Origin of the sequence: Stutzerimonas decontaminans (assembly GCF_000661915.1) — a bacterium.
Classification (GTDB): domain Bacteria; phylum Pseudomonadota; class Gammaproteobacteria; order Pseudomonadales; family Pseudomonadaceae; genus Stutzerimonas; species Stutzerimonas decontaminans.
The window spans coordinates 1,076,996-1,134,335 of record NZ_CP007509.1 but is presented as its reverse complement, the minus strand read 5'-3'; the positions used below and the strand labels follow the sequence as shown (position 1 = coordinate 1,134,335).

Here is a 57,340-nt window from a genome sequence, read left to right as displayed (position 1 = left end):
TCGACGAACTGATCAGCGTGTTTGCCCCCTGCCAACACCGTCTGTTCGATCTCGGCGGCGAGCTGGCGATGCCTGATTACCAAGCACTGCAGGAAAGCGAGATCGAACGACTGGAGCAGGCCATCGATCGCTGGAACGAGGAGCTTGGCCCGCTCAAGGAATTCATTCTGCCCGGCGGATCCCGGCTGATCGCCCTCGCGCACCTCTGCCGCAGCATGACCCGTACGGCCGAACGCCGCTGCCAGCTACTGAACGCCAGCGAAGCGGTGCGCCCGGTACTGCTGGCCTACCTGAACCGCCTTTCCGATGCCCTGTTCGTCGCTGCCCGCCTGATTGCCAGACGCCAAGGTTGCGGGGAGATTCTCTGGCAGCCAGCCGCAGCGAAAGCCCAGGCGAATGACTGAGCATACTGCCGCGCAACAGGCGCGGCGGCGCGACGGGCTGCATGCCGTCTGGGAAGTGTTCATCATCCTGCTGGTGTGCGTGAACCTGGCGCTGATCCTGTTCGATAGCCTCTTCGCATTGCAGCCGGTCAATGCCGCTCTGGCGCAGCTGATGCCACAACTGCATGAGCGTTACCGGGATAGCGTTCACGCGAACTTCCAGTACATCGACCTGGGCTTCGTCGCGATCTTCGTGCTCGATGTCGTGCTCGGCTGGACCGTGTCGCTGTTTGAGCGCCGCTATGCGCGCTGGTACTACTACCCCTTCGCCCATTGGTACGACGTGCTTGGCTGCGTCCCTCTGGCGGGGCTGCGCTGGCTGCGTGTCCTGCGCGTCGGAGCGCTGCTGATCCGCCTGCAGCGCCTGGGCCTGATTGACATGCGCCGCTGGGCCATCTATGGCGTCTTCAGCCGCTATTACTACCTGCTCATTGAAGAACTGTCCGACCGGGTGATGGTGCGCCTGTTCGGCCGCCTGCAGCAGGAGATCGGCGCCAGCGACGACTTGTCGCGTCGGCTGTTGCAGGAGGTGGTGCGCCCCCGCAAGCAGCGTGTGCTGAACGATGTTTCGCGGCGCCTGCAGGCCATGCTGGAAACTGGTTATCGCGACAATCGTGGCGCCATCGAAGGCTACGTCAGCCAACTGATTCATCAGGCATTGCAGAGCAACCCAGAGATGCACAACCTGCGGCGGCTGCCGTTGGGTAATCGTCTGGCCAGCACGCTCGACGATGCGCTCAGCGACATCGCTGCACGACTGCTGCAGGGTGCCGTGGAAGGCATGCGTGGCCCGCAGTTCCAAGCATTGGCCGGCAACCTGGCGGACGAATTCTTCGATGCCTGGGTGTATCAGGACGAGCACACCGATCTGGCGCTGGAGGAGTTGCTGGTCGACGTGATCGAGGTGCTCAAACAGCAAGTCCTCGACCGCCGCTGGAGCCGTTTCGTCGGTCCAATGCCACCGGCCACACCACCTGAATAAAAATTACTGCACGGACGACTGTAGCCACTGCCGCTCAGCCCGCCATGCTGCCCTCGTCCACGCCCTTGAAGCCCATGGCCGACGTCTCGTCGAGGCGCGCACCAACAATCATCTCGGTCGCCCAGTTCACCAGAATCGACGTGTAGGCTTCCTGGCAACGCTCGTTGCTCAGGGCATGATCGGCGCCATCGATGATGCGATGGGTCAGCGAATGGGTACCGTGGAACGCCGCGCGATAACTCATGATCGTTTCGTGGGGAACGAAGGTATCGTGCTCGGACTCGACGATCAGCACGTCGCCGCGAAACGCCGCACAGGCAGCCAAGGCACGGTTTTCCTCCGGACGCACACGCCTGCTGCGCAGCTGGTTGAGCACGTCGCGGTCGAGCTGGCGCTTGGGCACCTGCCATTCCTCGTCGCGGTACAGCGCCGGCACTCGCAGCGCCAACCACTTCACAGGCCTTATCGAAGTAAGGATCGCGGCCAGGTAACCGCCATAGCTGGTGCCCACCACGGCAATCGCCGAGGGGTCGATATGCGGGTGCTGAGCGAGCAGATCATAGGCCGCCAACAAGTCATCGAGGTTCTGCTCCCGCGTCACGGTTTCTTGCTGCGCCTTGGTCTGGGCATGGCCGCGCAGGTCGAACGACAGGCAGACGCAACCCAGCCCGGCGATGCCGCGGGCGCGGGCCAGATCGCGTTGCTGGCTACCGCCCCAGCCGTGCACGAACAACACGCCCGGCATCTTTTCCGGCGGTGACAGAAAGGTCCCGGCAATATGCTCCTCGCCAACCAGGATATTCACCATTTCGCTATGCGTCGCCATAGTCCTCCACCATTACGCATTTGGTGATGAAACCGACATCGGCATCTTCGTCCTGATACAGAATCTGCGCCCCGGCCGGTACGTCTGGCTTCTGGCCATAGAACTCGAACGAAGAAGCTTTCACTGCTCGCGCGGACGCTCCCTGCCGGAAGACTTCCAGCGCAGCGATTTCAGCGCTGCTGGCTCCGCCGATACGCCAGGATTGCTCAAGCACACCGGAGCGCGGCTGGCCGCGTCCGTCGATACCCTGGGCGATGTCGTAGTTGCGGCGGGATGCGAAGAAATGCCGGTAGCAGGCCGATGCTGCCTCGTCATACACCTGTGCTTGGCTGACGGCGAGCCGGGTGGTTTCCGGCAGATCAAGCGTCAGCAGCGCTCCGAAGTCGCCATCGACGACCACCAGATCCGAGCCGCCATACACCTCGTTGCCCGCATTGTCCTGAGTCAGGCGCTGGGTGCCGTAGTAACTGGCCAGACGGCCACCGACCCGTACCTGACCGACACTAAAGGTGGTGACGCGATCCAGATGCGCCTCCAGAACCAGGCCGTACTGGGCCAATTCCTTCTCGTCGAGGGCAAACAGCGCCTGGTCGAGGGTATCGGCATCATCGACGCGCTGCTGACCGCGCCCGCCGGTTGCACGCACCGGTTTGATCCGAACCGGCCCCTCGTGCAGCAGGCGCCGCCCGGCATCTCGCGCATCTTCGATACTGAAGGCGCTGTAGCCACCCAGCACGCTGCCTTTGACCTGAGTACTGAAATCCCGCGACCAGCCCACCGGCGCGGCCGCGTCCGGACGGACCAGTGGATGGGTAATTGCCTTGGTTTCGACAAAGGCATGTGGCACGACGCCACCAAACAGATCCCCCTCGGCGTTCAGGCCCAGCTTCCGGGCCTCGGGCTGACCAATAACCGTTCCGGAGGGGACGAGATAGGGATGGGCTTCATAGCGTCGTTCCGGGTCATACTCACCGCCGTACTTCAGGCCCAACAGCGTGGCCAGGCGTTCGGCCAATGCGGCGTGAACAATCTTCTCGTGCTGCGGCTCGCGTGGCCGGTTGGGATAGGTCAGCACGACCCTGCGTGAACCCTGCAGCGTTTGCGCATTCATCATCGTTGTGGACAGCTCCATGGACTGCTCGGCATGTACGTCCTGTGACCCGGAGCGGCGGCAGGCGTTCGCTCCCGCCTGGGCGCTCGCAGGGTGCTGCTGGCCTGAACGCACCGCCTAGCAAGGGTTGTTGCTGCCAACTTTCCGTTGCGCCTTCGCGGCGGCAGCGGCAGCGGCAGCGTAAACAAAAAAGGGGAGCAGCCTCGCGGCTACTCCCCTTTCTTTTTGCGCCTTGATCAGGCCGGTGCGGAGCTGCGGATCAGATGGTCGAAAGCGCTCAGCGAGGCCTTGGCGCCTTCGCCGACGGCAATCACGATCTGTTTGTACGGCACCGTGGTCACGTCACCGGCGGCGAACACGCCGGGGATGCTGGTCTGGCCCTTGGCGTCGACGATGATCTCGCCGAAACGGGACAGCTCCAGGGTGCCCTTGAGCCATTCGCTGTTGGGCAGCAGGCCGATCTGCACGAAGATGCCTTCCAGCTCGACGGTGTGCATGTCTTCGCTGCTGCGGTCCTTGTAGACCAGACCGGTGACCTTTTGGCCGTCGCCCTTGACCTCGGTGGTCTGCGCCATCTTCAGCACGCGGACGTTGGGCAGGCTGAACAGCTTGCGCTGCAGTACGGCGTCGGCCCGCAGCTCTTCGCCGAACTCGAGCAGGGTCACGTGGGCGACAATGCCGGCCAGGTCGATGGCCGCTTCCACGCCGGAGTTGCCGCCGCCAATCACCGCCACGCGCTTGCCCTTGAACAGCGGGCCGTCGCAGTGCGGGCAGTAGGCGACGCCACGGCCGCGGTATTCCTGCTCGCCCGGCACGTTCATTTCGCGCCAGCGGGCGCCGGTGGCGAGGATCAGGGTCTTGGCCTTAAGCTCGCCGCCGTTCTCGAATTGCACGCGGTGCAGGCCGTCGTCGCCAACGGGAATCAGTTTGCTGCCGCGCTGCAGGTTCATGATGTCGACGTCGTATTCACGCACGTGCTCTTCCAGGGCACGGGCCAGTTTCGGGCCCTCGGTTTCCTTCACCGAGATGAAGTTCTCGATGGCCATGGTGTCGAGCACCTGGCCGCCGAAGCGCTCGGCGGCAACGCCGGTACGGATGCCCTTGCGCGCCGCGTAGATGGCTGCCGCAGCCCCAGCCGGGCCACCACCGACCACCAGCACGTCGAAGGCATCCTTGGCCTTGAGCTTTTCGGCGTCACGGGCGCTGGAGCCGGTGTCGAGCTTGGCAAGGATTTCTTCCTCGCTCATGCGGCCCTGGGTGAACAGCTCGCCGTTGAGGTAGATGCTCGGCACCGACATGATCTGGCGCGCCTCGACTTCGTCCTGGAACAGCGCGCCGTCGATGGCGACGTGCTTGATGTTCGGGTTGAGCACGGCCATGAGGTTCAGCGCCTGGACCACGTCCGGGCAGTTCTGGCAGGACAGCGAGAAGTAGGTTTCGAAGCGGTAGTCGCCCTCCAGCGCCTTGATCTGCTCGATCACCTCGGGCGCGGTCTTCGACGGATGGCCGCCGACTTGCAGTAGCGCCAGCACCAGCGAGGTGAACTCGTGGCCCATCGGGATGCCGGCGAAGCGCAGGCTGATGTTGCCGCCGATGCGGTTGAGCGAGAACGACGGCTTGCGCGCATCGTCGCCGTCGGTCTTGAGGGTGATCTTGTCGCTGAGGCCGGCGATGTCTTGCAGCAGGCTCAGCATTTCCCGGGATTTCTCGCCGTCATCGAGGGACGCGACGATCTCGAAGGGCTGGGTGACCTTCTCCAGGTAGGCTTTCAACTGGGTCTTGAGATTGGTGTCCAACATGAGCAGCGGTACCCCGTACGGAATTCAGGAAATAAAACGCCCGGACGGTTCGCGTCCAGGCGTTGGGTTCGAAGGAGCGAACAACAGCTCCTTCGACAGGCAAGCAAGGCAGATGGGCTTTAGATCTTGCCGACCAGGTCCAGCGAAGGAGCCAGGGTCTTCTCGCCTTCTTTCCACTTGGCCGGGCAAACTTCACCCGGGTGAGCGGCGGTGTACTGAGCGGCTTTCAGCTTGCGCAGAGTTTCCGACACGTCACGAGCGATCTCATTGGAGTGGATCTCGACGGTCTTGATCACGCCTTCCGGGTTGATCAGGAAGGTGCCACGCAGGGCCAGACCTTCTTCTTCGATGTGCACACCGAAAGCACGGGTCAGCTGGTGAGTCGGGTCACCGATCAGCGGGAACTGCGCCTTGCCAACGGCAGGGGAAGTTTCATGCCAGACCTTGTGCGAGAAATGGGTGTCGGTTGTGACGATGTAAACCTCGGTACCGGCCTTCTGGAATTCGGCGTAGCTGTTGGCTGCGTCTTCGATTTCAGTCGGGCAGTTGAAGGTGAAGGCAGCCGGCATGAAGATCAGCACGGACCACTTGCCCTTCAGGGATTCTTCGGTGACTTCGATGAACTTGCCGTTGTGGAAGGCATTGACTTTGAAGGGTTGAACTTGAGTGTTGATCAGCGACATCTGCTAACTCCTTTTGGGGTTCAGAAAACTTAACGGGGCCTACGATAGCGTAGCCGACAGCATACCGATAATTGATTAAGGGAATTGCGCCGATTGCTTTTAGCTATCAATGACATATTTCGGTGTCAGTTTGCGGGCTGCACCGGCAGTGACCGGCAAATACCGCCTGCGGTTCAATCCGGCCAGAACGCTCGAATTGCCGCGATGCCCTGGGCGCCTGCCGCACGAGCTCTGGGAATATCCACCGCGGCCAGGCCGCCCAGCAGGTAAACCGGCCGGTCAAAGCCTAACAGCAAATCAGCAACAGACGCCCAACCCAATGGCGACGCTTCCGGATGACTCATTGTGACCTGCACCGGCGACAACGTGATGAAATCTACTCCCAATGCGGCGGCCAGTTCCAGCTCCTTGGCATCGTGACAGGAGGCGGCCAACCATTGTTCGGCCGGTATCGGCCGCTCTGCCCCCCCCTGCCGTAGCTGTGCGGCCGTCAGGTGCCAACCTGCTTGGGGATAGTCGCCAGCCCACTGCAGCGGGCCTTTAAGCATCAGCTGGGCACGGCCCTCGCACAAGCCAAGTGCCCTTTCCGCCAGCGCACGATAATCGACGGCGGATAGCGACGGCGCACGCAGCTGGATCAGCCGGATGCCCTCATCCAGCGCCCGCGCGAGTCCATCGAGCAACCGCTGCGGAGCAACACCATCGGGGGTGATCAGATAGCGCTGCGGCAGGCGCGCAGCCGCCACGATCGGCTGATTGGCGGCAGGAAAGCTGTAGTTCGTCAGCTGGTCCGCCGTCACCCACATCAGGGGCTGGCCTTCCGCACCGTGGGGTTCACCGGTAAACGCCTGCACTTCCCAGACATCCAGCAGCACCTGCTTGTCCGGATAATCGTGCCGCACCTGAATCAACGGCTGCGCCGCGGTGACAACGATGCCCAGTTCCTCGTGCAGCTCGCGCGCCAACGCAACCTCGACGTGTTCGCCCGCCTCGACCTTGCCGCCCGGGAATTCCCACAATCCGCCCTGATACTTGTCGAGCGGTCGCTTGGCGATCAGCACTCGCTCGTCGGCGCCACGAATGACGGCTGCGGCGACATGGATTCGTTTCACTTTCTCACTTCCTGAAGGGCGCTCTGCTGCCAGCACTGAAAAGCCGGCCACCGATGGATCGTCTCGACGTAACTTGCTGCAGCAGCCGGCAAGGCCACCTGATAACTTCGCAGGCGCGAAGCCACCGGCGCATAGAAGGCGTCGGCAATGCCTGGTTGCCCGAACAGATAATCACCACTCAGGCCAAAGCGCTCGCGGCAATCGCTCCAGATGGCGCAGATTCGTTCGATATCTGCCCGCACTTCATCGGGAAGCTCGGGCAAGGCCTGGTCGCGCGCCATATCCATCGGCAGATGGCTGCGCAGCGCCTGAAAGCCGCTGTGCATTTCCGCGCAGATACTCCGCGCCAATGCGCGCGCATAGCGCTCGCGCGGCCACAGATGTGCACCGGGGAAATGCTCGGCCAGGTATTCGGCGATTGCCAGCGAATCCCACACCGGGCCGTCCTCGGTCAGCAGCACCGGCACCTTGCCGGTCGGCGAATAACCGAGCAGCCGTGCTCGACTGTCCGGCCGATAGAGTGAGACCGGAACCTGTTCGCACGCAGCGCCAGACAGTTCCACTGCCAGGGCGGCGCGCAGCGACCAGGATGAGTAGTTCTTGTCGCCGACTACCAGTTGCAGAGCCATGACCGATGCACCTCGAGTGTCTTAGGGAAGAGTCAGCGGACGTTAAAGCGCAGCAAGCGCAAATGGCAAATTCCCGTTGCACATGGGGTCATGCACAACGGGAATAGCTACAGGCAGGGTTCGATCAGGTCCGGTATTCGGCGTTGATCTTCACGTACTCGTGGGACAGATCGGTGGTCCAGATGGTCTCGCTGCAGCTGCCACGACCCAACTCAATGCGGATGGTGATTTCCTCGCGAGCCATCACCGCCGCGCCCTGCTCTTCGGTGTAGCTGGGCGAGCGACCGCCCTGGCTGGCGATGCAGACTTCACCCAGAAACACGTCGATCTTGCTTACATCCAGGTCAGGCACGCCGGCATAGCCGACCGCAGCGAGTATTCGGCCCCAGTTCGGGTCCGAGGCGAACAGCGCGGTCTTGATCAGCGGCGAATGCGCCACGGCATAAGCGACGTTCAGGCACTCCTGATGGTTACCACCACCGTTGACCTGCACCGTGACGAACTTGGTCGCGCCTTCACCGTCGCGGACGATGGCCTGAGCCACCTCCATGAAGACCTCCAGCACTGCCTGCTTGAGCTTGTCGAACAGCTCGCCGCTGGCTTCGGTGATCTCCGGCAGCGCCGCCTGGCCGGTGGCGATCAGCATGCAGCAATCGTTGGTGGAAGTATCACCATCGATCGTGATGCGGTTGAACGACTTGTTCGCCGCATCGCGCACCAGATCCTGCAGCACGCTGCCGGCAACCTTGGCATCGGTGGCGATATAGCCAAGCATGGTCGCCATGTTCGGCCGGATCATCCCGGCGCCCTTGCTGATACCGGTGACGGTCACCGTCACGCCATCGTGCTGGAACTGACGGCTGGCACCCTTGGGCAGCGTATCGGTGGTCATGATGCCAGTCGCGGCCTCGGCCCAGTGGTCCGGCGACAGATCATCGAGTGCAGCCTGCAGCGCCGATTCGATCTTCTGTACCGGCAGCGGCTCGCCGATCACACCAGTCGAGAAAGGCAGCACGGCGGTCTCGTCGACTCCGGTAATGGCAGCGAGGGCCGCGCAGGTATGCCGCGCATCAGTCAGGCCCTGCGGCCCGGTTCCGGCATTGGCATTACCGGTGTTGGTCAGCAGGTAACGCACCGGACCGTGCATACGTTCGCGAGTGATGATCACTGGCGCGGCGCAAAAAGCGTTTGTCGTTGTCACTCCAGCAATCCGCGAGCCCTCGGCACAACGCATGATCACCACGTCCTTGCGGCCCGGTCGCTTGATACCCGCTGAAGCAATGCCGAGTTCGAAACCGGGTACCGGGTGCAGCGTGGGTAAAGGACCAAGACCGACAGCCATGGATGCGCTCCTTCAGAACAATGGATGGCCAACAGGCCGAGAAAGGGATTGCGACAAAAACGCCGCGAGCGGCAGAAGCCGGTCGCGGCGCGGAATCATCAGGCAAGGTCGGACTTACTGAACCTGCCCGTGGCAATGCTTGTATTTCTTGCCCGATCCGCACGGGCAAGGCTCGTTGCGACCGATCTTCGGCTCGGTACGCACCGGCGCCGCGGCGACGTCAGCCTGACCTTCGACCTCAGGCTCCTCCTCCGGCTGATCCAACGCGGAAACCTCGGCATGCTGGAACTGCATGCGCTTGGCCAGCTCCTCGGCTTCGCGGCGCAGACGAGCTTCTTCTTCGGCCGGGTCTTCGCGACGAACCTGCACATGGGACAGCACGCGAATGCTGTCGCGCTTGATCGATTCGAGCAGGTCCTGGAACAGCGTGAAAGACTCGCGCTTGTATTCCTGCTTCGGGTTCTTCTGCGCGTAGCCGCGCAGGTGAATGCCGTGACGCAGGTGGTCCATGGTTGACAGGTGGTCTTTCCACAGATCATCCAGCACACGCAGCACGATCTGCTTCTCGAAGGAACGCAGCGCCTCGACGCCAGCCAGCTCTTCCTTCTCGTTGTAGGCGGCCAGCAGCGCTTCGAGAATGCGCTCGCGCAGCGTTTCCTCGTAGAGTTTCTCGTCCTCGTCGAGCCATTGCTGGACCGGCAGACGCGTACCGAAATCGCTGTAGAGCACCGCCTCCAGGCCCGGGATATCCCACTGTTCCGGCAGCGACTGCGGCGGAATGTGCGCGCTGATCGCAGCGTCCAGCGCTTCCTGGCGGAATTCTGCGATGGTCTGGCCGATTTCATCGGCGGCCAACAGGCTGTTACGCATGTGGTAGATCACCTTGCGCTGCTCGTTGGCCACATCGTCGTACTCGAGCAGTTGCTTGCGCATGTCGAAGTTGCGGCCTTCGACCTTGCGCTGCGCCTTTTCGATGGCATTAGTGACCATGCGGTGCTCGATGGCCTCGCCAGATTCCATGCCCAGCGCCTTCATGAAGTTCTTCACCCGATCGGAGGCGAAGATGCGCATCAGGCTATCTTCCAGCGACAGATAGAAACGGCTCGAACCCGGGTCGCCCTGACGACCGGCACGACCGCGCAACTGGTTGTCGATACGACGGGATTCATGACGCTCGGATGCAATCACGTGCAGGCCGCCCGCTTCGAGGACCTGCTGGTGACGCTTCTGCCAATCCGCCTTGATCTGCGCGACCTGCTCTTCGGTCGGATTCTCCAGGGCTGCGACTTCCACTTCCCAGTTGCCACCCAGCAGGATGTCGGTACCACGGCCAGCCATGTTGGTGGCGATGGTCACCGCGCCAGGCCGGCCGGCCTGGGCGATGATCTCGGCTTCCTTGTCGTGGTGCTTGGCGTTGAGCACCTTGTGTTCGAAACCTTCGGCCTCCAGCAGGCGCGACACATATTCGGAGGATTCGATGGTGGCCGTACCGACCAGCACCGGACGGCCCTGCTCCCGGCATTCCTTGATGTCGGCGATGATCGCGGCGAACTTCTCTTCCTGGGTCAGATAGACCAGGTCGTTGAAGTCCTTGCGCGCCAGCGGGCGGTTGGTCGGGATGACCACGACCGGCAGGTTGTAGATCTGCTGGAATTCGAAGGCTTCAGTGTCGGCGGTACCGGTCATGCCGGACAGCTTCTTGTACAGGCGGAAGTAGTTCTGGAAGGTGGTCGAAGCCAGGGTCTGGCTCTCGGGCTGAATCTGCAGCCCTTCCTTCGCTTCGATGGCCTGGTGCAGACCTTCGGAAAGACGGCGGCCCGGCATGGTGCGGCCGGTATGTTCGTCGATCAGCAGCACCTGATTGTTCTGCACGATGTATTCGACGTTGCGATGGAACAGCTTGTGTGCGCGCAGACCGGCATACACATGGGTCAGCAGACCGAGGTTGTGCGCCGAATAGAGGCTCTCGCCCTCGGCCAGCAGACCGGCCTGGGTCAGCAGCTCCTCGATGTACTGGTGGCCCGCCTCGTTCAGTTCGACCTGACGGGTTTTCTCATCGATGGAGAAATGCCCTTCCTGGGTGACGACACCCTCCTCTTCCTCGATGTGCTGCGTGAGCCGCGGAATGAGCAGGTTGATCTGCTGGTACAGCTTGGAGCTGTCTTCGGCCTGACCGGAAATGATCAGCGGCGTGCGCGCTTCGTCGATCAGAATGGAGTCGACTTCATCGATCACGGCAAAGTTGAGCTCGCGCTGGTTCTTTTCCTGCAGGCTGAACGCCATGTTGTCACGCAGGTAGTCGAAGCCGAACTCGTTGTTGGTGCCGTAGGTGATGTCGGCGGCGTAGGCTGCGCGCTTTTCTTCCGGCGGCTGGAACGGGGTAACGATGCCGACCGAGAGGCCGAGAAATTCGTACAGCGGGCGCATCCAGTTGGCGTCGCGGCGGGCCAGGTAGTCGTTGACCGTGACTACGTGCACACCCTTGCCGGCCAGCGCATTGAGGTAAACGGCCAGGGTAGCTACCAGGGTCTTGCCTTCACCGGTACGCATCTCGGCGATGCGCCCTTCGTGCAGGGTCATGCCGCCGATCAGCTGCACATCGAAGTGGCGCATGCCCATGACGCGCTTGCCGGCTTCGCGGCAGACGGCGAATGCTTCGGGGAGGATCTGATCGAGGGTTTCGCCTTTCTCGAGACGGGCCTTGAACTCTTCGGTCTTGTTGCGCAGTTGCTCGTCGGAGAGCGACAGCATCTGCTCTTCGAGGGCATTGACGGACTGCACCGCCTTGAGCATGCGTTTGACCTCACGCTCATTCTTGCTTCCAAAGAGTTTCTTCAATAAAGGCGCAAACATATCAACAAAGACTTCCATGCTGGGGATGGAGGCACGCCCGCGGGGTCACGGCTGCGTGCAAAGGGGCCATTCTACTCGGAAACGGCAGTGAGGAAAGGTGCCTGACTGCGCAGCGCAGCGACGCAGCAACGGAGCTGCTACGCGGGCGACCAGTCGTGCTCATGAAGCATGAAGAGCACTCTCGCTGCGCTACTTCGGCTGCCGAAAATGCTCGACCCCAGGCTATAGCGGGCGCAGGCTCGGGCATCTGAGCTTCTGTTACCATAGGAGCCTCATCAACGTCCTACGGACCATCATGGCCTTTCGCCCGTCGCCGGCCCGTGCTCCGGCCACACTGTTGCGCGAAGCGAAGCCGCTCAGGGCTCTGTTCGGTGAAGCTCTTCGCCTAGATCGCCTGCAGCGGCTGCTGGAAAGCCAGCTACAGCCAGCGGCACGCGAGCATTGTCGCGTAGCGTCCTGGCGCGAGGGCTGCCTGCTGCTGATCGTCACTGATGGCCATTGGGCCACACGTCTGCGCTACCAGCAGCGTCGATTGCAGCGCCAGCTAGAGGCCTTCGAGGAATTCGCCGGCCTGCTACGCATCCAGTTCAAGGTGCAGCCACCGCCACCTCCAAGGCACACCCCAGCACGCACACAGCCGCTTTCGAGCAATGCTGCAAACAGTATCCAGGCAGCGGCCGATGACATCCGCGACCCCAAGCTAAGAGCTGCACTTGAGCGCCTGGCCAGTCGCGGTCCGCAAGACTGACATCCTGCTACAAATACGTAATGCATCAATGCGCAGGGCTCGCCGGCACGAGTTAGCATGAACCGTGTCGCAACGGAGGACTTCCATGCTTAGTGACCTGTTCAGCGGTATTCGGCCATGCTGATTGGCGCCTTGCTTATCCTCACCTGGCTGGTGCTGCTGATTCGCTACCCACTTCGAGCCGTTCCCATTTCGCTGGGCGCTGTGCTCGGCCTCGCCCTGGTCGCAGGCTGGGTGCTTTGGCAAGAGCATCGTGAGGAACAGTTGCTTGCGCGGGTAGAGATTCAGCTGATGCATGATCCGCAACGCTGTCCCGGCGCGCAGCCGCTGCACGTAAGCCTGCACAACCACACCAACAAGAAGCTGCAAAGTTTGCAGTGGGAAGTAGCCGCCTACTCGCCAGGCTCACGCACCAATCTTGCGCGGCGCGCCTATGACGCACCGACCTACCAGGGACCTGGCGACCTCCAGCCCGGCGCCAGCTGGGAGTCATGCCTGCCGCTACCGCTGCTGCGTAGCGGCTACCGCGCAGCCACACTGGAATTTCACGCCGAACGCTTGCAAGGGCATTTCGCCAACTGATCTTGGTTTCGTCGAGCACAACGTACTATCAATCTTCGTGCGGGCAGCCCATACTGTACGCATAAACAGTATCAATCTGCCAATGACCGAGGTGGTAAATGGCCGTCGAAGTGGTGTACCGCAGCAGTCGGGACCTGGAGCGTTTGTTCATGGATAAAGCCGAAGCCGATCGTCATGACAAGATGTTGGAGCTGGCTGAGGCACTGGCCGCCGTCCTGCAACAAGCGTCTCCGTCGCTGAGCGAAAAACAGGCTGAGGATATCGGTATCTATATGGCCAGGCATCGCGATCTATTCGCCAAGGCGTTCAAGAGCAGCCCCGAGGCGCTGGCCGAACTGACCGCGCAGGCATGACGCGCGGATAGCAGATCCTGCGTTGGGTTTCCGATAATTTGTGAACGTTGCGCTTGGGAAACTTGTCGTCGCTTTGCCGGGTCCATTGCTGGCAACCCCCTCAAACAGGTACAGGCAATGACGAGTCCATTCCAGAAGATCAGCGATGTGTTTCGTCCCCGCTACAACGTCAATTTCAGCATCGAGAAGCCCGATGGCAGCATCCTGCTGACCTTGACCGGAACGGAAGGCGTTGCTGTGAAGCGCTACATCAGTGCCGACCAGTGGCGCGATCAACAACAGTTGCAGCGATTGATCACCAGCCTGCAGGTCAGTCTGGCCATCGAACGAGGCGAGCAGTTGCCGCAACGGATGTCCCACGGAGGCTTCCAGCCCGCTCCACTGTGATGTCATCAACCTGACTGCCTGCAGGTTGCCGCTCCGCCCCGAAGTTCACCCAACAAAAACAAGAATCCATTTTCGCCTGCTGGCCTTAAGGCTCGCAGCGAGTTGTTGTGCCTGAATTGCGCTGTTTCAGGCGCAACGGTGAATCCCTTCGATGACTTCCGCTCTCAGAGCCAAGCCAGGGCCTTGGCCTTCGCCACCGCCTGAGTACGACGCGCAACTCCCAGCTTCGTGTTGATCCTGCGCGCATGGGTCTTGACGGTATGCAGGGATATGAACAGTTGTTCGGCAATCTCCTGGTTCGAGCACCCCTGGGCAATCAGGCGCAATACTGTCAATTCCCGATTGCTGAGTACCGTTTCATCCGATGCCGTGAGTGTAACCTCGGGTTCCCGCTCGTATCTGAACAGGCGCTGGCGTAGCGACTCGCCCTTAAGCGCGGGAAGCACGCCCGCCAGCCATTGCGGCTGGCGGTGATCCAATTCATACAACGGTTTTACCAGATGCTGCCGAGCAGCCTCCCCAAGGGCCAGACGCAGCTCCAGCTCTGCCTCGGCCGCCTGCCCGTTGGCGTGCAGGGCCTCGGCCAAACTGAAACGGCACTCACAGGCCAAGCCCAGTCTCTGAACCCGCATGTTTCCCTCGATCTGCTCGCGCAGGGCCGGAATCGCCTTCGCCGGCTGCCCCTCAAGAATATCGATCAGCGCAAGATAGCGCCGCACTCTTGGAAGTAGTTCATAGAAGCCGGAGGGGGACAGATAACCCTGCCCTTCATACAACGCCAATACCTGGCCTAATGCGCCTCGCGCTTTGCGTAATTCCCCCTGATGCAACCAGGCCACGCCATTAATCAGAGGCAGGATGCCGCGAAACCTCGCCTCCGGCACATGCCGCCACTGAGAAAGTCGCTCGGCGTCACGCAGCCAGTGATAAGCGCACGCGAATTCCTGATTGCGCGCCGCGAGCTCGGCGAGCCCGACGTAGCCAAAGAAACAGTAAGAGTCTCCGCAGGTTTCGGTCTCGGCCTTGCCGAGCCGGTAAGCATCCTGCGCCGGCGCATCGAGCCCCTGATAAGCCAGCAGGTGTCCCTGCAGCAGCTGCAGTCGGCCAATAAGAGGGCTATGTCGAACCGACTCGCGCAGCGCCTGTAATGCCTCGTTCAGCACTCCCACCGCGCGCTCGAACTCACCTGTCAGTTCCAGCAGCTGAATGCGATCGACACTGAGCATCACCTCGTAAAGCACACTGCCCTTGAGGCGAGCGAGCTTCATGCCTTCGCTGTTGTATTGTTGAGCAAGTTCCAGCTCGCCTTCGGCCATAGCCTGTTGTGTCAGGACCTGATAGCAGAGAACACGTTGAGCCCAGGCATGATCGGACAGCACTTCCAGCGCCTGCAGACAGTTCTCCCGTGCCTCGGGCTCGCCACGCAGGCGCGCAAGAAACCCTCGCAGCGCCTGCCATTGCGCCAGCAACTGAGCCTGCCGACGCGCATCGGGTTGCGGAAAGAACTTAGCCAGTTCGGCCAGGCAGTCGTCCACTTCGTCGAGACGCGCCGAAATGATCAGTGCCCAACCCTGCAACACGATCAGCCGTGTTGTGCTGGCGAACAGGTCCTGAGGCAGCTCGCTTCGCCACTTCAGAAAGCGGGACACGTTGTCCCCAATCAGCAATTGTTCCTGCCCGTAACGCTGCAGGTAATTCGCCGCCACTTCAGGCTGTCCCGCCCACAGCGCGTGTTCTACCGCCTCGCGCATTTCGCCACGGCTGGCGAACCATTGGCAGGCGCGTAGATGCACCTGAGTCGGCACCGAGCTTTCAACTGAGCGCTGTAGCATCAGCGCAAGCGGCTTCCACAACCGAAACCACTCACCACAGTTATCGACCTGTCGAATGAACAGCTGGCGGGTCTTGAGAATATCGAGAATCTCGCGCCCCACACCGTCAAGCACATGGTCGCAGAGCTCTGCGGAGAAACGGGGCATGCGTGCCAGCGCCTTCAGCGCACGGAGCACCTCATCGCTCAACCCCGCCAGCACCTCACGCTGAACGTAGTCCCGTAGCAGGGGGGTTCCGGCAACGAGACGCTCGCGCAACGCCTGCTCATCGGCATTCAGCAACATGAGACAGACACCGGCTGGCCAACCCTCCATCCCCCTCTGCAGCTGCTGGAAAGTTTCTGGAGAGAGTGTCAGCCGATGCGCCTTGAGGACCTGCTCGAGTTCCTCGGCGGTGAACGCCAACGCCTCAGCCTCGAGCTCGTACAAATGCCCTTGCAGCAGGAGACGCGGCAACTTCCAAGCCGGTTGCCGGCGGCTCGACACCCACCAACTGACAGGCGCGGGCCCCATATCAAGGAGCATGTCGAGACATGCATCTAGCTCTGGACTGTAATCACGCGGGTAATCATCCAACATGATCCATAGCGGCTGGCGGACACGACGCAACAGCGCAAGCATGTCATGCTCGCAATCCCGCGCCATGCCGGCCGGCTCACCCAGAGCATCGCTTAGCTGAGCGTACAGGGCCTGAACGGTGCAGTTACGCCCGCCGAGATCCAGCCACACCAGGCGCGTCCCGTCAGGTACCAGCCTAGCGCACTCGCCCATCAGCACGGTCTTGCCAAATCCTGCCGGTGCGCAGATTAAACGCAGACGGCAATCGGTCTCGAGCAGCGCCGCGGCCAATCTTGGTCGCCCAACATGGAGCGGAGGTAGCCGAGGAACCGGTGCGAGTTGCTCTGCGGCGTTTGCCTCTGCACTGAGCGCATCAGGAATGAAGCGTACGGACATGGCAACGTTCTCTTGTTCTAATCAGTCCATTGAAACACAGCGGCGTGTGTGCCCGACATTACGCCCGGTTGTCGCAGCCTTCAGCCAAAACGCTCCTTGTCGTTGCACACCAGCCGCATCGCTGGCTAGCTGTCAGGCAGTGCGGCATGCCCAAACTCCGAGCACCGAACGAAAATTATCATCCACTGGTTCGCAACAAAAAAAAAGGCGGCCAACTTGGCCGCCTTATTCACCTGCCAAATGTCAGTAGATCAGCGCACCCCGGCATTGCGCAGCGCGGCCGGCGTGAAATCGCGGGCAGACGCGCGATAACCGTACTCGTGAGGCTTCTCCTCATTGCTCATACCGATCGCAATGTAGCGGCCGGAAATGATGTCGTAGAGCGCTTCGAAGGCATAAGCCGGCACCTTGTGCTGGTAGTACTGCAGCGAGTGGGCCTCACCGACACGCCAGAGCTGGCCACGACCGTCATACAGCTCCGACTGGACGATGGTCCAGCTGTCCTCGTCGACGAAGAAGCGACGCTTGGCGTAAATGTTGCGCTCGCCGCTCTTGAGCGTGGCCTCGATCTCCCAGACGCGGTGAAGCTCGTAACGTGCCAGATCCTGATTAACGTGGCCGGCCTTGATGACGTCCTTGTATTTCAGATCGCTGGATGCAATTTCATAGCTGTTATAGGGGATGAACAGCTCTTTCTTGCCGACCAGCTTCCAGTCATAGCGATCCGGCGCGCCGCTGAACATATCGAAGTTATCGGTGGTGCGCATGCCGTCCGATGCGGTACCCGGGCCGTCATAGGCCACCTGCGGCGCGCGGCGAACACGACGCTGACCAGCGTTGTAGATCCAGGCCTGACGCGGCTCCTTTACCTGGTCCAGCGAGTCGTGCACCAGCAATACGTTACCCGCCAGACGCGAAGGCGCAGTCACTCGCTGCTTGAAAAACAGCAGCGCGTTCTTGGCGCGTTCCGGGTCCAGATCGGTCATGCCCAGCGGGAACGCCACCTCATCCTCGAAATGGACCATGGTGTAGCTGCCGTTTGTTTGCGGAGTGGCCTGGACGATATTGCGTCGCACGTTTCCGCCGCGATAACGGGTGATGTGGTTCCACACCACTTCCAGCCCGTTTTTCGGGATCGGGAATGCGTAGTAGCGGCTGTCGGTGAAGTTGGCGATACCGTTCCCGCCTTCGACGAGTTCGGTATTCACGGCGCTCTTCTTCGCAGCCTGGTAGATCTCATCCGGCACGGCAACCGACCGGTGAGTGGGGAATACGCGAATCTTGTAGGTTTCCGGATAGCGCTTGAACATTGCCAACTGCCCGGCAGTCAGCTTGTCCTTGTATTGCTCGGCGTTCTGCGCGGTGATGACGAACTTGGGCTGCTCGTCCTTGAAGGGGTTGGTCAGATGCCCGTTCTTCAGCGGAGCTGCGTCGGTCTTGAGACCGCCAGTCCACTCGGGAATGCTGCCGTCGGCGTTACCAGCCTTTTCCGCACCCAGCGGGGTCAGCGAGGTACCAAGCTTGGCCGCTTCCTCAGGGGAAACGGCAGCCATCACACTGCTCGCAAGCAGAGAGAAGGCCAAGACACTGAATAGCTTTCTTGTTGTTTTCATACGATTCCAGTTCCTCTTGATCTTGTTATACGGCCGGAGGCCATGCCTACCGCTATCGCCCGACCGGCGCTTCCTCGCCGGCCGGGCGCCAGGCTGTTCTCCTTAGAAGTTCACGCCGACGCTGAACGCGAGGAAGTCGCGGTCAACCAGCGTGTTGTAATCGCCGCCGAAGAAGTCGGTGTAGGACAGGCTGGCGGTATAGGTGTTCTGGTACTCGGCATCCAGACCGATGCTGACGGCCTTGGAGCCCTCGTTGAACAAGCCGTTCGGGCCATAGCCGTCGACGTCGTGGGAGAACGACAGGTTCGGCTTGAGGTTGATACCAGCGAAGACGTTGTTGTAGTCAGCGATGGTGCGCAGGCGGTAGCCCCAGGAGTTAGCCGTAACGAAACCGTGGCGGCCGTATCGGGCCAAAGCCGCAGGATCGTCGACTGATCCGTAGATGGCGTCTCGCCCATACCGTACGTCGCTTTTGCTCTCAAGCCCACCTACGTGCGCGAAGCCAACTTCACCAACCACTGTGACCCGTCCCGCGCCCAATACCTGATCGAAGAAATGTGTAAACGTGGTCTGAACTTGAGTGATTTCTTTCCGGTTATAGCCGCGATTGTCTGCCCCTTCCGCCGTTGCGACAGGGGACGCGGCATTGCCGGTAAGGCCTATGGAAAGCGGGTTAAGCAATGCACGCGTTATGTCCTGAGTATTGATTTGGACGGGTGCGTTTGGCCGATAGCTGATCTCGCCGCCCCATGCCGTGCCGGTAGGTAGTGTCGTGGAGAAGCTCAGCCCATATAACTGGATATCTTCCGGGTACTCCAAATAGTAACGACCATTACCCAACGCTGCGGACTGCAGAAGACCGCCAGCTACTTCCTGGACACAAGCCGGGGTATTGGCTCCAAAAACAGCCGGATCGCAAGGCCCCCCCGGTACAGCTACCGCACCACCGACAGCCCCACCGAAAGCGGGATTGGTTGCCATACCAAGTATGCCGCTAGCGGTCTGGGTACTTACGATCGGTGTGCGGCTGTGGTAGTTCATGAAATACGCGCCGTATTCGGTTGCGTCCCCAAGCCAGCGCAGAGCTAAGCCAAACTGACCTGAATCACGAGCATCTCGGTCCCCTGATCTTGGGAGAACAACCCCCTCAGGGGTCACGTCAAAACCTTGGCCAAAAGCTGCGGAAATGGGTTGTAGCGGAGCAATCGCAGGGTTGCCGGCGTGGTAATTGTTGTCACAACCATCCTGAGCGACATCTACTGCGAAGAACGTCCCGCAATTGTCGACAATTGTCTGATCCCACTCCAGCTGATAGAACGCCTCCATGCTCAGGCGGTCGCTCAGACTTTGAGAGATGTAGAACATATTAACGGGAATTAGACCCTCTTTGATCTCGGCGCCGGGACGGCGGAACGCAGCCGCGTCCAACGGATTGATGGAGTTGATGCTGTTTCCGATAAATGTACTTTCACCCCAGCTAACCACTTGTCTACCGAGGCGGACAGTTCCGGGCAGATCGCCAATTGCATAATTGTGATAAACGAATGCATCTAGGATCTGCGCACCGGAGGACTGAGCGGCCTCCTTACGATTGCTATCGCTGATGTCTTTGAAAAGGCGCCCCTCGTCCTTCAGCTCAAAGTCGTACCAATACTTGCCACGAATAAAAGCACCGCTGTCGCGATAGCGGAGTTCGAGATCATGCACGCCTTTAAAAATCTTGGAGAAGGTTTCGCCCTTCTTGAAGTTCAGACGCCCGTCATCCCCCGTCTGAGTAAAGCCAGTACCACCGTTATTGATCCCCACCAAATCCATATCACGATCAGTGGTCGACCAGCTGGCACCGATGGACATGGACGAGTCGAATTGCCCCTCGATCTCGCCGATATTGAAGTTCACAGCGTATGCCGGGGCAGCGATGCTCAGCGCTACGGCGAGAGCTAGAGACTTCGGCTGGAAGATTCCTTGCCTTGTTGTTTTTGTCATGAGGCGCTCCTGGTTGGTTCGAAGTGCGTCAACCCTACCCAGACGTCGAGGGAGGGTTAAGCGCACTAAGGTTTGATTTAGCTTGTAATCCTTTAGTGTTAATAGCCTTTCCAGCAGTGGCTTTCAGCATGATGGGCCTTGGCCATGCGCATTAAGGACGTCCTGAGCTTAGCCGCGATTGCAAAGGCCGCAAAGCCCGGCGCAGAGCCTTTGCGCTCCCGGCCATGAAGAAATGCTGGCCAGTTATCCTAAAGTTCAATTCATGACGGCGATATCACCCACCAATCCAGTCGAATGACCCGCGCCACCCCGACTACCAACGCCGGCTGATCCCAGGCTATGAATGGGGGCAGTCGCGAGCACCGCCGATGAAGAGCGTTACTTTCGTGCGCAGGATGGGGCGAAACGAAACAGCAAGCAGGTGGAAGCTGCGCTAAGGTGAAGACTCAACTGCCAGTCGAGCTGTCGCCTCGAAGGGAACGTGCCAGAAAAGGCGGCCGACGAGTTCGTCTGCGCACCCGTTGCGGGTGCGCATAGCTATGGGCATGGCCCTGAACTCGAACTTTTACAGTCCTTTCACCGCATAGATGCCCGGCGCATTACGCCAGTAACCTTTGTAGTCCATGCCGTAACCGAATATGTAGCGATCAATGCAGCTGAGACCGACGTAATCCGCCTTCAAGTCAGGACGCGCCTTGCGCTCGTGGTCCTTGTCGATCAGCACCGCGGTATGCACCGCCGCCGCGCCTGCGTGCCGACAGAAGTCGATGATAGCGCCTAGGGTGTGGCCTTCATCCAAGATGTCGTCGATGATCAACACGTCGCGATCGATAAACGAAACTTCGGGCTTGGCCTTCCAGAACAGCTCACCACCGCTGGTTTCGTTGCGGTAACGGGTCGCATGCAGGTACGACAGTTCCAGCGGGAAATTCAACTTTGGTACCAGCTTGCCGGAGAAGATCAGGCCGCCATTCATTACGCAGAAGACCACAGGATTGCGATCAGCCAGCTCGCCATTGATCGTTTCCGCGACCTTGGTGATCGCTGCTTCCACTTGCTCTTCGGTGTACAGGCAGTCTGCCTCCGCCATGACTTGACGAATATGTACGAGATCGACGGACATGATGCGATTCCCCTCAGAAGATGAGTTTCAGAGCGCCAGATGACACAGGCAGCTCACTTGGTTGAATCGCCGTACCTGAACAGCGAAAAACCTGACCGAACAGCCGACTTTCAGCCGTCCGCGAAAGGGCGTGGAAGATACCCACCCCCGCGGGCTGCAGCAAGTCTGCCGGCCGAATGACACGCGAATAGCCGCTGACCCGACGATGCTTTAATCTAAGCCGGTTTATTTGCCCGCCGGAGCCCAAAATGCCCATTCGAGAGATCCGCCACCCGCTGATCCGCCACAAGCTCGGCCTGATGCGCCGCGCCGATATCAGCACCAAGAACTTCCGTGAACTGGCTCAGGAAGTGGGCTCGATCCTCACTTATGAAGCGACTTCGGACCTGCCGCTGGAACACTACAGCATCGACGGCTGGTGCGGCCCGGTGCAAGTGGAGAAAATCTCCGGGAAGAAAATCACCGTCGTACCCATTCTGCGCGCCGGCATCGGCATGCTCGACGGTGTACTCAGCCTGATTCCGGGCGCCAAGGTCAGTGCGGTAGGCATCGCGCGCAACGAAGAGACGCTGCAGGCACAGACCTACCTGGAGAAGCTCGTTCCAGAGATCGAACAACGGTTGGCCATTATTATCGACCCTATGCTCGCTACCGGCGGGTCGATGGTCGCCACCATCGACATGCTGAAAAAGGCCGGCTGTAAGGAGATCCGTGCGTTGGTGCTGGTCGCGGCCCCGGAAGGCATCGCCGCTGTAGAAAAAGCGCACCCGGATGTGCTGATTTTCACCGCGTCCATTGATGAGCGTCTCGACGAGCACGGCTACATCGTTCCAGGCCTGGGCGATGCCGGCGACAAGATCTTCGGCACCAAGCAGAAGGACATCTAAGCATGTCGCATACCGACGAGCCGCTTGGCCGGCAGGTGCTGGCTGGCGCGCAAATGCTATTCGTCGCCTTTGGTGCTTTGGTGCTGATGCCGCTGATCACTGGCATGGACCCCAACGTGGCCTTGTTCACCGCCGGACTTGGAACCCTGCTGTTCCAAGTAATCACCCGGCGCCAGGTGCCGGTTTTCCTGGCATCCAGCTTTGCCTTCATCGCGCCCATCATCGCGGCGAAAGGTGAGTTCGGACTCCCGGCCGTAATGGGCGGCGTAGTCGCTGCCGGACTTGTCTACATGCTGCTCGGCTTCGCCGTGCGCCTGAAAGGACCCGGCTTCATTGACCGCCTGCTGCCGCCTGTGGTCATCGCCCCAGTGATCATTTCGATTGGCCTCGCGCTGTCGCCTGTGGCGGTGAACATGGCGATGGGCAAGGCTGGTGACGGCAGCGCACAGCTGATTCCATACCAGACTGCGATGCTTATCTCGATGCCGGCCTTGGTCACTACCTTGCTGGTAGCGGTGTTGGGCAAAGGGCTGTTCCGCCTGGTCCCCATCCTGGCTGGCGTTGCGGTCGGCTACGGACTGTCATTCGCGTTCGGCGTGGTCGACACCAGCGGCATCGCCGCCGCGCCCTGGCTGGCAATGCCCAACTTCGTTGCCCCCGAATTTCACATCGGCGCGATTCTGTTCATGGTTCCGGTCGCTTTGGCACCGGCCATCGAGCACATCGGAGGCGTGGTCGCCATTGGCAGCGTCACGGGTAACAACTACGTCAAGAAGCCTGGCCTGCACCGCACCCTGTTCGGCGACGGCGTGGCTACGTCCGCAGCAGGTTTGTTCGGCGGCCCGCCCAACACCACCTACGCCGAGGTGACCGGCGCGGTAATGCTGACCAAGAACTACAACCCGAAGATCATGACCTGGGCGGCGATATTCGCCATTGCCCTGGCATTCATCGGCAAGTTCGGCGCCGGCCTGCTGAGCATCCCGGTCCCAGTGATGGGCGGCATTCTCTGCCTGCTGTTCGGCTCGATCGCAGTGGTCGGCCTGAGCACACTGATTCGCCACCAGGTTGACCTGTCCGAAGCACGCAACCTGATCATCGTCTCGGTGACGCTGGTGTTCGGCATTGGCGGCATGGCCATCGGCTACGGTGAGTTCACCCTCTCCGGTATTTCGCTGTGCGCCATCATCGCCCTGCTGCTCAACCTGCTGCTTCCGGGCGGTGAAGGCTGGCGCAACAAGCAGCTGAACGAAGAGCCTTGAAAGATGCGGCACCGGCCAGCGCTGGTGCCGCCACTCGCTATCTGGCGCGCGCCCGGCTGGACGTATCGACTAGACTGGCGCAATGAACGACTCGACCATCCCCCACCAGCAACTTGAAGACACCTCGGTGAGCTGCGCTACCTGCGCGGCCTGCTGCTGCCGACTCGAGGTGTTGCTGTTCAGCGATACCGGCGTACCGGAGCGATTTATCGACACAGACGCATGGGGTGGTGAAGTCATGCTGCGACTGGAGGACGGCTGGTGCGCAGCGCTCGATCGGGACAGCATGCGCTGCACGATCTATGCAAATCGCCCATTGATCTGCAGGGAATTCGAGCTGGGCTCGGAGGATTGCCAGGAGGAGCGCAAGGGCAGCGCCACGGCATATGACTGAGACAGCTGACGGGTGCTGCAGGGCGCACGACACACCCTGCAGCGGTTGGAACAGGCTCGCTTAGAACGCCATGCGGTAATGCAGGGCGTAGCTTTCGACACCATCGTTCGGCTTCTTGATGCCGGCATTTGAATAGTGGATTGCGCGCACGCCCACCTCGTGGCCACCGGCGAAACGCAGACCAGCGCCGAGGCGATCCTCGAACTGGAAAGACGAACCCAGACGATTGCCCTCGACCTCGGTGTTCTCGAACGCCGCGACGCCGATGCCTGCCTCGACATACGGCTTGACCGACTCACCCGCGAATTCGTAGACGAATACCGGAGCCAGCGAAATGCTGTGGTTGCTCGACGACTCGTCACCTTCCCAGTAGGTGTAACCGGCATCCCAGTAACCAGTCAGGCGACCCACGCTGGTCTGGAACCAGCTCTTGTTGAAGTCGAATTGCGCACCCAGCCGATAAGTCATGGTCGACTCGTCGGTCTGACCAACCGCAACGGTAAAGTCTACGGCGTGGACAGCCGCCATTTGCCCTACGGAAAGCGCCGCCACGGCAGCCAGGGAAAACAGTTTTTTCATGGGAACTTCCTTATAAAAAACACTGCGTTTGTTTGGTTATTAATTGTCAGCATCAATTGAGAAACCCGGCTGAGTCGGGAGTTCCTAGCCAGAAAAGAACTCAACCTCGACGTTTTCACCCCAAAGTATAGGCAGGACACGGGCCATTCGCTGCGGATCGCCACTGCAATAAAAACGCTGCGTGGCTCCTCCGCCAGCGAGCAAGTGGCGCTCTGCCAGCAACTCGCTCAAGCGTCGCGCCACGGCCGCTCCGGTATCAATAAGATGGACGTCGGCAGGCAGCAACGCCGTCAGCAGCGGCCGGATGAACGGATAGTGCGTACAGCCCAGAATCAGCGTATCGCAGCCCTGCGCCAGCAGCGGCTCGATCCAGCCGATCAACATTGCGCGGGTCTCAGGACTGTCCAGATCGCCTGCCTCGATGCGCTCGACCAGGCCGGGACATGGTTGGGTGATGACACGTACATCGGCGGCAAAGCGATCAAGCAATGCCGCGAACCTCGCGCTCTTCAGCGTCCCCGTCGTCGCAAGCACGCCGACGACGCCGCTACGCGTGGCCTGAGCGGCGGGCTTGACGGCCGGCTCCATGGCGACGATCGGCATTAGTGGATAACACTCGCGCAGCTCGGCGACCCCGGCAGCCGTCGCGGTATTGCACGCCACCACCAGCGCCTTGGCACCTTGCTCAACAAGAAAGGCGGCAATGATGCGGCAGCGCTCGCGGATGTACTCCGGGCTCTTCTCGCCATATGGCACATGCGCGCTGTCAGCCAGGTAGAGCAGGGATTCGTTGGGCAGGCATTTACGTATTTCGCGCAGTACCGAGAGTCCGCCAACCCCTGAGTCGAAGACGCCTACGGGCGCGCTGCCGTCAGTCACGACCGCACACCGTGCAACGTGGGTCGCGTTTGACGCGCATTTCGCGGAATCGACTGCTCAATGCATCAATCAAGAGCAGCCGACCAATCAGAGGCTCACCAAAACCTGCCAGCAGTTTCAGCGCTTCCAGCGCTTGCAGGCTGCCGACCATACCCACCAGCGGGCCAATCACACCGGCCTCACTGCAGGTCAGCTCGGCTTCGCTACCGTGCCCGTACAGGCAGTGATAGCAAGGGCTCGTTTCGACTCGTGGATCGAACACCGACAGCTGTCCTTCAAAGCGGATCGCCGCACCACTGACCAAGGGTTTCTTGGCCTTCACGCAGGCAGCGTTAACCGCTTCACGGATGCCGAAGTTGTCCGTGCAATCGAGCACCAGATCGACCTGGGCGACCGCCGCATCGAGCGAATCGGCGTCCAAACCGCTGCGATATGGCACTAGCCGCACATTTGGGTTGAGTGCCTCCAGCCGGAGCATGGCCGAGTCGACCTTGTGCAGGCCCAGTGAGGGAGTGTCATGGGCAATTTGCCGCTGCAGGTTGGTCAGATCCAGGGTGTCGAAGTCGGCAAGATGCAGTTCACCGACGCCGGCAGCGGCCAGATAGAGCGCCACCGGCGAGCCCAATCCGCCAAGCCCGACTATCAAAGCCCGGCTTTGCTTGAGTCGCAGCTGCCCCTCGATATCGACCTGCTTGAGCAGGATCTGCCGACTGTAGCGCAGCAGTTCTTCGTCACTCAGCATGCTGGACCTCACGAAACAGAATCATGGCAGGCGGCCAAGGCTGATGCGCTCATGTCCACCCAGATCGAGCCGGCTCTGCACATCTTCGAAGCCACCGGAAACCAGCAACGTGCGCACCACTTCGGCTTGGTCGTAGCCGTGCTCCAGCAGCAGCCAGCCGGCCGGCAGCAGGTGCGCGGGAGCTTGGTGGATGATCGAGCGAATGTCGTCCAGCCCGTCCGCGCCTGCGACCAGCGCACTCTGCGGTTCGAAACGCAGGTCGCCCAGCTGCAGGTGCGGGTCGCTGGCCGGAATATAGGGAGGATTGCTGACGATCATCTCGAAGCGCTCCCCGGCCAACCCGGCAAACCAGTGGCTCAAGACAAACGCGGCGTTGCGCAGGCCGAGGCGCTGCCGATTACGCTCGGCCAGCGTCACGGCCGCCTCGACGCGGTCGACACCACAGAGCTGCCACGCCGGACGTTCAGCCGCCAGCGCCAGCGCGATTGCGCCAGTTCCAGTGCCCAGATCGAGCACTCGAGCCGGGGTTGCGGGAAGCAGCTGGAGCGCGGTTTCGACAAGCAACTCGGTGTCCGGCCGCGGAATCAGCGTATCCGCCGCCACTTCCAGCTCTAGACTCCAAAAGCCTTGGCGCCCGAGGATATAGGCGACGGGCTCTCCCTGCCGGCGCCGCGCCAGGTGCGCGGCGAAGCGCTCGGCGCACTCCGCCGACACCTCGCGCTCCGGCCAGGTGCGCAGATAGCTCGCCGACTTGCCCAGCGCCGCGGCGAGCAACCACTCGGCATCCAGCCTGGCGCTCGGCGAGTCCGGCAGATCGGCACTTTGCAGTAGGGACTCGATGGTTGGCATTAATTGCTCGTCGGTAGCGCGGCGCGCAGCAGAAGGGATCAGTCGCCCAGCGCAGCCAGCTGATCGGCCTGATATTCCTGCAGCAGGGGCTCGATGACCTGCTCCACGGAGCCGGCGATCACTTCGTTGAGCGAGTACAGCGTCAGGTTGACCCGGTGGTCGGTGACGCGGCCCTGGGGGAAATTGTAGGTGCGGATACGCTCGGAGCGATCACCGGAGCCGACCAGCAGTTTGCGCGTCTCGGAGATTTCCTTGTGCGCCGCGGCGTCCTGGCGGTCCTGCAGCTTGGCGGCGAGCCAGGCCATGGCCTTGGCGCGATTCTTGTGCTGCGAACGCTCTTCCTGACACTCGACGACGATGCCGGTCGGCAGGTGGGTGATGCGGATCGCCGAATCGGTCTTATTGACGTGCTGCCCACCCGCCCCGGAGGAGCGATAGGTGTCGATGCGCAGCTCGGCCGGATTGATTTCCACCGCCGCTTGTTCATCAGGCTCCGGCAGGACCGCCACGGTGCAGGCCGAGGTATGAATACGCCCCTGCGATTCGGTTTCCGGCACGCGTTGCACCCGGTGGGCACCGGACTCGAACTTGAGCTTGGCGTAGACGTTGTCGCCCTCGACGCGGGAGATCACTTCCTTGTAACCGCCGTGCTCGCCCTCGCTCTCGGAGAGAATCTCGACGCGCCAGCCCTGCTTCTCGGCATAGCGTGAATACATGCGGAACAGATCGCCGGCGAAGATTGCCGCCTCGTCGCCGCCGGTGCCGGCGCGGATTTCCAGGAACACGTTGCGCCCGTCGTTCGGGTCCTTGGGCAGCAACATGCGCTGCAGATTGGCTTCCAGGGTTTCGAGCTGCACCTTGGCCTCGGCGACTTCCTCCTCGGCCATCTCGCGCATGTCGGGATCGCTGTCCTTGAGCAGCGCCTGGGCGCCTTCGAGGTCCTGCTGGACCCTGCACAGCTGGCGATAGGCGACGATCACCGGCTCGACTTCGGCGTATTCGCGCGAATAGGCGCGGAAACGAGTCTGGTCGCTGATGACTTCGCCGTCGCCTAGCAGCGCGGTGAGTTCCTCGAAACGGTCCTGCAGGATGTCCAGCTTGTTCAGCAGCGAAGCTTTCATGGTTTTTCCGTGCCCTCGTGCAGGGCGAAGAGTTCCTGGGCCATGCTCAGCGCCTCGACGCGGCCCTCGGCGGAGAGTTTCTTCAGCTGCACGCTGGGTGCGTGCAGCAGCTTGTTGGTCAGGCCCCGGGCCAGCTGCGCGAGGACATCCTCGGCGCTGCCGCCATTGGCCAGCAGGCGCTGGGCCTTGCTCAGCTCATCGTCGCGAATCCGCTCGGCATGCTGCCGATAGGCCTTGAGCACATCGACCGCGGCCAGTTCGCGCAGACGCTGCATGAAGTCTTCGGTGCCGGCGGCGACCAGTTCCTCGGCGGCCTGGGCGGCACCCTGGCGGCTTTTGAGGTTCTCCGCGACCACCTCGTGCAGATCGTCAACCGTATACAGATAGACGTCGTCCAGCTCACCGACCTGCGGCTCGATATCCCGTGGCACGGCGATATCGACCATGAACATCGGCTTGTGCTTGCGCCGCTTCAGGGCCTGTTCGACCGCGCCCTTGCCGAGGATCGGCAGCTGGCTGGCAGTGGAACTGATGACGATGTCGCTGTTGTGCAACTCATCCGGGATATCGGCAAGCAGAATGGCATGGGCGCCCAGTTCAGCGGCCAGCGCACTGGCGCGCTCGAGCGTGCGGTTGGCGACGACGATCTTCTTTACGCCCTGCTCATGCAGGTGGCGCGCCACCAGGGTGATGGTCTCCCCTGCGCCGATCAGCAACGCTTGGCTGCGCTGCAGATTGCTGAAGATCTGTCGCGCCAGGCTGACTGCGGCAAAAGCGACGGAAACCGGGTTCTCACCGATGGCGGTATCGGTACGCACGGTTTTCGCCGTGCTGAAGGTCGCCTGAAACAGCCGGCCAAGCAGTGGACCAACGCTGCCGGCCTCGCGGGCGACCGCATAGGCAGACTTCATCTGTCCGAGAATCTGCGGCTCGCCCAGCACCAGCGAGTCAAGCCCCGAGGCGACGCGCATCATGTGGCGCACGGCCTGATCGTCGACATGCACATAGGCGCACGCCTTGAGCTCGTCGAGACTGAGGCGGTGATAGTTGGCCAGCCAGGCCAGCACGGCGTCGGCTTCAACCTGATCCTGCTGCAGATACAGCTCGCTGCGATTACAGGTCGAGAGGATCGCCGCTTCACGGGTCGGCGTGACGCGACACAGCTGTCGCAAGGCCTCGACCATCTGGTCGGGCGTGAAGGCTACGCGCTCGCGGACGTCCACCGAAGCGGTCTTGTGATTGATGCCAAGCGCGAGGAAAGCCATGCAGAATCGCTGATTCGAAAACAGAGCGCGCAATTCTCCTACTTCGACAGATGGAGAACAACCATTGCCCTCGATTGTCGGATTCGATTGGTACGGCCGATTGCCTACCGAACCGGCCTGCACCCCCAATAGGGGCCATGGGCTTGACCTGCGGCTTGTGTCATCATGCCGCGACCGCATACAGCCGTACATTTCCCTTTATGAAAAGACTCGCCGCACTTGCCGCCCTGCTGTTGATCGGCGGCTGCCAGACATTCACGCAGCAAGCACCCGATAGCAGCCCACCGGTAGAGGACGCTGCGGCGGAGAGCTCCGCCGGCGACGCGGCAGAGTATGGCTCGTTCAGCCGCCAAACCCTCTATGCGCTGCTGGTCGCAGAGCTGGCCGGGCAGCGTAATCGCTTCGATATCGCGCTGGGCAACTACGTCCAGCAGGCGCATGCAACGCAGGATGCCGGTGTCGCCGAGCGCGGCTTCCGCATCGCTGAGTACCTCGGCGCCGAGCAGGCCGCACTGGACACGGCGTTGATCTGGGCACGCAACGCCCCGCAAAGCCTCGACGCACAACGCGCTGCTGCCGTGCAGCTGGCCCGCGCCGGCCGTTACGAGGAGTCCATGGAGTTCATGGAGAAGGTCCTGCAGGGCCAGGGCGACACGCACTTCGATTTTCTCGCGCTTTCGGCATCAGAAACCGATCCAGACACGCGCGCCGGCTTGCTGCAGAGCTTCGACAAACTGCTGCTCAAGAATCCAGACAATCCGCAGCTGACTTTCGGCAAGGCCGTTCTACTCCAGCAGGACGATCGCAGCGAGGAAGCACTGGCCCTTCTGCAGAAGCAGCCAACCAAGCAGCGTCAGATCCCCTCGATTCTCCTCGAAGCCCGCCTGCTGCACAGCTTGCAGCGCAGTGATGAAGCATTGCCGCTACTCGAGAAAGCCCTGCGCCAGCATCCGGAAGACAAGCGCCTGCGTCTGACTTATGCACGCCTGCTGGTCGAGCAGGAACGCCTGGAAGACGCCATGGGCGAGTTCGCCACACTGGTCCAGCAACATCCGGCCGATGACGATCTGCGCTTTTCCATGGCGCTGGTCTGCATGGAGGCCGAAGCCTGGCGTGAGGCCACCGTCTACCTGGAAGAACTGATCGAGCGCGGCAGCCACGTCGACGCGGCCTACTTCAATCTCGGGCGCGCCTATCAGGCGATGGGCCGAAATATCAAGGCGCTGGATGCACTGGCGCAGGTCGGTCCGGGCAACGAATACCTGCCGGCGAAACTGCTGCAGAGCCAGCTGCTCTACGCCAGCAAGCGCGACCAGGAAGCCTCAGCGGTGCTCGCCGATGCGCGTCAGCAGCAACCGGACTACGCCATTCAACTGTACCTGATCGAGATCGAAGCGCTCTCTGAACACAAGCGCATCGAGCAGGCATGGAAGCTGGCGGAGCAGGCGCTGGAGGAGTTCCCCGATGACCTCAACCTGCTCTACACCCGCGCCATGCTCGCCGAGACGCGCGGCGATCTGGCCCAGCTGGAACGTGACCTGCGCTTCATCATCGAGCGCGAGCCGGACAACGCCATGGCCCTGAACGCACTCGGCTACACCCTGACCGACCGCACCAACCGGCACGACGAGGCCTTGCAGCTGATCGAGCAGGCCTACCAGCTCAACCCCGACGACCCGGCGATCCTCGACAGTCTTGGCTGGGTCAACTTCCGTCTGGGCAATCTGACCGAGGCCGAAGCGCTGCTGCGTAAGGCTCTGCAGCGTTTTCCCGACCATGAAGTGGCGGCACATCTGGGCGAAGTGCTGTGGACCCTGGGTGAACGCAGCGAGGCGCGCGCGGTCTGGTCCAGAGCACTCAAACTACAACCTGACAGTGAGATCTTGCGCGAAACGCTCAAGCGGCTGACGGGATCGGAGAAGCCCTGACCCATGTCCCTGCTGAAAAAGCTTCTTGCCCCCTGCCTTGCTCTCCTGCTTGCCGGCTGCGCCGGGCTCGGACCACGCGAATCGGTTGAAGGCCCCGGCAGCGCAGCGGCCTGGAAACAGCACCGCCATCAGGTCGAGACGCTCGATGGCTGGCAGATCAGCGGCAAAATCGGCATTCGCGCACCACAGGAATCCGGCAGTGGCACGCTGTTCTGGCTGCAACGCCAGGACTATTTCGATATTCGCCTGTCTGGCCCGCTAGGCCGCGGCGCCACGCGCCTCACCGGCCGGCCAGACGCCGTATCACTGGAGGTGGCCGGCCAGGGCCGCTTCGAGGCCGCTTCTCCAGAAGCGCTGGTACAGGCGCAGCTCGGCTGGCAGCTCCCGGTATCGCACCTGCTCTGGTGGGTGCGTGGCGTGCCGGCGCCAGATAGCCGCAGCCGCTTGACGCTGGACAGCGAGAGCCGCCTGGCACACCTGGAGCAGGACGGCTGGCAGGTCGACTATCTCGCCTATGCAGAACACAATGGCTTCGTTCTGCCCGAGCGTATCCGCCTGCAAGGTCACGACCTGCAGATCACCCTGGTGGTCAAGGACTGGCAACCACGCCAGCTGGGCCGTTGAATGCTGACACTGCCAGCACCCGCCAAGCTCAACCTGATGCTGCACATCACCGGCCGTCGTGCCGACGGCTATCACGAGCTGCAGACGCTGTTCCAATTCCTCGATTACGGCGATGAACTCTGCTTTAGCCTGCGGGAAGACGGCGAAATCCGTTTACATACCGCGCTCCCCGGGGTCGACCACGACAGCAACCTGATCGTCCGCGCCGCGCGCCTGTTGCAGCGCGAGAGCGGCTGCTCTTTAGGCGCCGATATCAGCCTGCTCAAGCGTCTGCCCATGGGCGGCGGAATCGGGGGTGGCAGTTCCGATGCAGCGACCACCCTGCTCGGCCTCGACCACCTGTGGCAACTACATCTGAGTGAAGACCGACTCGCTGAGCTGGGGCTTACCCTGGGCGCCGACGTACCGGTGTTCGTCCGCGGCCGGGCGGCATTTGCCGAGGGGGTCGGCGAGCGCCTGCATCCGGTGGATTTGCCCGAACCATGGTTCCTCGTAATCGCGCCGCAAGTCTCTGTTAGTACAGCGGAAATATTTGCCGACCCAGAGTTGACACGTAATACCCCGGCCATTACAGTTCGCAGCCTTCTTGCAGGGGGCGGTCATAACGACTGTCAGCCGGTGGTCGAGAAGCGTTACCCAGAAGTTCGTAACGCTTTGAGCTTGTTGAACAAATTTGTTCCGGCAAGCATGACTGGCACTGGAGCTTGTGTGTTTGGGAGCTTCCCAAACGAAGGCGAGGCTGATAAAGTCCGCCGCCAACTTCCAGACACTTTGCCGAGTTTCGTGGCCCGTGGTCGTAACGTTTCGATGTTGCACCGAAGCCTTGAAGAACTGGCACAGGAAGCGAGTGCGTAGCACACAGGTTGTACGATACAGGGGCGTCGCCAAGCGGTAAGGCACCAGGTTTTGATCCTGGCATGCGTTGGTTCGAATCCAGCCGCCCCTGCCATAACCTCCCAAGGTTCGTACGACTGCAACAGCACCAATGAAGTTGACCCTACAGGGGCGTCGCCAAGCGGTAAGGCACCAGGTTTTGATCCTGGCATGCGTTGGTTCGAATCCAGCCGCCCCTGCCATACACTTGAAGCTGTTCAAGAGCTTGCCTTTTGAACAGCTTTTTATTCATCGGACCCACCCTCAGGCAGGTACTGCGCGTGTCCAAGATGATGGTCTTCACGGGGAACGCCAACCCCGACCTGGCCCGGCGTGTCGTACGTCAGCTGCATATCCCCCTCGGTGATGCCTACGTCGGTAAGTTCTCCGACGGCGAAATCAGCGTCGAGATCAACGAGAACGTTCGCGGTAAGGACGTTTTTCTGATCCAACCGACCTGCGCTCCGACCAACGACAACCTGATGGAACTGGTGGTGCTGGCCGACGCCTTCCGCCGTTCCTCGGCGTCGCGAATCACCGCTGTGATCCCCTACTTCGGTTATGCCCGCCAGGATCGTCGTCCGCGCTCTGCTCGCGTACCGATCAGCGCCAAGGTCGTGGCCGACATGCTCGACGTCGTTGGCGTCAACCGTGTTCTGACCGTCGACCTCCACGCCGACCAGATCCAGGGTTTCTTCGACATGCCGGTGGACAACATCTACGGCTCGCCGGTGCTGGTCGATGACATCCAGGCTCAGCGCTTCGAGAATCTGATGATCGTCTCCCCGGACATCGGCGGCGTGGTCCGCGCGCGCGCTGTGGCCAAGTCGCTCGGCGTCGACCTGGCGATCATCGACAAGCGTCGCCCGAAGGCCAACCAGTCCGAAGTGATGCACATCATCGGCGACATCGATGGGCGTACCTGCATCCTCGTCGACGACATGGTCGATACCGCCGGCACTCTGTGCCATGCAGCCAAGGCGCTGAAAGATCATGGCGCGGCCAAGGTCTACGCCTACTGCACGCACCCGATCCTGTCTGGCCGTGCCATCGAGAACATCGAAGGTTCGGTGCTCGACGAGCTGGTGGTGACCAACACCATTCCGCTGTCGGCAGCCGCACAGTCCTGCACCCGAATTCGCCAACTGGACATCGCGCCAGTGGTGGCTGAAGCGGTTCGCCGCATCAGCAATGCCGAATCGATCAGCGCGATGTTCCGCTAAGCGAAAGCTTCGCGAATCGCACTGAACGTAATGTGCCCCGCCTCGCGCGGGGCTTTTTGCCCAACAGCCCGAGCGCTGGTCGCAAGCGCGACAGGTAATGTTGCTACTGGAGAATCACCATGAACGATTTCACTCTGAATGCCCAAGTGCGTTCCGACCTGGGGAAAGGTGCGAGCCGCCGCCTGCGTCGTAACGCCGCCCTGGTTCCGGCCGTCATCTACGGTGGCGACAAGGCCCCGCAGTCCATCAGCATCCTGGCCAAGGATTTCGCCAAGCTGCTGGAGAACGAAGCCTCCTTCAGCCACGTTCTGACCCTGAACGTCGATGGCCAGAACGAATCCGTCCTGATCAAGGCGCTGCAGCGTCATCCGGCCAAGAGCTTCGTGCTGCACGCTGACTTCGTGCGCGTCGTTGCCGGCCACAAGCTGACCGCCACCGTTCCCCTGCACTTCATCAACCAGGAATCTTCCGTGGGCGTGAAGCAGCAAGGCGGCGAAATCCTGCACAACCTGAACGAAGTCGAAGTTTCCTGCCTGCCGCAAGACCTGCCGGAATTCATCGAAGTCGACATGTCCAACGTCGAAGTCGGCCAGGTTCTGCACATGACCGATCTCAAGCTGCCGAAAGGCGTTGAGCTGGTCGCCCTGGCCCACGGCAGCGACCTGCCGGTTGCCAACGTTCACGCTCCGCGCGTGAGCAAGGAAGACGCTCCGAAAGAAGAAGGCGCTGCCGAGTAATCCACTCGCATAGCCAAAGAAGAGGCCCCCGTCGTGACTGCCGTAAAACTGATCGTCGGCCTGGGAAATCCAGGCCCTGAATACGACCAGACCCGGCATAACGCGGGGGCTCTTTTCGTTGAGCGCCTGGCTGCCCGTGAAGGCGTCGCGCTCAGTAACGATCGCAAGTATTTCGGCCTGGTCGGCAAGCTCAGCCATCAGGGCGAAGATATCCGCCTTCTCATCCCCACTACCTACATGAACCGCAGCGGTCAGGCAGTGGCGGCATTGGCCGGCTTTTTCCGAATTCCCCCCGAGTCCATCCTGGTCGCCCATGATGAACTCGACATGCCCCCCGGCGTCGCCAAGCTCAAGCAGGGCGGCGGTCATGGCGGGCACAACGGGCTGCGCGACATCATCGCCAAGCTCGGCAATCAAAACAGCTTTCATCGCCTGCGCCTGGGTATCGGCCATCCGGGCCACGCCAGCCTAGTCAGCGGTTACGTGCTGGGGCGCGCGCCGCAGTCCGAGCGCGAAAAGCTCGACGCCAGCATCGACTTCGCGCTCGACGTCGTGCCGGAAATCCTGGCCGGCGACTGGACCCGTGCGATGCAGCGCCTGCACAGCCAGAAGGCCTGAACCTAACTCCGAGGCAAGATCACCATGGGATTCAATTGCGGCATCGTCGGTCTGCCCAACGTCGGCAAGTCCACTCTGTTCAACGCCCTGACCAAATCCGGCATCGCGGCGGAGAACTTCCCGTTCTGCACCATCGAGCCGAACAGTGGCATCGTGCCGATGCCCGATCCACGCCTCGACGCGCTGGCGGCGATCGTCAAGCCGGAGCGGGTGATCCCGACCACCATGGAGTTCGTCGACATCGCCGGCCTGGTCGCCGGTGCCTCGAAGGGTGAAGGCCTGGGCAACAAGTTTCTCGCCAACATCCGCGAGACCGATGCCATCGCCCACGTAGTGCGCTGCTTCGAAGACGAGAACGTCATCCACGTCGCCAACAGCGTCGACCCCAAGCGTGACATCGAGATCATCGATCTCGAACTGATCATGGCCGACCTCGACAGCTGCGAGAAGCAGCTGCAGCGCGTTACTCGTACCGCCAAAGGTGGTGACAAGGAGGCCGTGGCGCAGAAGGGTCTGCTGGAAAAGCTGATTCCGCACCTCACCGAAGGTAAACCGGCGCGCAGCCTGCTGAAGAGTTTCAGCGACGAGGAAAAGCGCCTGGCCAAGACCTTCCACCTGCTGACGACCAAGCCGGTGATGTACATCGCCAACGTCGCTGAAGACGGCTTCGAGAACAACCCGCTCCTGGATGTGGTCAACGCCATCGCCGAGGAAGAAGGCGCCATCGTCGTGCCGGTCTGCAACAAGATCGAAGCCGAGATCGCCGAACTGGACGATCTGGAAGAGATGCAGATGTTCCTGGAGACCATGGGCATGGAAGAGCCAGGCCTGAACCGTGTGATCCGTGCCGGTTACGAGCTGCTCAACCTGCAGACTTACTTCACCGCCGGGGTGAAGGAAGTCCGTGCCTGGACCGTCCGCATCGGCGCCACCGCTCCGCAGGCGGCAGCGGTGATTCATACCGATTTCGAGAAAGGCTTCATCCGCGCCGAAGTCATCGCTTATGACGACTTCATCGCCTACAAGGGCGAAGCCGGCGCCAAGGAAGCCGGCAAGTGGCGCCTGGAAGGCAAGGAATACATCGTCAAGGACGGCGATGTGATGCACTTCCGCTTCAACGTCTAACGCCTACCCCATCAAGCCCCTTGAGACAGCTGCCTCGGGGGCTGATGAGCTAATCGAATGGTACGGCCATGGCGCCGCCCTCACCAGCGCCCCCCGTCCTCAGCCCTTCTAGATCCGAGCCATCTGAAGGACCGCGACGTTTGGCTTGGGGCTCTCGGCCGCATGGACAGCCGATTCTCCTTCCTCGCGAGCCTACATACTCCAGTCTCGTCAAAAGGCAGGGGCAGGTCGCACCGGCTGTCCACTGCGCGGTCACGCCAGCGTCTTCAACGCTTCCCGGCTGAACGGCAGAATCTCCTCCATCCGCCCTTCACGCACCTTTACCGCCCAATCCGGATCGCAGATCAGGGCACGCCCCACCGCCACCAGATCGAACTCCTGCTTGTTCAAGCGCTCTAGCAGTCCTTCGATATTGGCCGGCTGCGCCACCTTGTCGGTCTTGACCATGAACTGCAGGAACTCGCCATCCAGGCCGACGCTACCGACGGTGATGGTCGGCTTGCCGGTCAGCTGACGGGTCCAGCCAGCGAGATTGAGCTCCGAGCCCTCGAACTCAGGCTCCCAGAACCGGCGCGTCGAGCAATGGAAGATATCCACACCAGCCGCTGAAAGCGGCGCAAGGAACTCACCCAGCTCTTCGGGCGACTGCACCAGTCGTGCGGTGTAGTCCTGCTGCTTCCACTGCGAGAAACGGAAGATGATCGGAAAGTCGGGGCCGACCGCCGCACGCACTGCTTGCACCAGTTCGATGGCGAAGCGCGAACGGTTGGCCAGGCTGCCGCCGTATTCGTCGGCACGCTGATTGCTGCCTTCCCAGAAGAACTGATCGATCAGGTAACCGTGGGCACCGTGGATTTCCAAGCCATCCATGCCAATCGCCTGGGCATCGCGGGCAGCCTGGGCGAACGCCTCGATCACGTCCTGGATGTCCTGCTTGGTCATGCCATGGACGACAACCTGCCCATCCTTCTGCTTTTCCATCGGGCCGTAGCCGACCACGTCCGGCTCCGGTTCGGTGCCCTTGCGGCGCACGTTACCGACGTGCCAGAGCTGCGGAACGACCTTGCCGCCGGCGGCATGTACCGCATCGACCACCGCTGTCCAGCCAGCCAGCGCATCTTCACCGTAAAAGCGCGGAACATGCGGATAGCCATTGGCGGCAGCGTGGCCAACCGTGGTGCCCTCGGTAATGATCAGCCCGACCCCGGAGGCGGCACGACGGCGGTAGTACTCGACCACATCGGCGGTCGGTACTCCATTGGGCGAGAACGAACGGGTCATCGGTGCCATGACCACTCGGGTCGGCAAACGGAGGGAGCCCAGCTCGAACGGCTGGAACAAGGCTTGTACGCTGGCGGTCATTGATCGACTCCTGTGGCATTGGTCAAGGCAACCGGGCGCTCACGCTCCGGCGAATAGGGTGCAGCTGGTGCCAACAGGCGTTGGAGCTGCTGGAAGAACACCTGCAACGGGGCAACGCTGCCGCTCACCTTCATGCGCAACAGTGCACCTTCCCAGGCATTACTTATGAATTCGGCCAACATCGGGCAATCGCAGCAGGAGGCGATCTCGCCAACGCTGCGCGCCTGCTCCAGGCAGGCGGCAAGCAGTTCGACGGATTGCGCCAGTATCGCGCTGAGCCGACTGGCGATGGGTGAGCACAACTCGGCCATCTCGAAACTCAGGCTGCCGATAAAGCAGTAGTACTCGGGCTTTTCCTTGCGGGCGAAGTGCGCAACGAGATCGGCGTAGTAGTCGAGTATCCGCTGCCGCGGCGAGGTTGCTGAGTTGCTCAACGCCGCCTGATAGCGCTCCAGCCGCGGCGCGTAGATGTAGTCCAGCGCCTGCAGGGCAAAGTCTTCCTTGCTGGCGAAGTAGTGATAGAACGAACCCTTGGGGATACCTGCTGCCTGGACGATCTCCTGTACACCTGTGCCGTGATAGCCACGGCGGGTCATCACCCGGGCGCCCTTTGCCAGGATCAGGTCGCGCTTGTCATTACGTGCTGGATTGCTCATGCGCCGAGAATATGACCGGTCGTCTCGTCGGCACAGCATCATCCATGGCGCTTATCCGGCGCCAACACGACAATGATGGATCAGGAACAGCAGCAGAGAGAGATGCGGCCGCAAGAGATGCGACCGCAGGCGGCCGATCAGGCCAACGCGCTTTCGATCGCCTGGGTCAAAGCAGCGTCGTCAGGGGCGGTTCGTGGCGAGAAACGCGCCAGTACACGACCATCCTTGCCGACGAGGAATTTCTCGAAGTTCCAGGTGATATCGCCTGGAAAATCGGCGCCTTCGCCAGCCAGCAAGCGATACAGCGGATGGCGCTGAGGACCGTTCACCTCCAGCTTGCCGCTCAACGGAAAGGTGACGCCGTAGTTGAGACTGCAGAACGAGCGGATCTCCTCGTCACTGCCCGGCTCCTGCGCCGCAAACTGATTGCATGGCACGCCCAGGACGCTGAATCCACGGGAACCGTACTGCTGCTGCAACCGTTCGAGGCCAGCGTATTGCGGCGTCAGCCCGCACTGCGAGGCGACATTGACCACCAGCGTGATCTGATCGCCGAACTGCGCCAACGGCAGTTCGTCACCGCCCAGGCCTGGCAACACCAATTGGTGGAATGCGCTCATGTAATCTCTCCTAACGAAAAAAACGCCCCGGCAGACGACCGGAGCGCTCTTCTTTCGATCAGCACAGCAGCCGTTCCTGCCGCTGTGCGTGCGGGCACCTACACGGCAGCCCGGATCAGTGGTGGTGACCACCCTCGCCATGGACGTGGCCGTGAGCCACTTCCTCTTCGCTGGCGTCACGCACATTTACAACCTTGACGTCGAAGTTCAGACGCTGGCCGGCCAGCGGGTGATTGCCATCGACGATCACGTCATCGCCTTCCACGTCGCGGATGGTAACGATCTGCATGCCGCCGTCCGGACCGGAGGCATGGAACTGCATGCCAACTTCCAGCTCGTCGACGCCTTCGAACATGGCGCGATTGAGGGTAGCGACCAGCTCCGGGCTGTACTCGCCGTAAGCGTCCTGCGGCTCGATGGCGACCTGAATCTGGTCACCGCCCTGCTTGCCCTCGAGAGCCTTTTCCAGGCCTGGAATGATGTTGCCTGCGCCGTGCAGGTAGACCAGCGGAGCGCCGCCGGCCGAGCTGTCGATCACCTCACCGGCGTCGTTGGTGAGTGTGTAGTCGATGGAGACAGCCTTGTTAGCGGCAATCAGCATGGGGCAGAACCTTTGCTTTAGAGAATGGATGTGGAAGTTTAACCATCCACTGCGCCGATTGCGAACCGACCTTGGATGAACGGACCGTTGCCGTTCGTCGAGTGTGACGCTCATGTAGTGCCATCGAACATGTGACTACAACCTTTGGATGGCATCGTTTTTATGGCCGATGTGCAAGAATCGGCGAAAAGTATCTTTGGCACCCATTTCAATAACATTAGAGAACCAAGGAGCACCGATGTCGGCTCGTAACATCCTGGTGATTAACTGTGGCAGCTCGTCGATCAAGTTCGCCCTGGTCAACGAAGCGCAAGCGACCTTCCCGCTACAAGGCCTGGCCGAATGCATCGGCAGCCCGGAGGCCGTCATCCACTTCGAGAGCGCCGCTGGCAAGGAAAGCGTTAAGGTGCCCAATGCCGATCATCAGGCTGCTCTGGCCCAGATCCTGCCGCGCGTGGAAGACGCCGCTGGCGGCCATCTAGATGGCATCGGTCACCGCGTCGTGCACGGCGGCGAGAAGTTCTTCGCCTCTTCGCTGCTCACCGACGAAACTCTGGCTGGCATCGAAGCCAACATCCAGCTGGCTCCGCTGCACAACCCGGCCAACCTCAGCGGTATCCATGCCGCAATCAACCTGTTCCCCGATCTGCCGCAGGTAGGCGTGTTCGACACCGCCTTCCACCAGACCATGCCGGAGCATGCCTACCGCTACGCCGTGCCGGATGTGCTCTACAAGGAGCATGGCGTACGCCGCTACGGCTTCCACGGCACCAGCCATCGCTATGTCAGCAAGCGCGCTGCCGAGCTGGCCGGTGTGCCGGTCGAGAACAGCAGCTGGCTGGTTGCCCATCTGGGCAATGGTTGCTCCACCTGCGCGGTAGTCAATGGCGAAAGCCGCGACACCAGCATGGGCCTTACTCCGCTCGAAGGCCTGGTGATGGGCACTCGCAGTGGCGATGTCGATCCGAGCCTGCACAATTTCCTGAACAAGACGCTGGGCTGGGACCTGCCCAAGATCGACAACATGCTGAACAAGGAAAGCGGCCTGAAGGGGCTTTCCGGCCTGTCCAACGACATGCGCACCCTGGCTGATGCCCGTAACGCCGGCCATCCAGGCGCGGTGCTGGCCTTCGAAGTGTTCTGCTACCGCCTGGCCAAGTCGCTGGCCGCCATGTCCTGCGCCCTGCCGCAGCTGGATGGCCTGGTCTTCACCGGCGGTATCGGTGAAAACTCGTCGGCGGTGCGCGAGCGCACCCTGGAACACCTCAAACTGTTCCGCTTCAAGCTCGACGCCGAAGCCAACGCCCGTTGTACCCGTGGCGTTGCTGGCGAGATCCAGGCCGAGGGCAGCCCACGCGTCATGGTCGTGCCGACCAACGAGGAGCGCCAGATCGCCCTCGACACGCTGGCCCTGCTGGACGCCTGAGCCGACACAGGCAGCGACTTGAAGACCCGACAGCCCACGGCCGTCGGGTCTTTGCACATGAGCGCCGCGGCAATCAGGCAGTTTTCACCCCGGCACAAGTGCCCTAGCCTTGCCGTCGCCCAGCACCGTTATCCCGAGCACCCTGCCCTCAAGGAGATGCCATGCACACAATCTTCCTCGCCCCTACCGGTTTCGGCGGCGGCCTCAACTCCATCAGCCTCGGCCTGATCCGTGCGCTGGAAAGCGCTGGGCTGAAGGTCGGCTTCTTCAAGCCGATCGCGCAACCCTTCCCCGTCGACCAGGGCCGCGAGCGCTCCTGCATCCTCGTCGAACGAACGCTGAACCTGAAGTCGCCCGAGCCCCTGCCACTGGAGCAGGTCGAGCGCCAGCTTGCCGATGGCGAGATCGACCTGCTGCTCGAGGACGTGATCAGCCGCTACCAGCAGGTCGCCGCCGGCAAGGACGTGGTCATTGTCGAAGGCATGGTGCCAACCCGCGAATCGAACTACACCCAGCGCATCAATACCCAGCTGGCCAAGAGCCTGGATGCCGAAGTCATTCTGATCGCCGCCCAGGGCAATGACAGCCTCAAGCGCCTGGCCGAACGCATCGAGATTCAGGCGCAGCTGTACGGCGGCGCCAAGGATCCCAAGGTGCTCGGCGTCATACTCAACAAGGTCAAGACCGAAGAAGGCCTGCCGGCATACATCGACAGCCTCAAGCAGCACCTGCCACTGCTGGGCAGTGCCGACTTCCAGCTGCTCGGTGCGATTCCATTCGCCGAAGAACTCAATGCGCTGCGTACGCGCGACATAGCCGAGCTGCTTGGCGCCCAGGTGCTTAACGCCGGCGAATCCGATCAGCGCCGCGTCAACAAGATCGTGCTGTGCGCCCGCGCAGTGCCGAACACCGTACAGTTGCTGCAGTCCGGCGTACTGGTCGTCACCCCTGGCGACCGCGACGACATCATCCTTGCCGCCAGCCTGGCCTCGCTCAATGGCGAAAAACTCGCCGGGCTGCTGCTGTGCAGCGACTTCACGCCGGACCCACGCATTCTCGAACTGTGCAAAGCCGCGCTCGATGGTGGCCTGCCGGTGATGACGGTTCAGACCAACTCCTACGACACGGCGAACAACCTGTTCGGCCTGAACAAGGAAACCCCGTCGGACGACATCGAGCGCGCCAGCCGGGTGACCGACTTCATCGCCAAGCACCTGCACCCTGAATTTCTGCACACCCGTTGCAGCGTGCCGCGTGGTGAGCTACGCATGTCGCCGGCGGCGTTCCGCTACCAGCTGGTCAAGCGTGCCCAGGATGCCAACAAGCGCATCGTACTGCCGGAAGGCAACGAGCCGCGCACCATCCGCGCCGCCGCGATCTGCCAGGAGCGAGGCATCGCTCGCTGCGTGCTACTGGCCAAGCCGGAAGAAGTCCAGCAGGTTGCCCGCGAGCAAGGCATCACCCTGCCGGGCAGCCTGGAGATTCTCGACCCGGACAGCATCGCCAATCGCTACGTCGAGCCGATGTGCGAGATGCGCAAGGCCAAGGGCCTGACTCCGGAGGATGCGCGCGAACAGCTGAAGGACACCGTCGTTCTTGGCACCATGATGCTGGCTCTGGACGAAGTGGACGGCCTGGTTTCCGGGGCCGTGCACACCACAGCCAACACCATCCGCCCTGCCCTGCAGCTGATCAAGACCGCTCCGGGCTATAGCCTGGTGTCCTCGGTGTTCTTCATGTTGCTGCCGGATCAGGTACTGGTCTATGGCGACTGCGCGGTGAACCCGAACCCGAGCGCCACCGAACTGGCCGAAATCGCCTTGCAGAGCGCCGAATCCGCCGTCGCACTGGGCGTCAACCCGCGCGTGGCGATGATCAGCTACTCCACTGGCAGCTCCGGCAGCGGTGCGGAAGTCGAGAAAGTCGCCGAAGCCACCCGCATCGCCCAGGAGCGCGCTCCTGAGCTGCCGATCGATGGCCCGCTGCAGTACGACGCCGCCTCCGTGCTCAGTGTCGGCAAGCAGAAGGCGCCGAACAGCAAGGTCGCCGGCCAGGCCACCGTGTTCATCTTCCCCGACCTGAACACCGGCAACACCACCTATAAGGCCGTTCAGCGCAACGCCAACTGCCTCAGCGTCGGCCCGATGCTGCAAGGTCTGGCCAAGCCGGTAAACGACCTGTCCCGCGGCGCGCTGGTGGATGACATCGTCTTCACCATCGCCCTGACCGCCCTGCAGGCCGCCAACCAGAAGGGCTGACATCAGCCACCACTGATACCGTCGCGCCTTTGGCGCCGACGGTATCAGCCTTCCATTCTCTCGATAGTTGCAGTTCAGCGCATAATCGCTACTCTTGGCGCCTCGAATCAGCCGTATCGATGAGAATTTCATGCTGAGCTTCCTCCCCGCTCCACTGCGCGGCAGCCTCGCCGCCCTGATGCTGGCACTCAATACCCTGTTCTGGTGCTGGCCGCTGTTCGCCCTGTCGCTGCTCAAACTGGCGCTTCCCATTCCAGCAGTGCAACGCAGCCTGCGCTTCGGCATGCACTGGATCGCCGAGTCCTGGATCGCGATGAACAGCTTCTGGATGGATCTGGTTCGCCCGATCCGCTGGGACGTGCAGGGGCTGGATCAGGTCGACATGCATCACTCCTACTTGGTGACCAGCAACCACCAGAGCTGGGCGGATATCCTCGTGCTGCAGTACCAGCTCAACCGGCGCATGCCGTTCCTCAAGTTCTTCCTCAAGCAGGAGCTGATCTGGGTTCCGGTGATCGGCCTGTGCTGGTGGGCGCTGGAATTCCCGTTCATGAAGCGCTTCAGCAAGGAGTACCTGGCCAAGTACCCGGAGAAACGCGGTGAGGACCTGGCGACCACGCGCAAGGCTTGCGAGCGCTATCGGACCAATCCGGTTTCGGTGTTCAACTTCCTCGAAGGCACGCGCTTTACCGAGGGTAAGCACACCGAGCAGGCCTCACCGTACCGCTACCTACTGAAGCCCCGAGCCGGCGGCATTGCCTTCGTCATTGACGCCATGGGCGAACAGCTGACAGCGCTGATCAATATCACCATCCACTACCCCGACGGCCGCCCGAGCTTCTGGGATCTGCTTGCCGGCAACATTCATCAGGTGGTGGTGCGGGTTCAGGCGCAGCCGGTCCCGGCAGAGTTCATCGGCAGAAACTATGACCAGGACGAAGCGTACCGGCTGGCGCTCCAGCAGTGGGTAAACGAACTCTGGAGCGAAAAGGACACGCAGCTGGCGCAGCTGCATGAGCAGTTCCCCGTGCAGCATTGAGTGACACCACGCCGCTCGGCGGGGCTACCAGCTGAGCTGTGAAGGAAACGCGCCGGCCTGTTCGGCGCTTACCGCAGGGGAAACCAGAAAGCCCTGCATGACATCGCAACCGTTCGCTATCAGCCAGTCGCGCTGCGCGACGGTTTCAACACCCTCAGCTACCACCTCCAGCTCCAGGTTGCGTCCCAGATCGATGATGGTGCTGACGACCGCCGCATCACGCGGGGAATCCAGCATATTGGCGATGAACAGTCGGTCGATCTTCAGCGTATCCAGCTCGAAATGCCGCAGATAGGCCAGGGATGAATAACCGGTGCCGAAGTCGTCGATCGCCACCCGTACGCCAAGATTGCGAAGCTGGCGCAGCTTGTCGCAACTTTGCTCAAGGTCCTGCATCAGCGTTCCCTCGGTGACTTCAAGCTCCAGCTGGGCCGGGTTGAGCTTGTATTCATCGAGCAGCCGCCGAAGCGAATCGAACAGGCCGGCACGGCTGAACTGCACCGGACTGACATTCAGGCTGAGAATCAGATCGGCACCAAACGATGGCATCCATTGGCCGTACTGGTTCATGCCTTCACGCAGCACCCAGTCACCGACTCGTTCGATAAGACGCGTCTCCTCCAGCAATGGAATGAACACGCCGGGCGTGTTTTCGCCAGCATCGCCCTGCGGCCAGCGCAGCAAGCCTTCGAAGCCTCTGAGCTTGCCGCTGGCGAGCATGACCTGCGGCTGGTAAAGCAGCTCGAAATCGTTGCGTTCGGTGGCGCTGCGCAGGTTCTCCTCCATCATCAGCCGGGCATGCGCCCGCTCATTCATGTCGCTGGAAAAGAAGCGGTATTGCCGGCGGCCGGCACGCTTGGCCTCATACATGGCCATGTCCGCCGAGCGCAGCAGTTGGTCGACGCTGACCCCACAGTCGGGGAAATGCGCAATGCCGATACTGGCGCCAAGTGTCACCTCGGTGCCGTCGACTTTGTGTCGCACCGAAATCAGCTCGATCAGCTTTTCGGCTACCCGTGCCGCGTCTTCGGGATGATCCAGAGAATCCAGTAGCGCGGTGAATTCATCCCCGCCCATACGCGCGATGATGTCGTAGGGGCGCATGCAGGTTTCCAGCAGACGCGCCACCTTGCAGAGGATTTCGTCGCCTGCATCGTGGCCGAGAGAATCGTTGATGCGCTTGAAGCCATCCAGATCGATATAAAGGATCGCCATGCGTTTGCCGTTGCGGTCGACCCGCGCCAGCGAGGACTCCAGCGCCTGATGGAAACCGCGCCGATTGAGCAAGCCGGTCAGCGAATCGGTGACCGCTTGCGTCTCCAGCTGAACGTGCAGGTTGCGCACCACCGACATGTCCAGTGCGATCACCACCATCGAGCGTTGCTGGCGCGGCAGTGGTGAACTCGACAGCGCCACCGGCAGCGGCATGCCCTTGGCAGTGTGCAGCTGCGCCTCATGCAGGCGGTACGTCGAGCCGCTGCGCCAATAGCGATAGAAGTCCGACTCATGCCAACTGGGCGGCATTTCCGGTGCTGCCAGATGTGAAAGCAGCGGCGTACCCTGTAGATCTTCGACGCGACGGTGCAGCATTCCGGCGATGGCCGGATTGGCAAAGCTGATGTAGCCGTCCTCGCCGACCACCAGAATCCCTTCCGCCGCATTGCTCAGCACCGAGGCGTTAAAGGCGCGGGCACTGTCAAGTTGCTGGGTGAGCAGTTGTAGATCACGGCGATTGTGCTCATGGGCGAGCAAGGTGTTGATCTTGTGTTTGAGTACCTGCGGGTCGAACGGCTTGAGAATGAAGTCCACCGCTCCAGTGGCGTAGCCGCGCAGCACAGAATCACGGGTATGCGCGATTGCCGAAACGAAGATGATCGGCGTGTAGCGCGTATGCGGGCTGCCGCGCATCAGCCTGGCGACCTCGAAGCCATCCATGCCAGGCATCTGCACATCCAGCAGCACCAGCTCGACATCCAGCTCCAGCAGCGCCTTGAGCGCCGCTTCGCCGGAATTGACCGTATGCACCTGCCAGTCGCCGTCACCCAGCAGCGCTTCCATCGCCACCAGATTAGCTTCGCGGTCATCCACCACCAGCAGCGTACGACTGCGGGACCTGGGCTTAAGCTGCGTTTGCATTATTCGCCGATCTCCAAGCCATCCAAGCCGAAATTCCGGCAACGTGCGCCTCTCGAAGCAAGCACGCTTCGAATGCCGGATAGACTGATTACCGCCATGGCACTGTCTTGTTCAGCCTGCACCAACTGTTACTCCTTTCCCGCCTCGTCCATATCTGATAGCAGCTCCAGCCAGCGTCCTAGCAGCTCACGCAGGGCGGTCGCTTCGACCGGTTTGACCAGCACCTCATCGGCACCAGCAGCGATACACCGTTCGCGTGCCCCCTCATCGTTAGCACCTACCAGCGCTACGATCGGAACCTTACAGTCAAGCTCCGACTTGAGCCGTCGCGCCAACTCCGGACCTTCCGCGCCGGGCAGCCCCATGTCCAGCACTACCAGATCGAAGGCATCCTCGTCGAAACGCTGCAATGCCTCTTCGACACTGGTCGCCGGCACCACGTGCAAGCCCAGCTCATCCAGCAGAGCGGTGAGCGAGTAGATCAACCGCACATCTTCATCGACCAGCAGCACACGTTGACCAGGGGCAGCGAACTGCAGCGAAGCTGCGGCACTCGGGGCAGGCGCCGCAGGCTCCGGACGTATCAGCGCGCCAAGACGCTCGATCGCTTCCTCCTTGGACAGCTCAGTTGCCGAATAGCGTCGCAAGCGCTGCAACTCGCTTTCCGACAGTGGCTCGCGACTGTTCACCAGCACCGTGACGCCCTGCAGCGAACGCAGGCGTTCCAAGGCATCCAGCAAATCCAGCCCGTGGTCGTCGCCCAGCTCGCTATCCACCACCACGACAGAAAACGCCTGCTCGGCATAGGCCAGCCGCGCGCTATCGCCCGTCGCGGCCAGCGTGACGCTGTAACCGAGCCGCTCGAAGTAATCACGGATCAGAACCCGGCGCCGCGGATCGGTTTCCACCAGCAGCAGACGCAGCGGGTTGTGTTCGTGCCGTGCCAGTTCGATGAAGATGCGCTCCAGCTCGGCCTGGGCGACCGGCTTGACCAGATAGCGCGAGCCATTGTCGTGCCAGTCATGCGGTTGCGGTACGCAGGAAATGATGATCACCGGCATGCCTTGGTGGCGCTCGTCACCGCGCAACTCGCGGTGGATCTGCCAGCCGCTGATATCCGGCAACAGAATGTCGAGGATCACCGCGGCAAAATGCTCGCGTCTCAGCGCTTCGAGCCCCTGCTCGCCGGTGTTGCAGATCAGGCTGGTGAAGCCATGGCTCTGCCCAACTTCGGCCACCACAGAGGCGAAATCCGTATCATCTTCGATGATCAACAGGCCCGGGCCACGGCCACGCCGCTGCGGTTGAAGCTGAAGCGGCGCCGGTTCCGCGGCGCCGGATGTCGAGGCGATCGGCAATACAACAGTAAACGTCGCACCCTGGCCCAACTCACTGTCAACGGTCACCTGCCCGCCCAACACTTCCACCAACTGACGGGTTATCGCCAGCCCCAGCCCGGTTCCGCCGTAATGACGGCTGATCGAACCATCGATCTGCTGGAACGCCTGGAAAATCCGCTCGTGCTGATCCTTGGCGATGCCGATGCCGCTATCGCGCACCTGCAGCTGCAGCGCCTGGGTCGCGCCATCGTCGAGGGAGCGGCAGCTCACCAGCAGTTCCACCTCGCCCTGCTCGGTAAACTTCAACGCATTGGTCAGCAGGTTACGCAGGATCTGCTGCAGCCGTGCGCGATCGGAATTCAGCGTAAGCGGCACATCGGGATCGACGACAACCTTCAGCTGCAGCCCTTTCTGCTCGGCCATCGGCCGGAGCGATATCTCCTGCTCGGTGAGGAGTTCGCGCAGGTTCAACGGCTCCAGCTTGAGCTGCATGTGGCCGGATTCGATCTTGGCAAGATCCAGCACATCGTTGATCAGCTGCAGCAGTTCATGGCCGGCGCGGTGAATGATGTCGGCATGCCGAACCTGTTTCTCGTTGAGGTTGCCCGCACTGTTCTGCCGCAGCTGATCGCTGAGAATCAGAATGCTGTTGAGCGGTGTGCGCAGCTCATGGGACATGTTGGCGAGAAATTCGGACTTGTAGCGGTTGGCCACGGCCAACTGATCGGCCTGATCACGCAGGCGGCGCTCAGCAGCCTTGCGATGGCTGATATCGATGATTACCGCCTGAACCAGCTGCTCGTCACCACTGCGCATGGGTGACAGACCGATTTCCACTGGCAGCGCACTGCCGTCACGGTGACGCCCGAACAGCTCGCGGTTGCCGCCCATCCGCCGCGGTTCGGGGTGCTCGGCATAGCCCTGACGCAGACCACGATGCGCCTCCCGCAGCGCTTCAGGCAGCAACAGCTCCACGGGCTGGCCGAGCAGCTCCTGGCGGGTGTAGCCGAACAGAAGCTCGGTCTGCCGGTTGACCATGACGATATCGCCGCGGCTGTCGACCAGCGCGAACGCGTTGGGAGACGCCTCGACGACATTGCGGAAACGCTCCTCGTCTCGTTTGCGCGCCTGAAGATCGAGCAGGTTCAGCACGTAATACAGCGCATCGTCATGGCTGAAGCTGGTCAGGCTGACCGCGACCGGTATCGGATTGCCATTGTCACGCTGGGCCTGCAACTCGAGCTGGCTGGTTTCACGCAGCTGCCCGAGGATTTGCTCCCCCAGTACTCCGGGAACGTAGCGGCTCACCCGCTCGCCAGCCAGTAGATCCGGGCTGCTACCCAGCAGTTGTCCGGCACTCTGGTTAGCCAACTCGATGCGACCGCCGGCATTGCAGAGCAACGTCGCTACCGGCAACTGTTCGATCAACTGGCGAAAACGCGCCTCTCGTTCCTGCAACTGCAGGCTGAGCGCCTGACTACTACGCAGTGCGCGCTCGCGCAAATACAGGTAGCCACCTATCAGCAGAGAGAACAGAGCCGCAGCGGTAAGCGCGGCCGCCAGGCTAAACGCCCGGTTGTTGTCACGCAGCACGGCCTCGTATTCCGGCGTGCTCGCTACCTGCAGCTGCCAGCTACGGCCATACATGTAGATGTTGCGAATGCGCTGGAACCTGGCGTTGGCACTGACCGGTGCTCGCCCCGCAAGCAGCGGCGAATCAGGATTGGCGGCATCGAACAGCTGAAGCTGCAGCATCCGGCTGCGCGAACCCAGAATGCCTTCCATCAGGTCGGTCAGGCGGAACGCACCGTGCAAGGTCCCGATGAAAGCGCGCTGACGCTCTTCCTCGGTGGTAACCGGCGCTGCCGCAGCATAGATAGGAAAGAACAGCAGTACGCCAACCTGAACGTTCTGCTCGGTTTCCTGTTTGAGCCGCAACGGCCCGGTGAGTACCGGATTGCCACTATTGCGCGTGCTGATGATCGCTTCACGACGGGTGGCCTCGCTGAACAAGTCGAAGCCAAGCACCCGCCGGTTACGCCAATCAGTGGGGTGGATGTAATCGGTCACGACGTACTCTTCGCGATCACCCAGCGGGTACATACGGAAGCGCTCGCGGCCAGAGCTACGGATCTGCTCGATGATGGCGTTCAGGGTTTTCGGGGTCGCATAGCGCGCCAGCGCAACGGCTTGGATGCCGGGATAGAAGTCCTGCAGCTGCAGCTGGTCTGCCGCGCGCGCCCAATCGTCCGCTGTTACTTCGTCGCTGCCCGCCACTACACCGGCAAGCCCACGCAGAACCATCTCGTAGGCACGCATCCGCTCGCGAAGGGTGTGCTCGATATCATCGACAGCGAAGGTGAAGCGCTGCTCCTGTTCGACCTTGCTGCGCTGCTCCTGGACGTGCCATTGCCAGCCAATCCATCCACCCAGCCCCGCCATCAGGGCCAGTGCGACCAGTAATGGCAACCAGGACCTGCGGGAATGGAGAGCGGGACGATCATCCATTCGACCTCCTCTGTGCCACTACTGGCGTGCTATCCAATGTCAGATTCGAATAGCGCAGAGAGGTTCAATGGGGAAAAAGGATTAGCGGATTGATGGCGTCTGTTTTTCGTCAACCGCGGGACCATTGCAGTCCCGCAGTCTATTAGCGATTACAACGGCCGCAGGTTGATCTCGACGCGGCGGTTTTGCGCCCGGCCGGCAGCAGTATCGTTGCTGGCAATCGGCTGGCTTGGACCTGCACCGTAGGAGGAAATCCGCGCAGGCGCCACGCCGTTGGAAACCAGGTAGGAGGCCACGCTCTGCGCGCGACGGTTGGACAGGTCCTGATTCAGCTGGAGCGAGCCGGTGCTGTCGGTATGGCCAACGATATCGACGCCGTTCTTGTTGAACTCCTTGAAGACCTGTACCAGCGAGTTCAGCGTCGGATAGAAGCTACTGGAGATATCTGCCGAGTTGCTGGCAAAGGTAATGTTGCCTGGCATGATCAGAGTGAGATTATCGCCGTTGCGCTGAACCTGAACGCCGGTGCCCTGCAGCGTCTGACGCAGCTTCGCTTCCTGAGTATCGACATAGTAGCCATAGCCACCGCCGGCAGCGCCACCGACTGCGGCACCGATCAGGGCACCCTTGGTACGGTCCTTCTTGCTAGAAGTAGCCGCACCGATGACCGCACCGCTGACGGCACCGATCCCGCCATAAACGCCCGCCTTGCCGGCCTGCTGTTCGCCGGTATAGGGATTGGTGGTACAACCGACCAGCAGCGCAACGCCCGCAGCCAGAGCGGTCATGTTCAGCATTTTCATAGGTACTTCCTTCTCTCGTCAGTTACCAGGGCACGGTTCCAGGAGTACGGCCCTGAATGCCGCGCTAGATTACCATCGCCCACCGGTAAGGATAGGAACCGTGCTACAGAACCGGTCCAACGGCTCGGCGCATCAGGCACGCACAAAGGGGTTCTCGCGCATTTCGTCGCCCAATCGCGTATCCGCGCCATGGCCGGTGACGACGGTGGCATCCTCATCGAGCGTGTAGAGGCGCTGCTTGATGGAACACTCGATACTGGGGTAATCGCCGCCCCACAGGTCCGTGCGGCCGATGCCTCGGCGAAACAGCGTATCGCCAGCGATCAGCAGTTTGGCATCGGCGAACCAGAAGCTCATCGAGCCTGGGGTATGCCCCGGCGTGTGCAGCGCCACGCCACAGCCACAGGCCAGCTCCTCGTCATCGGCAAGCCATTGGTCCGGCGCAGGCACCGGCGTATAGGGCACACCGAACATCCGGCACTGCATCTCCAGATTGTCCCAGAGAAACTGATCGGCCTTATGCAGATGCAGCGTCGCGCCTGTCTGCTCCTTAATCTTGCCGGAGGCCAGAAAGTGATCCAGATGCGCATGCGTATGGATGATGCTCACCACCTTCAGGCCATGAGCCTCGAGGCGCGCCATGATCAGCTCAGGATCGCCACCCGGGTCGACCACGATGGCTTTCTTGCTGACAGGATCGCCGATGATCGTGCAGTTGCACTGCAAAGGGCCGACGGGGAAGGTTTCGCGAATCAACATCGGTTGGGTGGCAGCCATGACGTCCCTCGGGTGCTTGGCAATCTCTCGCTGCGCGGGCGCGCAGGGAAGGCAGCTTGCCGAGTGGGCCGGCTTCAGGCAACTGCCCGGATCGACAGCGATTGCCCGCCGCGACGGTTCAGGCCGATCGCGGCGGTGATCACCTGGTATCAGGCGCCCGGCATTTCCGGGAACGGACGCTACCGGGCGTTTAGCCGATACACGACCTCGTTTAGCTGAGCGAGGTCTGCTCGTCGCTCCCCTCTTTCTGCCAACCCGCGATCTCAGCGCGGATGCGCTTCTTATCGAGCTTGCCGACGCTGGTCTTGGGAATCTCGCTAACCACGGCGATCTGCTGCGGGATCGCCCACTTGTTGATATGCCCCTCGACCACCGCCGGCTCAAGGAAGGTCTGCAAGTCGGCAGCGCTCAGTTCGCGACCTTCGCCCAGTACCACCAGCGCGAAGGGCCGTTCACCCCAGCGCTCGTCCGGCACGCCGACAACCGCTACGTCGCGCACCGCTTCGTGACGACTGATCAGTCCTTCGAGGGTCAGTGAAGACAGCCACTCGCCGCCGGTCTTGATCACATCCTTGATGCGGTCTCGGATCTCGATATTGGCCATCTCGTCGATCACCGCGACGTCGCCGGTGTGCAGCCAGCCATCAGCCCACAGCTCTTCGCTCTTCTCCGGCTCGTTGTAATAGCCCTGGGTCAGCCAGGGTGCACGCAGCACCAGCTCGCCCTGGGAGCTTCCATCCGCCGGCAGGAAGCTGCCATCCGCCGCCTGGATCGCCGCATCGACCAGTACCACCGGCACGCCGGCCTTGAGGTGGAAAGTGCTGCGGGTATCCTCGTCGGCTTCGAGCAACTCATCATTGATGTGCGCACCGGAGATCAGCGGGCAGGTCTCGGACATGCCATACGCGGCGATCAGGTTCATACCGGACGCCTTGGCCTGGTCATACAACCCGCGGGTCAGTGCACTGCCGCCAATGGTGATCTTCCAGCCCTTGAAATCGGTGCCCTGGGCCGCTTTGGCATTGAGCAGCATCTGCACGATGGTCGGCACGCAATGGGAGAAGGTCACCTGCTCACGACGCCATAGGTCGATCAGGTACTCGGGATCGTAACGCCCGGGATAGACCTGCTTGAGGCCGAGCATGGTGGCGACGTAGGGCAAACCCCAGGCATGCACATGGAACATCGGCGTGATCGGCATGTAGACGTCGTCCGAGCCCATCAGCCGAGGATTCTCCCGGCAACCGACGGTGACTGCGGCAGCCAGGGTATGCAGCACCAGCTGACGATGGGTGAAGTAGACGCCCTTGGGGTTGCCGGTGGTGCCGGTGGTGTAGAAGGTCGTGGCAACCGAGTCCTCGTCGAAATCGGGAAAGTCGTAGCTCGGCTCGGCGGCGGCCAGGAGACTTTCGTACTCGCCGACGCAATCCGGCAGGCCGGCGTCGTGCACGTCGCCATCGGTGAGCAGCAGCGTCTTCTGCACGGTTGTCAGCTGCCCGGCAATCGCCTGATACAACGGCACGAATTCACTGTTGACCAGCACGAAGCGGTCGTCGGCATGGTTCATGGTGTAGAGGATCTGGTCCGGCGAGAGCCGCACGTTGATGGTATGCACCACGGCACCGATCATCGGGATGGCGAACATGCATTCCAGATATCGGTGACTGTCCCAGTCCATCACCGCCACGGTGTCGCCTGCCTTGACGCCGGCTGCGGTCAGCACGTTGGCCAACCGCGCGACACGTTGATTCAAGGTGCGGTAGTCGTAACGCAGCTGGTCACGGTAGACGATCTCGCGGGTGCGCTCGTAACGCACGCCGGAGAGCAGCAGGCGCTTGATCAGCAGGGGATACTGGTAGGCGTTCGCCGCGGGCTTGATGACACGGGTCTGCAGCATGAGGGGCGTCCTGTTCTTGTTGGAGTTCTAAACAGCACTCTAGAGCGTCCGCCCCCACGCAAAATCAGTCCAAAGGATTATTTTCCGCGCACCTCGTTTCAGCGTGTTAACCGATCTCGCTTACCGCCAGGCGCACGCCAAGTCCGATCAGCACGGCGCCGGTCAGCCGGTCGAACCAGTGGCCCATTCGCGCAAAGCCAGCCCGCACGCGGCCTCGGCTGAACAGCCAGGCCACCAGCAGGAACCACAGCGCGGTGGCACCGGCGAGATAGACGCCGTAGCCGGCCTGCACCAGCAGCGGCGTATCGGGGTTGATCACGACGGTGAATAGCGAAAGGAAGAACAGCGTCGCCTTGGGGTTCAGGCCATTGGTGACGAAGCCGACGACGAACGCCTGCCAGCGTGAGCGATCCGACGTTGTGCCGTCCTCGTCTGCCGTATCCAGGCTCATGGGTCGTGCACGCAGCGCGCGCCAGCCGAGGTAGAGCAGATAGCCGGCCGCAAGCCACTTGAAGAGGTTGAACAGCACAATCGACTGCGAGACGATCAGGCCGATGCCGAGCAGGGAATAGGCAACGTGGACGAATATCCCGCAGCCGACACCTAGCGCCGTCCAGCTTCCGACACGGCGGCCCTGAGTCACGCTTTCGCGGACCACCACCGCGAAATCCGGTCCGGGGCTGGCCACCGCGAGCAGATGCACCAGAGCCACGGTCATAAATTCCATCCAGTACACAATTCATTATCCACGCAATGCCGGGTTTCATTGTCGATCAGCCCCGGCTTCTTCGAAAGGTACAGTTGATGTCCAGTCGCGCCGTTTTCCTCGATCTTTCTCCGCTCGAACAAGGCGACCTCGATCTGACCCCACTGCACAGCGCGTTCAGTGAACTCGTCTGTCACGAGCAAAGCACAGCGGATCAGATTGTCGAACGCCTGCAAGGCGCGCAGGTGGCCATCGTCAACAAGGTCGCGCTGAATGCAGACACCCTGGCGGCGTGTCCCGATCTCAAGCTGATCCTGGTCTCCGCCACAGGGGTCAACAACATCGACCTGCAGGCTGCCGGCGAGCGCGGCATCGTCGTCTGCAACTGCCAGGCCTACGGCACCCCTACCGTCGCCCAGCACACTTTGATGCTGCTGCTGGCACTGGCCACGCGCCTGCCCGACTACCAGGCGGCAGTCGCCCGCGGTCGTTGGCAGGAAAGCGGGCAGTTCTGCCTGCTGGACTTTCCCATCGTCGAGCTGGAAGGCAAGACCCTCGGCTTGCTCGGCCATGGCGAACTCGGCAGTGCCGTGTCGCGGCTGGCCGAGGCGTTCGGCATGCGCGTGCTGGTCGGCAATCTGCCGGGACGGCCGAGGCGTCCGGAACGCCTGGATCTGGACGATCTGCTGCCACAGGTGGATGCACTGACCCTGCATTGCCCGCTGACGGAACAAACGCGCAATCTGATCGGTGCGCATGAGTTGCAATTGATGAAGCCGAACGCGTTCCTGATCAACGCCGCTCGTGGTGGCCTGGTCGACGAACAGGCATTGGCCGATGCCCTGCGCCGCGGCCACCTGGGTGGCGCCGCCACAGACGTGCTGACCAGCGAACCGCCACGCGACGATAACCCGCTGCTGGCTCCGGACCTGCCACGCCTGATCATCACCCCGCACAGCGCCTGGGGCAGCCGCGAGGCGCGCCAGCGCATCGTCGGCCAACTCGCCGAGAACGCAGCAGCCTTCTTCGCCGGAGCACCAATTCGTCAAGTGAACTGAGCACTGGCCTGGGCTGCAGCGCAGTCAGCTTGCGAGGAAACGCCCATAGCCCCTAAGCTCCCCGACTTTTTCCGGGAGACGCCGATGGACCCTCGAAGCGAAGTGCTGCTGCGCCAGGCCGAGCTGTTTCAAGGCCGGCTGCTGCTGGCCGGTCTGCCCGCCGACGATCTGCTCGGCCAGCTTCCCGCCGCTAGCGGTTGGAGCTGGCATGCCGGCGAGCTGCAAACGCTGGAAAGACGCTTCAATGGACGCTGCAGCTTTGGCGTCGCTCCACCGCCGGGCGAGTTCGACGCTGCCGTCCTATTTCTGCCGAAATCCCGCGAACTGACCGACTACCTGCTACAGGCGCTGGCGACGCGCCTCGCCGGGCGTCCGTTGTATCTGGTCGGGGAAAAACGCGCCGGCATCGAACGCGCCGCGAAACAACTGGCAAGGCTCGGCCGGTCCCGCAAACTCGACAGCGCGCGCCACTGCCAGCTCTGGCAGGTCGAGATCGAACAGACACCGGCCGCCCCGCAGCTCGACGCACTGGCGCACCACTTCACGCTGGAGCTGGAAGACGGACCGCTGCAGGTGATCAGCCTGCCAGGGGTATTCAGTCACGGGCGACTCGACGTCGGCAGCGCCCTGCTACTTGAATACCTCGACAATCTACCCGGTGGGCGGGTACTCGATTTCGGCTGCGGCGCCGGCATTCTCGGCGCCACGCTCAAACGCCGTTATCCACAAAGCGAGCTGGTGTTGCTGGACGTCGACGCCTTCGCCGTCGAGAGCAGTCGCCGGACGCTCGCCGCCAACGGGCTCGAAGCTGAAGTGATTGCCGGCGATGGCATCGACGCCGCACCTCGGCAACTAACGGCTATCGTCAGCAACCCACCATTCCACCAAGGTGTGCACACAAGCTATCAGGCCAGCGAAACGCTGATCGAACGCGCGTCCGAGCACCTGGTCAGCGGTGGTGAGCTACGTTTGGTAGCCAACGCATTTCTCCGCTATCCGCCACTGATCGAGCAGCATCTCGGTGCCTGCCAGACCATCATCGAGCGCAACGGCTTCCGTATCTATCGTGCCGTGCGTGCATGACACCGGCGAGCGGCGGTTGCACTGACTCACCGGTTGCGGCAAACTCGCCGCCGTCCTTGGGGGAGTAGTCTCCGACGAGCGCCCTGCTCGTCCGGCATGCGTCAACATACTTGGTCCGCAGACCATGGCGCATGCGACCGGCCAGCGCGTCACGATACGCCAGGCCAGGTTTGACAAGACCCATGACATGTACACCTGACCGGGCGGGCAGGCTGCGCATGTCATGGTGAATCTGTCGACCCGCCCTAAAGGAATGCCGCTTGGAATCGTTTTTCGTCCCTACTCTGATCGTTGCTCTCGCCGAAATCGGCGACAAGACGCAGCTGCTCGCGCTGTTGCTGGCCGCGCGCTATCGGCGGCCATGGCCAATCATCTGTGGCATCGTCGTCGCCACGCTGGCCAACCATGCCGCTGCAGGAGCGGTCGGCAGCTGGGTATCGAGCCTGCTCTCGCCGGTGGCGCTGAGCTGGATACTGGCGGCAAGCTTCGCCGCCGTCGCGCTGTGGACCCTGGTGCCGGACAAACTGGATGACGACGATGCCAAGCTGGGCCGCCCCTACGGTCCCTTCGTCGCGACGACCATCGCCTTCTTCATTGCCGAGATGG

Annotated in this window: 50 protein-coding genes, 2 tRNA genes and 1 riboswitch (2 of these 53 cut by a window edge); of the genes, 24 read left to right on the top strand and 28 right to left on the bottom strand. The window is 61.7% G+C overall.

The window, feature by feature from the left end; genetic code table 11:
* Both UIB01_RS05225 and UIB01_RS05220 read left to right on the top strand, forming a co-directional pair.
* On the top strand, positions 1-404 hold the 3' portion of the coding sequence (locus tag UIB01_RS05225; RefSeq protein WP_038657525.1) for a cob(I)yrinic acid a,c-diamide adenosyltransferase. Its footprint begins 187 nt before the window's first position; only the last 404 of its 591 coding nucleotides appear in the window; its start codon lies beyond the left edge, outside the window; the stop codon is at positions 402-404.
* On the top strand, positions 397-1,425 hold the full coding sequence (locus UIB01_RS05220; protein ID WP_038657523.1) for an ion transporter: 1,029 nt from the start codon (positions 397-399) through the stop codon (positions 1,423-1,425). The genes UIB01_RS05225 and UIB01_RS05220 overlap by 8 nt, the downstream gene beginning before the upstream one ends.
* Positions 1,426-1,459: 34 nt before the next feature.
* Here UIB01_RS05220 and UIB01_RS05215 read toward each other — a convergent pair whose 3' ends face one another.
* From UIB01_RS05215 to secA, 8 genes are all read right to left on the bottom strand, one after another.
* Positions 1,460-2,251, bottom strand: coding sequence for an alpha/beta hydrolase family protein (locus UIB01_RS05215; protein WP_038657521.1), 792 nt, complete (start codon positions 2,249-2,251; stop codon positions 1,460-1,462).
* Entirely contained in the window at positions 2,238-3,365 is a 1,128-nt protein-coding gene (locus UIB01_RS05210; protein WP_038657519.1) for a DUF3182 family protein, read from the bottom strand. The genes UIB01_RS05215 and UIB01_RS05210 overlap by 14 nt, the downstream gene beginning before the upstream one ends.
* Before the next feature lie 233 nt (positions 3,366-3,598).
* Positions 3,599-5,161 carry an alkyl hydroperoxide reductase subunit F gene (gene ahpF, locus UIB01_RS05205; protein ID WP_038657517.1) on the bottom strand — a complete coding sequence of 521 codons (1,563 nt, stop codon included), beginning with the start codon at positions 5,159-5,161 and terminating at the stop codon, positions 3,599-3,601.
* Positions 5,162-5,280: 119 nt separating this feature from the next.
* Positions 5,281-5,844: an alkyl hydroperoxide reductase subunit C gene (ahpC, locus tag UIB01_RS05200; protein ID WP_003284760.1), complete on the bottom strand. Its 564-nt coding sequence runs from the start codon at positions 5,842-5,844 to the stop codon at positions 5,281-5,283.
* Between the two features lie 173 nt (positions 5,845-6,017).
* Positions 6,018-6,956, bottom strand: coding sequence for a Nudix family hydrolase (locus UIB01_RS05195; protein WP_038657515.1), 939 nt, complete (start codon positions 6,954-6,956; stop codon positions 6,018-6,020).
* Positions 6,953-7,585 carry a glutathione S-transferase family protein gene (locus UIB01_RS05190; protein ID WP_038657513.1) on the bottom strand — a complete coding sequence of 211 codons (633 nt, stop codon included), beginning with the start codon at positions 7,583-7,585 and terminating at the stop codon, positions 6,953-6,955. The genes UIB01_RS05195 and UIB01_RS05190 overlap by 4 nt, the downstream gene beginning before the upstream one ends.
* 124 nt (positions 7,586-7,709) lie before the next feature.
* Entirely contained in the window at positions 7,710-8,927 is a 1,218-nt protein-coding gene (argJ, locus tag UIB01_RS05185; RefSeq protein WP_038657511.1) for a bifunctional glutamate N-acetyltransferase/amino-acid acetyltransferase ArgJ, read from the bottom strand.
* Positions 8,928-9,041: 114 nt separating this feature from the next.
* On the bottom strand, positions 9,042-11,780 hold the full coding sequence (secA, locus tag UIB01_RS05180) for a preprotein translocase subunit SecA (RefSeq protein WP_038657509.1): 2,739 nt from the start codon (positions 11,778-11,780) through the stop codon (positions 9,042-9,044).
* 295 nt (positions 11,781-12,075) lie between these two features.
* Between secA and UIB01_RS05175 the strand changes: the two genes are divergently transcribed.
* The 4 genes from UIB01_RS05175 (at position 12,076) to UIB01_RS05160 (ending at position 13,850) form a co-directional block, all read left to right on the top strand.
* Positions 12,076-12,528 (top strand): DciA family protein, encoded by a 453-nt coding sequence (locus UIB01_RS05175; RefSeq protein WP_038657506.1) that lies wholly within the window; start codon positions 12,076-12,078, stop codon positions 12,526-12,528.
* Between the two features lie 117 nt (positions 12,529-12,645).
* Positions 12,646-13,110, top strand: coding sequence for a hypothetical protein (locus tag UIB01_RS05170; protein ID WP_038657504.1), 465 nt, complete (start codon positions 12,646-12,648; stop codon positions 13,108-13,110).
* Positions 13,111-13,208: 98 nt separating this feature from the next.
* Positions 13,209-13,463 (top strand): YebG family protein, encoded by a 255-nt coding sequence (locus tag UIB01_RS05165; protein ID WP_038657502.1) that lies wholly within the window; start codon positions 13,209-13,211, stop codon positions 13,461-13,463.
* A 117-nt stretch (positions 13,464-13,580) separates the two neighbouring features.
* Positions 13,581-13,850 (top strand): DUF3509 domain-containing protein, encoded by a 270-nt coding sequence (locus UIB01_RS05160; RefSeq protein ID WP_038657500.1) that lies wholly within the window; start codon positions 13,581-13,583, stop codon positions 13,848-13,850.
* Positions 13,851-14,014: 164 nt separating this feature from the next.
* Here the strand turns inward: UIB01_RS05160 and UIB01_RS05155 are convergent, their stop codons facing one another.
* The 4 genes from UIB01_RS05155 to UIB01_RS05140 form a co-directional block, all read right to left on the bottom strand.
* Positions 14,015-16,636, bottom strand: coding sequence for a LuxR C-terminal-related transcriptional regulator (locus tag UIB01_RS05155; RefSeq protein WP_038657498.1), 2,622 nt, complete (start codon positions 16,634-16,636; stop codon positions 14,015-14,017).
* Positions 16,637-16,887: 251 nt separating this feature from the next.
* Complete coding sequence (locus UIB01_RS05150; protein WP_038657496.1) at positions 16,888-18,249, bottom strand: DUF1329 domain-containing protein; 1,362 nt, start codon at positions 18,247-18,249, stop codon at positions 16,888-16,890.
* Positions 18,250-18,351: 102 nt separating this feature from the next.
* A complete protein-coding gene (locus tag UIB01_RS05145; RefSeq protein WP_038657494.1) occupies positions 18,352-20,235 on the bottom strand; it encodes a DUF1302 domain-containing protein in 1,884 nt (627 codons plus the stop codon).
* Between the two features lie 565 nt (positions 20,236-20,800).
* Positions 20,801-21,358, bottom strand: a complete 558-nt coding sequence (locus UIB01_RS05140; RefSeq protein WP_038657492.1) for a hypoxanthine-guanine phosphoribosyltransferase — start codon at positions 21,356-21,358, stop codon at positions 20,801-20,803.
* A 248-nt stretch (positions 21,359-21,606) separates the two neighbouring features.
* Between UIB01_RS05140 and upp the strand changes: the two genes are divergently transcribed.
* From upp to UIB01_RS05125, 3 genes are all read left to right on the top strand, one after another.
* Positions 21,607-22,245 carry a uracil phosphoribosyltransferase gene (gene upp, locus UIB01_RS05135; protein ID WP_003284783.1) on the top strand — a complete coding sequence of 213 codons (639 nt, stop codon included), beginning with the start codon at positions 21,607-21,609 and terminating at the stop codon, positions 22,243-22,245.
* Between the two features lie 2 nt (positions 22,246-22,247).
* Complete coding sequence (locus UIB01_RS05130) at positions 22,248-23,507, top strand: uracil-xanthine permease family protein (protein ID WP_038657490.1); 1,260 nt, start codon at positions 22,248-22,250, stop codon at positions 23,505-23,507.
* A gap of 82 nt (positions 23,508-23,589) precedes the next feature.
* A complete protein-coding gene (locus tag UIB01_RS05125; protein ID WP_038657488.1) occupies positions 23,590-23,901 on the top strand; it encodes a YkgJ family cysteine cluster protein in 312 nt (103 codons plus the stop codon).
* Positions 23,902-23,961: 60 nt separating this feature from the next.
* On the opposite strand, the gene UIB01_RS05120 is transcribed toward UIB01_RS05125, so the two are convergent.
* The 6 genes from UIB01_RS05120 to hemA form a co-directional block, all read right to left on the bottom strand.
* The gene (locus UIB01_RS05120) at positions 23,962-24,480 is read right to left on the bottom strand and encodes an acyloxyacyl hydrolase (RefSeq protein WP_038657486.1); all 519 of its coding nucleotides are present in this window, start codon (positions 24,478-24,480) and stop codon (positions 23,962-23,964) included.
* An 84-nt stretch (positions 24,481-24,564) separates the two neighbouring features.
* Positions 24,565-25,359, bottom strand: a complete 795-nt coding sequence (gene murI / locus UIB01_RS05115) for a glutamate racemase (protein ID WP_038657484.1) — start codon at positions 25,357-25,359, stop codon at positions 24,565-24,567.
* The gene (locus UIB01_RS05110) at positions 25,352-26,101 is read right to left on the bottom strand and encodes a molybdopterin-synthase adenylyltransferase MoeB (RefSeq protein WP_038657482.1); all 750 of its coding nucleotides are present in this window, start codon (positions 26,099-26,101) and stop codon (positions 25,352-25,354) included. Before UIB01_RS05110 ends, murI begins: the two co-directional genes overlap by 8 nt.
* 21 nt (positions 26,102-26,122) lie before the next feature.
* Positions 26,123-26,950 (bottom strand): peptide chain release factor N(5)-glutamine methyltransferase, encoded by an 828-nt coding sequence (prmC, locus tag UIB01_RS05105; RefSeq protein WP_038657480.1) that lies wholly within the window; start codon positions 26,948-26,950, stop codon positions 26,123-26,125.
* 38 nt (positions 26,951-26,988) lie between these two features.
* Positions 26,989-28,071 (bottom strand): peptide chain release factor 1, encoded by a 1,083-nt coding sequence (gene prfA, locus UIB01_RS05100; protein ID WP_038657478.1) that lies wholly within the window; start codon positions 28,069-28,071, stop codon positions 26,989-26,991.
* Entirely contained in the window at positions 28,068-29,336 is a 1,269-nt protein-coding gene (gene hemA / locus UIB01_RS05095) for a glutamyl-tRNA reductase (protein ID WP_038657477.1), read from the bottom strand. Before hemA ends, prfA begins: the two co-directional genes overlap by 4 nt.
* A gap of 200 nt (positions 29,337-29,536) precedes the next feature.
* Between hemA and UIB01_RS05090 the strand changes: the two genes are divergently transcribed.
* The 9 genes from UIB01_RS05090 (at position 29,537) to ychF (ending at position 36,464) form a co-directional block, all read left to right on the top strand.
* A complete protein-coding gene (locus UIB01_RS05090) occupies positions 29,537-31,264 on the top strand; it encodes a tetratricopeptide repeat protein (RefSeq protein ID WP_038657475.1) in 1,728 nt (575 codons plus the stop codon).
* A gap of 3 nt (positions 31,265-31,267) precedes the next feature.
* Positions 31,268-31,888: a lipoprotein insertase outer membrane protein LolB gene (gene lolB, locus UIB01_RS05085; protein ID WP_038657473.1), complete on the top strand. Its 621-nt coding sequence runs from the start codon at positions 31,268-31,270 to the stop codon at positions 31,886-31,888.
* Positions 31,889-32,743 carry a 4-(cytidine 5'-diphospho)-2-C-methyl-D-erythritol kinase gene (gene ispE / locus UIB01_RS05080; RefSeq protein WP_038657471.1) on the top strand — a complete coding sequence of 285 codons (855 nt, stop codon included), beginning with the start codon at positions 31,889-31,891 and terminating at the stop codon, positions 32,741-32,743.
* A gap of 19 nt (positions 32,744-32,762) precedes the next feature.
* Positions 32,763-32,837: transfer RNA gene (locus UIB01_RS05075), tRNA-Gln, on the top strand.
* A 52-nt stretch (positions 32,838-32,889) separates the two neighbouring features.
* Positions 32,890-32,964, top strand: a tRNA-Gln gene (locus UIB01_RS05070).
* 78 nt (positions 32,965-33,042) lie between these two features.
* Positions 33,043-33,984, top strand: coding sequence for a ribose-phosphate pyrophosphokinase (locus tag UIB01_RS05065; protein ID WP_038665423.1), 942 nt, complete (start codon positions 33,043-33,045; stop codon positions 33,982-33,984).
* 119 nt (positions 33,985-34,103) lie between these two features.
* Positions 34,104-34,721: a 50S ribosomal protein L25/general stress protein Ctc gene (locus UIB01_RS05060; RefSeq protein ID WP_038657469.1), complete on the top strand. Its 618-nt coding sequence runs from the start codon at positions 34,104-34,106 to the stop codon at positions 34,719-34,721.
* A gap of 33 nt (positions 34,722-34,754) precedes the next feature.
* On the top strand, positions 34,755-35,339 hold the full coding sequence (gene pth, locus UIB01_RS05055; RefSeq protein ID WP_038657466.1) for an aminoacyl-tRNA hydrolase: 585 nt from the start codon (positions 34,755-34,757) through the stop codon (positions 35,337-35,339).
* Positions 35,340-35,363: 24 nt separating this feature from the next.
* Positions 35,364-36,464 carry a redox-regulated ATPase YchF gene (gene ychF, locus UIB01_RS05050; RefSeq protein ID WP_038657464.1) on the top strand — a complete coding sequence of 367 codons (1,101 nt, stop codon included), beginning with the start codon at positions 35,364-35,366 and terminating at the stop codon, positions 36,462-36,464.
* Positions 36,465-36,716: 252 nt separating this feature from the next.
* On the opposite strand, the gene UIB01_RS05045 is transcribed toward ychF, so the two are convergent.
* The 4 genes from UIB01_RS05045 to UIB01_RS05030 form a co-directional block, all read right to left on the bottom strand.
* On the bottom strand, positions 36,717-37,826 hold the full coding sequence (locus tag UIB01_RS05045; RefSeq protein ID WP_038657462.1) for an NADH:flavin oxidoreductase: 1,110 nt from the start codon (positions 37,824-37,826) through the stop codon (positions 36,717-36,719).
* Positions 37,823-38,482: a TetR/AcrR family transcriptional regulator gene (locus UIB01_RS05040; protein WP_038657460.1), complete on the bottom strand. Its 660-nt coding sequence runs from the start codon at positions 38,480-38,482 to the stop codon at positions 37,823-37,825. Before UIB01_RS05040 ends, UIB01_RS05045 begins: the two co-directional genes overlap by 4 nt.
* A 137-nt stretch (positions 38,483-38,619) precedes the next feature.
* Positions 38,620-39,102 (bottom strand): glutathione peroxidase, encoded by a 483-nt coding sequence (locus UIB01_RS05035; RefSeq protein ID WP_038657458.1) that lies wholly within the window; start codon positions 39,100-39,102, stop codon positions 38,620-38,622.
* A 115-nt stretch (positions 39,103-39,217) separates the two neighbouring features.
* Entirely contained in the window at positions 39,218-39,703 is a 486-nt protein-coding gene (locus UIB01_RS05030; protein ID WP_003302716.1) for an FKBP-type peptidyl-prolyl cis-trans isomerase, read from the bottom strand.
* Between the two features lie 238 nt (positions 39,704-39,941).
* Between UIB01_RS05030 and UIB01_RS05025 the strand changes: the two genes are divergently transcribed.
* The 3 genes from UIB01_RS05025 to yihG all read left to right on the top strand — a co-directional run bounded on the left by UIB01_RS05025 (position 39,942) and on the right by yihG (position 44,426).
* A complete protein-coding gene (locus UIB01_RS05025; protein WP_038657455.1) occupies positions 39,942-41,129 on the top strand; it encodes an acetate kinase in 1,188 nt (395 codons plus the stop codon).
* 161 nt (positions 41,130-41,290) lie between these two features.
* Positions 41,291-43,387 (top strand): phosphate acetyltransferase, encoded by a 2,097-nt coding sequence (gene pta / locus UIB01_RS05020; RefSeq protein ID WP_038657453.1) that lies wholly within the window; start codon positions 41,291-41,293, stop codon positions 43,385-43,387.
* 130 nt (positions 43,388-43,517) lie between these two features.
* Entirely contained in the window at positions 43,518-44,426 is a 909-nt protein-coding gene (gene yihG / locus UIB01_RS05015; RefSeq protein WP_038657452.1) for a 1-acylglycerol-3-phosphate O-acyltransferase, YihG family, read from the top strand.
* 24 nt (positions 44,427-44,450) lie between these two features.
* Here the strand turns inward: yihG and UIB01_RS05010 are convergent, their stop codons facing one another.
* The 6 genes from UIB01_RS05010 to UIB01_RS04985 all read right to left on the bottom strand — a co-directional run bounded on the left by UIB01_RS05010 (position 44,451) and on the right by UIB01_RS04985 (position 54,623).
* On the bottom strand, positions 44,451-46,565 hold the full coding sequence (locus UIB01_RS05010) for a two-component system response regulator (RefSeq protein WP_038665420.1): 2,115 nt from the start codon (positions 46,563-46,565) through the stop codon (positions 44,451-44,453).
* Positions 46,566-46,690: 125 nt separating this feature from the next.
* On the bottom strand, positions 46,691-50,410 hold the full coding sequence (locus UIB01_RS05005; RefSeq protein ID WP_038657451.1) for a CHASE domain-containing hybrid sensor histidine kinase/response regulator family protein: 3,720 nt from the start codon (positions 50,408-50,410) through the stop codon (positions 46,691-46,693).
* Positions 50,411-50,559: 149 nt separating this feature from the next.
* Complete coding sequence (locus UIB01_RS05000) at positions 50,560-51,213, bottom strand: YiaD family glycine zipper/OmpA-like lipoprotein (protein WP_015277946.1); 654 nt, start codon at positions 51,211-51,213, stop codon at positions 50,560-50,562.
* Between the two features lie 132 nt (positions 51,214-51,345).
* Positions 51,346-51,990 carry an MBL fold metallo-hydrolase gene (locus UIB01_RS04995; RefSeq protein ID WP_038657450.1) on the bottom strand — a complete coding sequence of 215 codons (645 nt, stop codon included), beginning with the start codon at positions 51,988-51,990 and terminating at the stop codon, positions 51,346-51,348.
* 211 nt (positions 51,991-52,201) lie between these two features.
* Positions 52,202-53,887, bottom strand: a complete 1,686-nt coding sequence (locus UIB01_RS04990) for a fatty acid--CoA ligase (RefSeq protein ID WP_038657448.1) — start codon at positions 53,885-53,887, stop codon at positions 52,202-52,204.
* Positions 53,888-53,993: 106 nt separating this feature from the next.
* Positions 53,994-54,623 carry a LysE family translocator gene (locus tag UIB01_RS04985; RefSeq protein WP_038657446.1) on the bottom strand — a complete coding sequence of 210 codons (630 nt, stop codon included), beginning with the start codon at positions 54,621-54,623 and terminating at the stop codon, positions 53,994-53,996.
* A gap of 68 nt (positions 54,624-54,691) precedes the next feature.
* Between UIB01_RS04985 and UIB01_RS04980 the strand changes: the two genes are divergently transcribed.
* From UIB01_RS04980 to UIB01_RS04970, 3 genes are all read left to right on the top strand, one after another.
* A complete protein-coding gene (locus UIB01_RS04980; RefSeq protein WP_038657444.1) occupies positions 54,692-55,651 on the top strand; it encodes a 2-hydroxyacid dehydrogenase in 960 nt (319 codons plus the stop codon).
* 84 nt (positions 55,652-55,735) lie between these two features.
* Positions 55,736-56,734, top strand: a complete 999-nt coding sequence (locus UIB01_RS04975; protein WP_038657442.1) for a methyltransferase — start codon at positions 55,736-55,738, stop codon at positions 56,732-56,734.
* A gap of 54 nt (positions 56,735-56,788) precedes the next feature.
* A riboswitch (yybP-ykoY riboswitch) is annotated at positions 56,789-56,905 on the top strand.
* An 89-nt stretch (positions 56,906-56,994) separates the two neighbouring features.
* A protein-coding gene (locus tag UIB01_RS04970; RefSeq protein WP_038657440.1) for a TMEM165/GDT1 family protein crosses the window boundary here: on the top strand, positions 56,995-57,340 show its 5' portion. 242 nt of this gene lie beyond the right edge of the window; only the first 346 of its 588 coding nucleotides appear in the window; the start codon lies at positions 56,995-56,997; its stop codon lies beyond the right edge, outside the window.

Excerpts from the sequence above, each read along its gene's own strand:
- lolB (WP_038657473.1), top strand. The coding sequence starts at position 31,268 with ATGTCCCTGCTGAAAAAGCTTCTTGCCCCCTGCCTTGCTCTCCTGCTT.
- UIB01_RS05110 (WP_038657482.1), bottom strand. The coding sequence starts at position 26,101 with ATGCTGAGTGACGAAGAACTGCTGCGCTACAGTCGGCAGATCCTGCTC.
- UIB01_RS04990 (WP_038657448.1), bottom strand. The coding sequence starts at position 53,887 with ATGCTGCAGACCCGTGTCATCAAGCCCGCGGCGAACGCCTACCAGTAT.
- UIB01_RS05060 (WP_038657469.1), top strand. The coding sequence starts at position 34,104 with ATGAACGATTTCACTCTGAATGCCCAAGTGCGTTCCGACCTGGGGAAA.
- UIB01_RS05210 (WP_038657519.1), bottom strand. The coding sequence starts at position 3,365 with ATGATGAATGCGCAAACGCTGCAGGGTTCACGCAGGGTCGTGCTGACC.
- prfA (WP_038657478.1), bottom strand. The coding sequence starts at position 28,071 with ATGAAAGCTTCGCTGCTGAACAAGCTGGACATCCTGCAGGACCGTTTC.
- ahpF (WP_038657517.1), bottom strand. The coding sequence starts at position 5,161 with ATGTTGGACACCAATCTCAAGACCCAGTTGAAAGCCTACCTGGAGAAG.
- UIB01_RS04980 (WP_038657444.1), top strand. The coding sequence starts at position 54,692 with ATGTCCAGTCGCGCCGTTTTCCTCGATCTTTCTCCGCTCGAACAAGGC.
- ahpC (WP_003284760.1), bottom strand. The coding sequence starts at position 5,844 with ATGTCGCTGATCAACACTCAAGTTCAACCCTTCAAAGTCAATGCCTTC.
- secA (WP_038657509.1), bottom strand. The coding sequence starts at position 11,780 with ATGTTTGCGCCTTTATTGAAGAAACTCTTTGGAAGCAAGAATGAGCGT.
- UIB01_RS05040 (WP_038657460.1), bottom strand. The coding sequence starts at position 38,482 with ATGAGCAATCCAGCACGTAATGACAAGCGCGACCTGATCCTGGCAAAG.
- UIB01_RS05120 (WP_038657486.1), bottom strand. The coding sequence starts at position 24,480 with ATGAAAAAACTGTTTTCCCTGGCTGCCGTGGCGGCGCTTTCCGTAGGG.
- hemA (WP_038657477.1), bottom strand. The coding sequence starts at position 29,336 with ATGGCTTTCCTCGCGCTTGGCATCAATCACAAGACCGCTTCGGTGGAC.
- UIB01_RS05035 (WP_038657458.1), bottom strand. The coding sequence starts at position 39,102 with ATGAGCGCATTCCACCAATTGGTGTTGCCAGGCCTGGGCGGTGACGAA.
- UIB01_RS05170 (WP_038657504.1), top strand. The coding sequence starts at position 12,646 with ATGCTGATTGGCGCCTTGCTTATCCTCACCTGGCTGGTGCTGCTGATT.
- prmC (WP_038657480.1), bottom strand. The coding sequence starts at position 26,950 with ATGCCAACCATCGAGTCCCTACTGCAAAGTGCCGATCTGCCGGACTCG.
- UIB01_RS05005 (WP_038657451.1), bottom strand. The coding sequence starts at position 50,410 with ATGGATGATCGTCCCGCTCTCCATTCCCGCAGGTCCTGGTTGCCATTA.
- UIB01_RS05155 (WP_038657498.1), bottom strand. The coding sequence starts at position 16,636 with ATGTCCGTACGCTTCATTCCTGATGCGCTCAGTGCAGAGGCAAACGCC.
- UIB01_RS05160 (WP_038657500.1), top strand. The coding sequence starts at position 13,581 with ATGACGAGTCCATTCCAGAAGATCAGCGATGTGTTTCGTCCCCGCTAC.
- UIB01_RS05220 (WP_038657523.1), top strand. The coding sequence starts at position 397 with ATGACTGAGCATACTGCCGCGCAACAGGCGCGGCGGCGCGACGGGCTG.
- UIB01_RS05125 (WP_038657488.1), top strand. The coding sequence starts at position 23,590 with ATGAACGACTCGACCATCCCCCACCAGCAACTTGAAGACACCTCGGTG.
- UIB01_RS05090 (WP_038657475.1), top strand. The coding sequence starts at position 29,537 with ATGAAAAGACTCGCCGCACTTGCCGCCCTGCTGTTGATCGGCGGCTGC.
- UIB01_RS05000 (WP_015277946.1), bottom strand. The coding sequence starts at position 51,213 with ATGAAAATGCTGAACATGACCGCTCTGGCTGCGGGCGTTGCGCTGCTG.
- UIB01_RS04995 (WP_038657450.1), bottom strand. The coding sequence starts at position 51,990 with ATGGCTGCCACCCAACCGATGTTGATTCGCGAAACCTTCCCCGTCGGC.
- yihG (WP_038657452.1), top strand. The coding sequence starts at position 43,518 with ATGCTGAGCTTCCTCCCCGCTCCACTGCGCGGCAGCCTCGCCGCCCTG.
- UIB01_RS05150 (WP_038657496.1), bottom strand. The coding sequence starts at position 18,249 with ATGAAAACAACAAGAAAGCTATTCAGTGTCTTGGCCTTCTCTCTGCTT.
- UIB01_RS05045 (WP_038657462.1), bottom strand. The coding sequence starts at position 37,826 with ATGACCGCCAGCGTACAAGCCTTGTTCCAGCCGTTCGAGCTGGGCTCC.
- UIB01_RS05025 (WP_038657455.1), top strand. The coding sequence starts at position 39,942 with ATGTCGGCTCGTAACATCCTGGTGATTAACTGTGGCAGCTCGTCGATC.
- UIB01_RS05140 (WP_038657492.1), bottom strand. The coding sequence starts at position 21,358 with ATGTCCGTCGATCTCGTACATATTCGTCAAGTCATGGCGGAGGCAGAC.
- argJ (WP_038657511.1), bottom strand. The coding sequence starts at position 8,927 with ATGGCTGTCGGTCTTGGTCCTTTACCCACGCTGCACCCGGTACCCGGT.
- UIB01_RS05130 (WP_038657490.1), top strand. The coding sequence starts at position 22,248 with ATGTCGCATACCGACGAGCCGCTTGGCCGGCAGGTGCTGGCTGGCGCG.
- ychF (WP_038657464.1), top strand. The coding sequence starts at position 35,364 with ATGGGATTCAATTGCGGCATCGTCGGTCTGCCCAACGTCGGCAAGTCC.
- UIB01_RS04975 (WP_038657442.1), top strand. The coding sequence starts at position 55,736 with ATGGACCCTCGAAGCGAAGTGCTGCTGCGCCAGGCCGAGCTGTTTCAA.
- pta (WP_038657453.1), top strand. The coding sequence starts at position 41,291 with ATGCACACAATCTTCCTCGCCCCTACCGGTTTCGGCGGCGGCCTCAAC.
- UIB01_RS05175 (WP_038657506.1), top strand. The coding sequence starts at position 12,076 with ATGGCCTTTCGCCCGTCGCCGGCCCGTGCTCCGGCCACACTGTTGCGC.
- UIB01_RS05030 (WP_003302716.1), bottom strand. The coding sequence starts at position 39,703 with ATGCTGATTGCCGCTAACAAGGCTGTCTCCATCGACTACACACTCACC.
- ispE (WP_038657471.1), top strand. The coding sequence starts at position 31,889 with ATGCTGACACTGCCAGCACCCGCCAAGCTCAACCTGATGCTGCACATC.
- upp (WP_003284783.1), top strand. The coding sequence starts at position 21,607 with ATGCCCATTCGAGAGATCCGCCACCCGCTGATCCGCCACAAGCTCGGC.
- UIB01_RS05165 (WP_038657502.1), top strand. The coding sequence starts at position 13,209 with ATGGCCGTCGAAGTGGTGTACCGCAGCAGTCGGGACCTGGAGCGTTTG.
- UIB01_RS05215 (WP_038657521.1), bottom strand. The coding sequence starts at position 2,251 with ATGGCGACGCATAGCGAAATGGTGAATATCCTGGTTGGCGAGGAGCAT.
- UIB01_RS05145 (WP_038657494.1), bottom strand. The coding sequence starts at position 20,235 with ATGACAAAAACAACAAGGCAAGGAATCTTCCAGCCGAAGTCTCTAGCT.
- UIB01_RS05190 (WP_038657513.1), bottom strand. The coding sequence starts at position 7,585 with ATGGCTCTGCAACTGGTAGTCGGCGACAAGAACTACTCATCCTGGTCG.